Origin of the sequence: Pseudomonas extremaustralis (genome assembly GCF_900102035.1) — a bacterium.
In the GTDB taxonomy this organism is placed as follows: domain Bacteria; phylum Pseudomonadota; class Gammaproteobacteria; order Pseudomonadales; family Pseudomonadaceae; genus Aquipseudomonas; species Aquipseudomonas extremaustralis.
Window position 1 is genome coordinate 5,004,400 of record NZ_LT629689.1, and the last position, 57,504, is coordinate 5,061,903.

The window sequence follows — 57,504 nt, forward strand, 5'->3', positions numbered from 1 at the left end:
AAGCGCTTGGCGTTGGCGTCGAGGCTCATCGTCAGGCCGATGCACAACGCCATGGCGATGCTAAGAAAACGTTTCATAAAGGGAATTCCCATTTGTGGATTGCACGCGCGCCATGTTGCACAGGTGGAGTGACAGTGGCTAGCGGCATAATGTTTCGGGCTTTTGCGTAAGACAGAATCCGAAGGGTCTGTAGGACTAGTTACAGATATTGGCCCGCACGCGCCAAAAACAAGAGCAGACACGAAACCTTCATGCTCAACCGCCCTTGTAGGAGCGAGCTTGCTCGCGAAAAAAATCCAGACAACGCATTCATCCAGGATGCCTGCGTTATCGTTGGCGATCTTCGCGAGCAAGCTCGCTCCAGAGGTGTAGAGGCGTGTCAGACCGCTTCGAGCTTCGCGTAGCCCATCATCAGCCACTTGCTGCCTTCGGCGAAGTTCACCTGTACCCGCGCCTGGGCGCCCGAGCCTTCGAAGTTGAGGATCACGCCTTCGCCGAAGACCGCGTGCCTGACCTGCTGGCCAAGGCTGAATGGGGTTTCCGGAATCTCGGAGCCGGCAAACAGGCTGCTGGAGTTCTGCTGCTGGCCTCCGCCGAACGGACGGCTGACGCTGTTGGACAGGCGCACTTCCTGGATCAGCCCCTTCGGAACCTCACGTACGAAGCGCGACACCTTGTTGTAGGTCTCGCTGCCGTACAGGCGTCGGGTCTCGGCGTAGGTCATCACCAGGTTCTGCATCGCCCGGGTGATGCCCACGTAGGCCAGGCGGCGTTCTTCTTCAAGGCGACCGGGTTCTTCCAGGCTCATCTTGTGGGGGAACAGGCCTTCTTCCATGCCCACCAGGAACACATACGGAAACTCCAGGCCCTTGGCGCTGTGCAAGGTCATCAACTGGATGCTGTCTTCATGCTCGTCAGCCTGGGTATCGCCGGCTTCCAGCGAGGCGTGGCCGAGGAACGCCGCCAGCGGCGTCAGCTCTTCGTCTTCCTCGGTGTTCTCGAACGCACGGGCGGCGCTGACCAGTTCCTCAAGGTTTTCCACCCGAGCCTGGCCTTTCTCGCCTTTTTCCGCTTCGTGATAGGCAATCAGCCCGGACTGCTCGATCACGGTCTGGGTCATCAAATGCAGGGGCATGTCCGCGCACTTGGCCGCCAGGTTCTCGATCAGCTCGACAAACACACCCAACGCCCCGGCAGCACGGCCGGTCAGGCCTTTATTGGCGATCAGCAAGCGCATGGCTTCCCACATCGACACATCGGCATGGCGTGCATGATCGCGGATCGCTTCAACGGTTTTTTCGCCGATGCCGCGTGCCGGGATATTGATTACCCGTTCCAGCGCCGCATCGTTGCCACGGCCTTCCAGCAGGCGCAGGTAGGCCATGGCGTTCTTGATTTCGGCGCGCTCGAAGAAGCGCTGGCCGCCGTAAATGCGGTACGGGATGCGTTCGCGCAGCAGCGCTTCTTCCAGCACCCGCGATTGGGCGTTGGAACGGTACAGGATCGCGATATCGCTGCGCGCCAAGCCGGTTTTCAGCGCGCTTTCGATGGTTTCCACCACGTAGCGCGCTTCGTCGTGCTCGTTGAACGCCGCGTACAGGTTGATCGCTTCGCCTTCGCCGCCGTCGGTCCACAGCTCTTTGCCCAGGCGCCCGGTGTTATTGGCGATCAAGGCGTTGGCGGCCTTGAGGATACCGGCGGTGGAGCGGTAGTTCTGCTCCAGGCGGATGGTGACCGCGTCGGGGAAGTCTTCGGAATACTGGTAGATGTTCTCGATTTTCGCGCCGCGCCAGCCATAGATCGACTGGTCGTCGTCGCCCACCACCATCAGGCTGTCGCCGCCTTTGGCCAGCAGGCGCAACCAGGCGTATTGCACGGCGTTGGTGTCCTGGAACTCGTCCACCAGAATGTGCCGGAAGCGTTTCTGGTAATGGGCCAGCAAACCGGGGTTGTCGCGCCACAGGTCGAGGGCGCGCAGCAGCAGTTCGGAGAAGTCGATGACGCCGGCCCGGACACAGGCGGCCTCGTAGGCTTCATAAATGCTGCGCATGGTGGCCAGGAACAGGTCGCCGCTGGCCTGGATATGTTGCGGGCGCAGGCCTTCGTCTTTCTGGCCGTTGATGAACCATTGCGCCTGGCGCGCCGGCCAGCGCTGTTCGTCCAGGCCCAGCTCGCGGATCACGCGCTTGACCAAGCGTTGCTGGTCGTCGCTGTCGAGGATCTGGAAGGTCTGGGCAAGGCCCGCTTCCTGCCAGTGTGCCCGCAGCAGGCGGTGCGCCAGGCCGTGGAAGGTGCCTACCCACATGCCGGCCGGGCTGATGCCCATCAACTGCTCGATGCGGTGACGCATCTCGGCAGCGGCCTTGTTGGTGAAGGTCACCGACAGGATGGAATGCGGGGACGCGTTTTCGACCTGGATCAACCAGGCGATACGGTGCACCAGCACTCGGGTTTTACCGGAGCCAGCACCGGCCAGGACCAACTGACGGCCAACGGGGGCGGCTACGGCCTGGCGTTGGGCATCGTTGAGGGAGTTCAGCAGAAGGGAGAGGTCATCGCGCATCGGCGCATTCTATGGCCCCCGGGGGAGTGGGGCAAATCTCAATGCCGGGTGGTCGACGGAAAATCACCGGCGCGATCCGCAGCGTGCGATTTTTCTCTCAGGACTGATGACTGGTTGGTCATGGGCCACAGGCCGCGCAGCGTCTTGCTCAAGCTGTCTGGCCCCGAGGTTGGCGCGCTGCGACTCGGTTTTTTTATGACGTGGAGCAGTTTGGCGCGAGCGCTTGCTTGTGTATGCTCCGTCGACGTTTCGGGCTCACCATTATAAGAACACTGCCTATGACCCTCAGCACCGACCTGTTCAGCCCCACGGCGGCGCCCGCGCAGGTTATCCGCAATAAATACGCTACCGAGATAGCGGTCGAACGCACGCGTCTGCTCTACCAGGGTTCTCTGCTGCCGACCTTATTGATGCTGGTAAATGGCCTGGTCTGCGCGTGGTTGATCTGGAACCCCAAACATTACCTGCTCGACAGCATCTGGCTGGTCTGGCTGCTGGCCCTGGTCGCGTTGCGCGTGATCCAGGTGGCAGCCTTTGATTCGGCCATGCCCGGCCGCCAGGCCCAACCGATCTGGCGGCGCATGTTCATGCTCGGCTCGGCGGCCAGTGGCCTGACCCTGGCCACCGCCGCCATTGCCCTGGTGCCGGTGGACAGCTTTACACAACAGGCCTGGGTGTTCGGCCTGATCGGTGCGGCGACGTTGTCCGCCAGCGTCGCCTACGCGGTGAGCCTGCCGGCGTTCCTGTCATTTGCGCTGCCGTGCCTGGTGCCGGCCATTGTCTATCTGTTCTGGAACGGCGCTGCGCAGCAACAGGGGTGGGGCGTGCTCGGCCTGATCCTGCTGGCGTCCTTGAGTGTGGTGGCGTGGCAGGTCAACCGCCTGATCCAGCGCGAGTTGTTGCGCCGCTTCCAGAACCAGGCGTTGATCGAACATCTACAGCAGGCACAACAGCGCAGCGAGCAGTTGAACCTGGAACTGGTGCGTGAAGTCGAGCAACGCTGCCAGGTCGAGCAGGAACTGCGTGAAGCGCAAATCGGCCTGCAGGACCGCGTGGCGCAGCGCAGCCAAGAACTGGATGCCGCCAGCCTGGCCTTGAATAAGAGCGAAGCGCGCCTGGCCATGGCCTTGCAAGCCAGCGAGCTTGGCCTGTGGGACTGGAACCTGCAGACCGACGAAGTCCATCACACCCAGATCAAGGAGCTGTTCGGCCTGGAGCCCGATTACGTCACCGCAATGCTCGGCCACCTCAAGCCACGCCTGCACCCCGACGACCTGCCGTTGCTCAAGCGTGCCCTGGTGGAGCACCTCAAGGGCCGCAGCGACGACTATCAAGTGGAATACCGCGTGCGCCATGGCGATGGTCACTGGGTGTGGATCGAAGACCGCGGTCGCGCCGTGGAACGTACGCCCAGCGGTCGTGTGACGCGCATGCTCGGTACGCGCCGCGACATCAGCGCGAGCAAAGTGTTGGAAGAACAGCAGCGCCTGGCCTCGACCGTATTCGAAGCGGCCAGCGAAGGCATTGTGATCCTGGACCCGGACTATGCGCTGATCGCCGTCAACCAGGCCTTCAGTCGGGTCACCGGCTTCGATATCGACGACATGCTCGGGCGCAATGTGGTGGAGCTGCCGTGCAGCCGCGATGCCCGGCGCCACTTCCCGGTGATCCGCCAGGCGCTGCTCAGCCATGGCACCTGGCAGGGCGAACTGGTGGAAACCCGCAAGAACGGCGAGCTGTACCCACAGTGGCTGCAACTGAACGTGGTGCGTGATGTGCGCGGAAATATCAGCCATATCGTCGGGTTCTTTGCCGATTTATCGGCGCGGCGTGAGTCCGAGGAGCGCATGCGCTACCTCACTCACTACGATGAGTTGACCGGCCTGGCCAATCGCTCGCTGTTCCGCGAACGGCTGCGCGAGGCCCATCAGCGTGTGCGCCAGGGCGGGCGCAGCCTGGCGTTGCTGCACATCGACCTTGACCGTTTTAAATTGCTCAATGACAGCCTGGGTCATGAAGTCGCCGACCAGTTGCTGCAAAAGATCGCCCGCCGGCTGATCAATGCCTTGCCGGAGGCCGACACGATTGCGCGGCTGTCCGGGGATGAATTTGCGGTGCTGTTCGACGCCTACGGCAACCTGTCGAGCCTGGCGCGGGTGGCCACGCGGTTGCTGGCCAAGCTGCGGGTACCGGTGACGGTGGACGGGCATGAACTGGTGGTCAGCGCCTCGATAGGCGTGAGCCTGTTGCCGGATAATGCGCGGGAAATTTCCGCATTGGTCAGCCAGTCGAACATGGCCATGCAACACGCCAAGCACCTGGGCGGCAATAACTTCCAGTTCTATACCGACAGCCTGCAAGCCAGCACCCTGGAGCGCTTGCAACTGGAAAACCATCTGCGCAAGGCCATCGATGAGCGCCAGCTCACGGTGTTCTACCAACCCAAACTGTGCCTGGCCACCGGCAAGCTGAACGCGGCCGAGGCGCTGATCCGCTGGGAGCATCCGCAGTGGGGGTCGGTGCCGCCGGCCGACTTCATCGGCCTGGCCGAAGAAACCGGCCTGATCGTACCGTTGGGCGAATTCGTGTTGCGCCAGGCCTGCTGGCAGGCGTGCGAGTGGCAGCGCCAGGGGCTGGCGCCGATTCGGGTGTCGGTGAACCTGTCGGTGCATCAGTTGCGCCAGGGCAAGCTGGTCAGCCTGGTGCGCCAGGTGCTGGAAGAAACCGGCCTGGACCCGCAATACCTGGAGCTGGAACTGACCGAGAGCCAACTGCTCGACAGCGTCGAACACATCATCGCCACCTTCCAGCAACTGCGCGACCTGGGGGTGAAGCTGGCCATTGACGACTTTGGCACGGGTTATTCGTCGCTCAGTTACCTCAAGCGCATTCCCGTGGACTACGTGAAGATCGACCAGAGCTTTATCCGCGGCCTCGGCGAGGGGCGCGAAGATGCGGCGATTACCCGCGCGATCATTGCCATGGCGCATGGACTGGCGCTCAAAGTGGTGGCCGAGGGCGTGGAAGATCAGCAGCAGCTGGATTTCCTCGAAGGGGAGGGCTGCGATGAGGTGCAGGGCTACTTGATCAGCCGACCGATGGAGGCCGAGGGGTTGGCAGATTTGTTACGGGAAAATGCAGATTTTCCTTAGCGACGCGCCTTAAGCCCGTGTGGCTACAACATCGCCACCCTTAGATTCAAAGGCGGGCAGGGCGATTTAGTGATGCATCGGACGGGCAAAACGGCAATTCTTGTAGTATAACTACAAGCTTGCTACATCCCTGGCACTTGCCAATCACAAGAGTCCTGCCCTTTGAACCTGTTGCAACATATCGCCCAGTCGCGTCACCTGTTACGCAAATCGGAACTCAAGGTTGCCGATCACGTGCTGCTTGATCCTGCGGCTGTAATGCACAGCTCCATGGCTGATCTGGCCCACAGCGTGGGTATCAGTGAGCCGACCATCGTGCGCTTCTGCCGTGCCATTGGTTGCTCCGGGTTTCAGGACTTGAAACTCCGGCTGGCGCAAAGCCTGGCCGCCGGTGCGAGTTTCGGGCAGTTCGCGATTCACGAAGACGATTCCGTCGCCGACTACAGCCTGAAGATTTTCGACACCACCCTGCACACCTTGATGGAAGTGCGCGAGAAGCTCGACCCGGTGGCGCTGCAAAAAGCCGTGACCGCCATGTCCCAGGCCCAGCGCGTCGAGTTCTACGGCTTCGGTGCCTCCGGTGCGGTGGCGGCGGATGCCCAGCACAAATTCTTCCGCCTGCTGCTCACCGCCGCCGCCTACAGCGACCCGCACATGCAGGCGATGTCGGCGGTGACCTTGAAACCGAGCGACGTGGCCATCTGCATCTCCCAGTCGGGCCGCTCCAAGGACCTGCTGATCACCGCCAACCTGGTGCGTGAAAGCGGCGCCACGCTGATCACTTTGTGCCCGAGCCAGACGCCGTTGGCGGAACTGTCCACGGTCAACCTGGCGATCGATGTGCACGAAGACACCGAAATCTATACCCCGCTGACCTCACGCATCGCCCACCTGGTGGTGATCGACGTGCTGGCGATGGGCGTGGCCATGGCGCGCGGCCCGAGCCTGGTCAACCACCTCAAGAGCGTCAAGCGCAGCTTGCGCAGCCTTCGTCTCTCGCCCAAATCAGTCAAAGCCCTCGACGACTAAAGGTGGGAGGGGCTGGCTCCCGATGACCGTGTGTCAGTCACTGAGTGCGTCGACTGAACCACCGCTATCGGGAGTCAGCCCCTTCCCACATTTGCATGCCTCACCTATCCAGAAGATTCATCGTCCTGTAACCCCCACGCCGCCAAACCGTCATCCCTCGCGCTCACTCTGAACTCCCGTACTCGCATTGGGAGACTCCAAATGGCCCGGCCCTACGAAGACAGCAACAGCTCCGTCAAAACCCGTCGTCAGCAGGAAGACCAGCGCCGCATGGCGTTCCGTCGCGCAATCGAAGATCGCTGCGATCAGCGCCAGTTGCTCCAGAGCATCACGGACTACCCCGAACTGCACTGGCAGGCACCCGCGGCTGCCCAGCGAAGCGCTCAGCCAACGCGCTGATCTGAACCCGCTCGCTGCGGATAAAGCCCAGGAACGCATGGGCCACCGGTGACAGGCGCTTGGCCTTGGCTTGCACCAGGCACCAGCTGCGGTACAGCGGCAGTTCTTCCACCGGCAGCTCCTTGAGCCCGCCGGTGGCCAGTTCCAGGTTGACGGCGTGGCGCGTCAGCAAGGCCACGCCCAACCCGGCGCACACACATTCGCGCTGCGCCTCGGCGGACGCCACTTCCACCGTTTGGGTGAAGTGCACGCGCTTTTCCTTGAAGTACTCCTCGCACGCCATCCGCGTCCCGGAGCCCGGTTCGCGCAGCAGCAGGGTGTAAGGCTCCAGATCCTTGAGGTGCAGCGGCCCTTGATGACTCAGCGGATGATCGGCCGGCGCCACCGCCACAATCGGGTTGTTCAGGAATGGCAGGAATTCCAGGCCCATGTCCTGGGGCACCATGGACATGATCACCAGGTCGTCGCGGTTGTCCGAAAGCCTGCGAATCACCTGGGCGCGGTTGACCACGGTCAAGTGCAGCTGCACTTCCGGATGCTGGCGCTTGAAGGCGGCGAACAGGTGGGGTACGAAGTATTTGGCGCTGGATTCCACCGCCAGCTTCAACTGGCCCTGCAGTGAACCCTGCATGTCCGACAGTTGCATGTCGAGGTTTTCCAGGCGCCCGAAGATGTCGCGGCTGGCCCGCTGCAAGGCTTCGGCGGCTTCGGTCATATAGAGTTTTTTGCCGACGTAATCGAATAACGGCTGGCCGATCAGCTCTTCCAGCTGCCGAATTTGCAGGCTGACGGCCGGTTGTGTGAGAGACATTTCCTCGGCCGCACGGCTATAGGAACGCAAATCGCACACTTCATTGAAGATCTGCAATTGACGCAATGTCATACGCATCAATGACTTACGCATTATTTAAAGCCTCCCGCCCCAGGTCGTCCGGCCAACTATAAGTCTTTACTTATGCACGACCCAATAATTATTGATTTTTGTTAATCCCTTCACGGGCTTAGTGTGTGCCTCGCGACTGGCTTGAAACATTTAGTCACGCGCCGACCCGGGTCTAGCGGGTCGAAGAACGCAGCAATCGGCTCAAGGGAATTCCCAAGTGATAAAAAAGATCCTGATCGCCAACCGTGGTGAGATTGCCGTACGAATCGTGCGTGCTTGCGCCGAGATGGGCATCCGCTCGGTCGCGGTCTATTCCGACGCCGACCGCCATGCGTTGCATGTCAAACGTGCGGACGAAGCCCACAGCATCGGTGCCGAGCCCCTGGCTGGCTACCTGAACCCACGCAAGCTGGTGAACCTGGCGGTGGAAACCGGTTGCGATGCGTTGCACCCCGGCTACGGTTTTCTGTCGGAAAACGCAGAACTGGCGGACATCTGCGCCGAACGTGGAATCAAGTTCATCGGCCCGGCGGCTGAAGTGATCCGCCGCATGGGCGACAAGACCGAAGCGCGCCGCAGCATGATCAAGGCCGGCGTACCGGTCACCCCCGGCACCGAAGGCAACGTCGCCGACATCGCCGAAGCGCTCACCGAAGGCGACCGCATCGGTTACCCGGTGATGCTCAAGGCCACCTCCGGTGGTGGCGGTCGCGGCATTCGTCGTTGCAACAGCCGTGAAGAATTGGAACAAGCCTTCCCTCGGGTGATTTCCGAAGCCACCAAGGCCTTCGGTTCGGCGGAAGTGTTCCTGGAAAAGTGCATCGTCAATCCCAAGCACATCGAGGCGCAGATCCTCGGTGACAGCTTTGGCAATGTGGTGCATTTGTTCGAGCGCGATTGCTCGATCCAGCGTCGTAACCAGAAGCTCATCGAAATCGCCCCAAGCCCGCAACTGACCCCTGAACAGCGCGCCTACATCGGCGACCTGTCGGTGCGCGCGGCCAAGGCTGTGGGTTACGAAAACGCCGGTACCGTGGAGTTCCTGCTCGCCGAGGGCGAGGTGTACTTCATGGAAATGAACACCCGGGTGCAGGTGGAGCACACCATCACCGAAGAAATCACCGGGATCGACATCGTCCGCGAGCAGATCCGTATCGCTTCGGGCCTGCCGTTGTCGGTCAAGCAGGAAGACATCCAACACCGTGGTTTCGCGTTGCAGTTCCGCATCAACGCCGAAGACCCGAAGAACAACTTCCTGCCCAGCTTCGGCAAGATCACCCGTTACTACGCGCCCGGCGGCCCCGGCGTGCGCACCGACACGGCGATCTACACCGGCTACACCATCCCGCCGTTCTACGACTCCATGTGCCTGAAACTGGTGGTGTGGGCGTTGACCTGGGAAGAAGCCATGGACCGCGGCCTGCGTGCCCTGGATGACATGCGCCTGCAAGGCGTGAAGACCACCGCCGCCTACTACCAGGAAATCCTGCGTAACCCGGAATTCCGCAGCGGCCAGTTCAACACCAGTTTCGTGGAAAGCCACCCTGAGCTGACCAACTACTCGATCAAGCGCAAACCCGAAGAGCTGGCCCTGGCCATCGCCGCCGCCATCGCCGCCCACGCAGGCCTGTGAGGAATATAACAATGAGCAAGAAGATCTTTGTCACCGACACCATCCTGCGCGACGCTCACCAATCGTTGCTGGCCACCCGCATGCGCACCGATGACATGCTGCCGATCTGCGACAAGCTCGACAAAGTCGGCTACTGGTCCCTGGAAGTCTGGGGCGGCGCGACCTTCGACGCCTGCGTACGCTTCCTGAAAGAAGACCCGTGGGAGCGCCTGCGCAAACTGCGCGCCGCATTGCCTAACACGCGCCTGCAAATGCTGCTGCGCGGCCAGAACCTGCTGGGCTATCGCCACTACAGCGACGACGTGGTCAAAGCCTTCGTCGCCAAGGCTGCCGTCAACGGTATCGACGTGTTCCGCATCTTCGACGCCATGAACGACGTGCGTAACCTGCGCGTGGCCATCGAAGCGGTGAAAGCCGCCGGCAAGCACGCCCAGGGCACCATCGCCTACACCACCAGCCCGGTGCACACCATCGACGCGTTTGTGGCCCAGGCCAAGCAAATGGAGTCCATGGGCTGCGACTCGGTGGCGATCAAGGACATGGCCGGCCTGCTGACCCCATACGCCACCGGCGAACTGGTCAAGGCGTTGAAGGCCGAGCAAAGCCTGCCGGTGTTCATCCATTCGCATGACACCGCAGGTCTGGCTGCGATGTGCCAACTCAAGGCCATCGAAAACGGTGCCGACCACATCGACACCGCGATCTCCAGCTTCGCCTGGGGCACCAGCCATCCAGGCACCGAGTCGATGGTCGCCGCCCTTAAAGGCAGCGAATTCGACACCGGCCTCGACTTGGAACTGCTGCAGGAAATCGGCCTGTACTTCTATGCCGTGCGTAAGAAATATCACCAGTTCGAAAGCGAATTCACCGCCGTCGACACCCGCGTACAAGTCAATCAGGTACCGGGCGGGATGATTTCCAACCTGGCCAACCAGCTGAAAGAGCAGGGTGCGCTCAACCGCATGAACGAAGTGCTGGCCGAAATCCCACGGGTGCGCGAAGACCTCGGCTTCCCTCCGCTGGTGACGCCGACCTCGCAGATCGTCGGCACCCAGGCGTTCTTCAACGTGCTGGCCGGCGCGCGTTACAAGACCATCACCAACGAAGTGAAGCTGTACCTGCAAGGCGGCTACGGCAAGGCGCCGGGCACGGTGGACGAGAAACTGCGTCGCCAGGCCATTGGCAGCGAAGAGGTGATCGACGTACGTCCGGCCGATCTGCTCAAGCCGGAAATGAGCAAGCTGCGCGGTGAAATCGGCGCGCTGGCCAAATCCGAAGAAGACGTGCTGACCTACGCCATGTTCCCGGACATTGGCCGCAAGTTCCTTGAAGAACGCGAAGCCGGCACCCTGACCCCGGAAGTGCTGCTGCCGATCCCGGAAGCCGGCGGCGTGGCCCGTATGGGTGGCGAAGGCGTGCCGACCGAGTTCGTCATCGACGTACACGGCGAGAGCTATCGCGTCGATATCACTGGTGTTGGCGTGAAGGCTGAAGGCAAGCGTCACTTCTACCTGTCCATCGACGGCATGCCCGAAGAAGTGGTGTTCGAACCGCTCAACGAGTTCGTCAGCGGTGGCGGCAGCAAGCGCAAACAAGCCACCGAGCCGGGCCATGTGAGCACCGCGATGCCGGGCAATATCGTCGACGTACTGGTCAAGCTGGGCGACGTGGTCAAGGCCGGCCAGGCGGTGTTGATTACCGAAGCGATGAAGATGGAAACCGAAGTGCAGTCCGCGATTGCCGGCAAGGTGACTGCCGTTCACGTGGCCAAGGGCGACCGGGTCAATCCTGGCGAAATCCTGATTGAGATCGAAGGCTGATACAGCCGTCGACACAACCGTTTAATCCTCGGGGGAGCAGGTGCTCCCCTTTTTTTTGCCTGGGATTTACCCCAACCACTAGATCAGCGAGTCCAGGTCCAGTGGTCGAGGCTTGTCGGCCAGGCTGGCAAACAGTTCTTCGATCGGGTCCGGCTCGGGAATCATTGCAATCTGCACCTGCAGGGTGTTCTCGCGCTGGTCCTTCCAGCGCGCCAGCGCGATTTCAAGGGCGGGCGATTGCGCGGCGCTGCCGTACACGTCGGCAAGGCTCAGGTGGCTTATGCGCAGCCTTTCCAGGCGCTGCAGCGAGTGCGCAAGCTTGTCCGACTCGCGGGTCAGCTCAATGTCGGCCTGCAGGTAGTCGGCGTCGGTGAGATCGCGCTGGTTGTAGCGCATGTGCCGGGACTTTTCCTCAACCTTGAAGCGCATGGTCTTCAATGCCTGGTCCACCAGGGCGTATTCACGCTCAGTGACCAGCGTCCCGCGGGTTTCCTGGGTTTGCTGCCAACGCCGCAAGGTCGCCCAGGACAACGGGATATAAGCGCGCGGGATGCTGTGGTCGCCCAGGCTCATGAGTTGGGTGATCCAGCCGTCGCGGTAAGGCAGGTCGCCATCTTTGGCCAGCGCGCGGGTGCAGGCGGCCTGCTCGATGGAGTCGCAGCCCGGCCGCCACAGAATCGACGACATTTCCTTCTGGTTGAACGGCACGAGCATGAAGTGATGCAACGTGCCGTGGTGCTGATAAGGCGCGCCGCCCACCCGCACAAGGCCGGCGACAAAGATCAAGGCGCCCAGCACCGGGTTGGTAATGAACATGGCCTTGAACCCGGGAATCCAGATGCTTCGTCGTGCGTTCATCCACGGCGCGGGGACGCTGGGGATCATGTCGTTGTTATTCACCGCGCGGTGGTGCGCCAGCGGCTCGGCGGCGGCGACGAAGGTGGCATCGCCCGTGCGGGGAGCACCGTAGGTGTAGAGGAGGACGTCGTAATTGTTGTCCGTGGCGTTGCGAAGGGCTTCCGCCAGCAACAATGCGATTGCGCCGCCGAGGCTGTGGCCGCTGATGATGATTTTTTGTCCGGCGTGAAACTGGTCCAAATAGTCCTGAACAAATTTTTTCAACGCCTTATAGGCCTCATAAAAGCCACGATGGACTTTACCTTGTCCCTCTTCAAAAGGCACTTGCGCCGCATCCACATCCCGCCACCAATCGGCCAACTCCAGGGTTCCACGGATTGAAATCAGAATGACCTCATCGTGGTGGGTGATGAATGCCTGTGTGCTCTTGGCACTAAACCAATGGGCGCTGGTGTCATCGAAAAAGTGCAGCTTGGCGGGATGTTCCTGGTTTTCGCCCGGTTTGTTTTGCTCATACAGGGTGGGGTCGAACGGCAGGATTTCGAAGCGTTTCGAGTAAGGCACTTCTTCGTAGAGGGGGTAGTAGCGGTGATTCGGCGACTGGGCATTGTCCACTTTCCAGCTTTCCCGGTAGTTCGAAAGGGCTTCGCCAAAGAAGTGACCGACGCTGGGGTCCAATGGAAAGCTGACCCTGTCCACCGGGTCTTTGGCGGGGTGCTGGCCGAAATCGCAGTAACTCAAATTCGCCATGATCGCCAGTTGGTACAGGTTCAAGGCACAGAACTGATTGTCGGTCGAGAGCATGGGGCGGAACGCCCGCAGTGGACGCACCTGGAGCAGGGTGTGCCGGTTCGATAACAGCCCGACACCAAACGTCGCTACGGGGGCTGGACTGAACCTCAGTTCGTTGAGCGCTCTTATCAGGATGTCTTCTGGCGGGTATTTACGGTCAATAATCGGCGGCGGTAGATGTGCGCTGTGTTTGACCAGGTCCCGGACTTCGACCTGGATGAACTCATCTCCCGGTTTTAGTGCGGGGTTGTGCTCGCGAGGGGAACCGTCTTTGTGGAAGAAGCGGGTTTGTTCGGCGCGGACTTGGAGTTCGGTGATGGGGAGTGGATAGGATTTTCTATCCATCAATTGCCCATAAAGTTGGACAGTGCGTTCATGGGGCGAATCCATCATTAATACAACAGGCCCTTGATAGCAGTTTTCGATTTTGGCAAACCCATCGGCATCCAACCTGCCCATATAGCGTTGCTCTGCACTGTCTTGAAGGGTATAGGCAAGGCCCGCATAGGGTTTACCATCACCGAGCTCATCGACCAACTGAAAACTAATAAAGTGTCCCCCTAATGGGCAAGCCAGCATCTTGCTGCTAAAAAACGGCTTATCCTCATCTTTCATAGGCTCATACAAACTCATGATTAATGTCCTTTATTCAGTGCAGTTGGGATAGACGGTGCAGTCACGTCCGTCAGGCATTTTGAAAGAGTCAAGGAACTTGTATGGCTCGGTGCAGTACTCTTCGTTATTCGTTCCCCACAAACCCGTGCAGGGTCTCCAGCCCTTGGGCGTTTCGAGCCACCAGCCTCTGTAATAAGGCTGCTCCTTCTGCGCAACACTAAGCACCAACTTCACGGTCCTGCCCGCTAACCCATCGCGCAGCATTGATCCACCCGCCAGGCTTTTCTGGACGACGCCATTAGCGTCGAGCGCCCGGCACTGGAGGATTTTCCTGATAAACCGTCTCGATCCCACGGTGCGAAACAACCACTGGCACTGGCCCTGAAAGACCAGTGGTCCCGACGCGGGGAAAGGGCGAGTTGTTTCAGTGGGCTCATCACGAATGTATAAAGCGGCCTTTTGCAAACTCATGTCCAGTTCACGTTTGCCCCATTGCCCTTCGATATTCAGCACAACGCTTTTCAATACCCTGGAACACCCCTTTACCTTTTCTGTAAGTGGCAACTTGAGTTCAATCAGTTGTGTGCCCTTGGGTTGATCGCTTTTGACCACTTTATGCCCCGGACACGACTCGCCAGAGGCCGCGTCGTAATAGGTGGTGGCGCTTATCGTGAAGTTTTCCGGCAACTCGGCCTGGAAGTTGAAACTCTCGGTTTGCAGGAGTGAGCAGCCTGAAACTGCCCAGGCCATTGCGCTTATACATAAGAGCCGCAATCCCTTTAATCCGTTGTGAACAGAAGGACTCTGTCGCGTGAAGTGCACAGGACGGTCAGGCGCAAACATGGGCTTATCCTTAAGGCGAAAGGCTAAACAAAACGCGAGGCCCGAGCAGTGTCGGGCCTAAACGTGTTTAAACATGCGAGCACGCTAGCAAAGGGGAAAATCAGATTGATGCAGGAAAGACCTCGAAAATGCGTATGAAACTTCCGCAATCCAAAATGTTTCTTGGGCTGACTTCTGTGAGGGGATGACCAATAGGTGTCTTTGCGAGTTTTTTGCACAAGCGACGACGGTCGGTCAGAAGAGAATGATGGTTAATGCAGGGGTTGGTGGTTTGCCCCTGAAAAAAGCCGTTTATGCAGTAATGCTGTTCATTTAAGAGATAGAGCGAGCAATCAATAACCTGTGGCGAGGGAGCTTGCTCGCGCTGGACTGCGCCGCAGTCCCTCTTTGGGGGCCGCCTCGCGCCCCAGCGGGAGCAAGCTCCCTCGCCACAGGTACAGTGTTCGGGCCTTCCGATGCCTCAGAACGCCATCGCCCATTGCCCCATCAGGCCCTGGTTGCGGCTATGGCTGCCGAACTCGGCGGAGTAGCTCAGGCCGAGGCTGTGTTCGGCTGACAGCGCCATGTCCAGGCCGGTACGCAGCGCCAGGGTGTTACGGTCCAGGGATGTGCCGTTGATGGTGAACTCACTGTTGAAGTCCTCGCGTTTTTCCCAGGCGAAGGACTGGCGCACGCGGCTGTCGACGTTTCCATACAGATGTTTCCAGTGGGTACCCAGGTGCGGTTTGAGGGTCATTTGGTTGTCCAGCGTGAAGTCGTGGCTCAAACGAAGACCCAAGGTGCTGCTGAGATTCTGTTGGGTCTGTGCACCGACGTTCAGTGCGCTGTAGCCGCCTTTTTCCTGAAAACGGTCGCGCTGATAACGCTCGAAGCCCAGCCCGACAAAGGGCTCGGCGCGCAAGCCGGCGGTGTTCAGTCGATAGCCCAGTTCGGCGAAGGCGTTTTGGCTGCGGGCTTTGTATTGGCCCGTGAGGTGTTCGCGATGATCGAGGAAGTCGAAATCCACCGTGCGTTTGTTTTGCCCGCTATGGCCGCTGTAAAGCGCACCCAGGCGAAGCGCCAGTGGGCCGTCCAGGCGTGCCGCATAAGCGCCCACGTGCCAGCTGTCCAATTCGCCCTTGAAGCGCCTGGCGCTCAGGTCGCTGCCCGACTTGCCGCCCACCACGCCGATTCGCCAGGCGTGGTCGAGGGCCCAGTCGGCACCCAGCAACAGGCCTTGGTGGCGTTGCTTCAAGCCACTGCTGCCGTGTTGCGCATCCAGGGTGCCGGCGCCTCCCAAGGCTTGCGCCCACACGCGGGCGGCCTCGTCGCTGGCGTTATCCAACTGGCGGACGGCCGACAGTAGGCCGGTGGTCAGGGGCTTCAGGCTGTTTTGCGTGGCGCTGCCCAGGTTGGCGTTGTGGCTGCCCGCCAACTGTTCAAGCAGCGCACCCAGGCGGCCCGGCTCCAGGCTGGCCAGGTACTGGCCGTAATCCTCAAGCTCGTCTTTCACCCAATCGTTCAGTTCGTCCGACGCCAATAGATCATCCACCGCGGCGTCGAGCACGCGGGCGACGCTCAGGCCATTGCGACTCGTCGCGCGATCGGCGAAGTAGAAGTCCGCGGGCGCGGGAACGGCCGGCTCGAAATACTTTTTTTCGCTGGGCGCTGCAATCTGTTCGAACCATTCGCTGTCAGGCTCCATATCGCCTCGGGCCTGGGCGTATTGAGCGCCGGCGGCGCCGAGTGACAGGGTGATAGCGAGTGCGAGTGGTTTGTGTATGAGCGGCATGTAAACCCACCTCTAGATGTATGAGGTGGGGGAATTTAGCGAGGCGGCGCGCAGATAAATGTCAGGGCAAGCATTCCTTGCTTGCGGGAGAAGTCTCTAGTCCGCTGCGATAAAAACTCAGCGGTATGTACAGGATAACGGGGCGGTTGGCTGCCATTTTCCTGGCCCTCACCCGCGTTTTACATAGCCCTTGCCGTAATGGCGCTCCATCCGCGCCTGGATCAGTTCCAGGCCCAGGGACAGCACCCAGTAGATGATCGCGGCCGTGGTGAGCATCTCGATGTAGCGATAACTCGAGCGGCCGTAGGACTGCGCCAGGAACATCACTTCCCACACGCCCATCACCGAAATCAGGGACGAGTCCTTGAGCATGGAGATGAACTGGTTGGTGGCGGGCGGGATGATGGTGCGCATGGCCTGGGGCAGGGTGACGTGCCAGAAGATCGCACTGTCGCGCATGCCCAGGGCCAGGGCGGCTTCGCGTTGTCCGTGGGGGACGCCCAGGATGCCGGCGCGGAAAATCTCGCTCAGGTAAGCGCCATAGTTCAGCGACAGCGCGATGATCCCGGCGACGATCGCCCCCGGCACCAGGCCCAGTTGCGGCAAACCCAGGTAGATCAGCAGGATCTGGATCAGCAGCGGCGTGCCGCGGAAAAACGACGCGTAAAAGCTGGCGATGCCAAAGGCCACGGCGCTTTTCGACAAGCGCCCCAGGGCGGTGATAAAGCCCAGCACCGACGAGGCGGCCATCGAACACAGGCACAAAAACAGCGTGAGCGCCGCGCCTTGCAGGAAACCGTTGGGCGCCAGGTGCACGCCGACCAGGTTGGGCAGCTTGTCGAGGATGATCGAGAACTTCAGGTCAAAGCTCAGGAAAAAGCTGGCGAACAGGGCGAACAACGCCGCCCAGGTCAGGTAGAGCCGCGTGCGAAAGCCCAGCAGTCGCTGTAGCACGGGTGGTTTGGACGGTGTCATTGGCTGATGTCGGCGCCGATCCATTTCTGCGACAGCGCGCTCAATGTGCCGTCCTTTTTCAGCTGGGCAAACACTTCACGCACTTTGCCGTCCCATTCGGCGTCGCCTTTTTCGATGGCCACCGAGTTGGGCTCGGCGTAGAGCGGCTCGCCGGCGAGCTTGAAGCGCTGGTCCTGGTTCAGACGCGGCTGGGCGGTGACCAGGTTGGTGAGGATGGCGTCCAGGCGCACGCCGGCGCCCAGGCCGAGGTCCTGGAAGGCGACGTTATCGGTGTCGTACGGGGCGATCTGCACGTTCTCGAACGGGTACTGCAGCTGCGTGTCTTCGGCGCCTTCGATCACCAGGTTCTTGTTCAGGTAGCTCTCATAGCTGGAGGCGCTGGTCAGGCCGACCTTTTTGCCGCTCAGGTCTTTTGCGCCGTGGATGCGATCATCCTTGGCGTTGACCACGATCACGGCAGGAGACGCGTAGTACTCCACCGGGAAGTCGAACACTTCGGCGCGGGCCTTGCTCGGGGTCATGGAGCAGATGCAAATGTCGTAGCGGCCACTCCAGTGACCGGCGGCGATCACATCCCAGGACGGGGTTTCCAGGCGCAGCTTCACGCCCAACTTTTGCGCCACGGCCTTGGCGACATCGACGTCGAAGCCGTCGAGCTGGTTTTGCTCGTTGAGAAACGAGAACGGCGGGTAGCTTTCCATCAGTACGCCCACCAGTTCTTTTTTCTTCTCAACCCGGTCCAGGGTCGCGCCACCGAAGGCTTGGGTGGAGGCAGCCAGAATCGTCAGGCCCAGGGCCAGTAGCGGTTTAAGTTTCAAAGTGGACACCCGAATAAAAAAATAAGTTGTTACGAACCGAATGGACCGTATTAAATAGTTATAAGAACGACTCTCATAGTGAGTTATTTTCATAAGCTTATGAGTAAAAAGTATATGGGCGCAAAAAGCATAGTCATCCTGGACGGCGGCATGGGCCGTGAACTGCAACGCCGCGGTGCGCCCTTCCGGCAGCCGGAGTGGTCGGCGCTGGCCTTGAGCGAAGCGCCGCAAGCGGTGGAGGCGGTGCATGCGGCCTATATCGACAGCGGTGCCGACGTGATCACCAGCAACAGTTACGCGGTGGTGCCGTTCCATATCGGTGAGGCGCGCTTCGCTGCCGAAGGCCAGGCGCTGGCGGCGTTGGCGGGTGAATTGGCGCGCCGTGCGGTGGATGCCAGCGGCAAAGCCGTGCGGGTGGCCGGTTCGCTGCCGCCGTTATTCGGTTCGTATCGCCCCGATCTGTTCGAGCCACAGCGCGTGACGGAGCTGCTGACGCCCCTGGTGCAAGGCCTGGCTCCTTATGTCGACCTGTGGCTGGCGGAGACCCAGAGCTCAATCGCCGAGGCGCGGGCGATTCATGCCGGGTTGCCTGAGGACGGCAAGCCGTTCTGGCTGTCGTTTACCTTGAAAGACGAAGACACCGACGACGTCCCGCGCCTGCGCTCCGGCGAGCCGGTGGCGGACGCGGCCGAGGCGGCTGCGCAGTTGGGCGTGCAGGTGCTGCTGTTCAACTGCAGCCAGCCGGAAGTGATCGGCGCGGCGATCGACGCCGCCCGCCAGACCTTCGAGCGGCTGGGGGTGGCGATCCACATCGGCGCCTATGCCAACGCCTTCCCGCCACAGCCCAAGGAAGCGACGGCGAACGATGGCCTGGACCCGCTGCGCGACGACCTCGACCCACCGGGCTACCTGCACTGGGCAGCCGATTGGCAGGCCCGCGGCGCCACGCACCTGGGCGGTTGCTGCGGGATCGGGCCGGAGCACATTGCGGTGCTGGCCCAGCAGCTCGGTTAAGCCTCAAGAGCCTGGCGGCGACACTCCGCCAGGCTCTTGACCTGTCCGGAACCGGCCTGGTTGGCCTCGGACAGCCAGGCCTCGAACCCGGCCTCCACCGTCGGCCATTCCACGTCGATGATCGAGTACCACGCGGTGTCGCGGTTCTGCCCCTTGACCACCATGTGCTGGCGGAACACCCCTTCAAAACTGAACCCCAGGCGTTCGGCCGCGTATTTGGAGCGGGCGTTGCCGTTGTTGCACTTCCATTCCAGGCGACGGTAGCCCTGCTCGAACGCGTACTTGGCCAGCAGGTACACCGCCTCGGTGCTTTTCGGCGAGCGCTGCATCGGTGCGCCGAAGGTGACGTGGCCGATTTCGATGCGGCCCTGGGCCGGGACGATGGACATCAGGCTGAGGATGCCTTGCACCTCGCCGGTCGCGCGGTCGATCACGCTGAAAAAGTACGGGTCGGTATGGGCCGCGTGGTTGTTCAGCCAGGCATCGAACGCGGTGCGTTCGGCAAACGGCCCGTAAGGCAGGTAGTCCCACAACTTGGGGTCGGCGCCGGGGCCTTCGAGGGCTTGCCACAGTTGCTCGGCGTGGCGCGCCGGGTCGAGTTTTTCCAGGCGGATAAAGCGCCCGTCGAGGCGTTCGACCGTGGGCGCCGGGGCACCTTTCCAGTCGGCGAGGGAAGTGGACATGCTGCGCTCCTTAAAGGCCTTTGCGAAATTGGATGAAACCCGGGCGTTCGGCGATGCGCTCATAGAGCTGGATCGCGGTGGCATTGGTCTCGTGGGTCAGCCAGTGCACCTTGCAGCAACCGTCGGCCTTGGCGGTGGCGTAGACGAATTCGATGAGTTTGCGGCCGATGCCGGTGCCCCGTTGGGCAGGGTCCACCAGCAGGTCCTGCAGGTAGCAGGAGTTTTCGATGCTCCAGTTGGAGCGGTGGTAGATGAAGTTGACCATGCCCACCGCCTTGCCGTCCTGCCAGGCCAGCGCCGAATGGGTCGGTTCCTGTGGATCGATCAGGCGTTGCCAGGTGCTTTGGCTCACCGCGTCCGGCAGTTCGGTGTTGTAGAAGGTCAAATACGCCTGCCACAACGGCAGCCAGGCGGCGTGGTCGGCGGCGGTCACTGGGCGGATATCGGTCTGGCTCATTCTGAGGCTCCTTGAGAAATAAAGCGGGCGAGGGTCTGGTCGCGGACATCGGCGCTGGCGGCCAGGCCTTCGCGCACGCCGGCGATGTCCGCTGCGTTGCGGTTCTGGCTGAGTTTGCGTTTGCCGATCAGGCGTTCGATCGGCAGGGCGAAGCCGACGATGGCCTTGAGCATGCCTTCAATGTAGTCGGCTGGGGCGTCGCTGACTTTCCACGGCTCGGCGCGCTTGCCTTCGTGGCGGTCGGTAAGGGCGCTGACCAGCCTGAGCAGGCGCTCAGGGTCGGTGAACACCTCGGCGCTGCCGTAGGCGTGCACCGCCAGGTAGTTCCAGGTGGGCACCACTTTGCCGTGCTCGGCCTTGGACGGGTAAAACGCCGGGCTGACGTAAGCGTCGGCGCCGGCAAAGATCACCAGGGCTTCGCCGCCGTTCTGCAGGTCTTGCCACTGCCCGTTGGCTTTGGCCATGTGCCCGTAAAGCGTGCCGTTGGGGCCTTCATCGGGGTTGAGCAGCAGCGGCAAGTGGCTGGCTTGCAAGCCTTGCTCGCCAACGGTCACCAGCTGTGCCAGGCGCGTGTGCTGGATGAGCTGCTGCAATTGGGGCAAGTCTTCGAGGGCAAAGGCGCGGGGTGTGTACATGGATATTTTCCTTGGCGAATGCCTGCATCCTAGGCAGGCTAATGGTCTGTTGTAAGAGCCATCTATGCCCAATTTCATAGGTCCAATATGTCGCCTGTCTCGCCGCCACTGTCCTTCAACCCTGCCGGTATCGAACTGGACCGACGCCAGGGCCTGACGCGCCAACTCTATGAGGCCCTGCGCCAACGGGTGCTGGACGGGCGGCTGGTGAGCGGCACGCGCTTGCCCGCCAGCCGCGACCTGGCCGCGGCGTTGTCGATTTCCCGTAACAGCGTGGTGCGCGCCTACGATCAGTTGTACGCCGAGGGGTTTATCGAAGGCCGTGTCGGAGATGGCACCTACGTCGCCCAATTGCCCAGCGCAAAAAAACTATCCACAAAAGTATCCACAGGGTTACGCACAGGCTTATCCCCAGCCTTATCCACAAATTGGTTGGATTTGCCGGTGAATTCGCCGCCAGAAGTTATCCACAGGGCGGCCTTGGATCGCCTGGAAAACAACCACCTGCCCCAGCCGCCCATGGGACCGCCGAAGGCCTTTCGGGTGGGCGTTCCGGCCTTCGATCTGTTCCCCTTCGAGGTCTGGGCCAAGCTGAACGGGGCTTTCTGGCGCAAGCCGGACCTGCAACAGCTGTGCTACGGCGACCCGGCCGGAGACGCGCGCCTGCGTGGGCTGATCGCGGCGTACCTGCGCAGTTCCCGTGGCCTGCAATGCACGGCTGAACAAATTGTGATCACCAGTGGCGCGCAGCAAGCCATCAGCCTTTGTGCACAGTTGCTGGTGGAGCCCGGCGACGGGGTGGCGGTGGAAAACCCCGGCTATCGCGCCGCCGGCCATGCGTTCGCCCTGGCCGGCGGGCGCCTGCATGGCGTGCCGGTGGACAGCGACGGCATCGACTGCCAGGCCCTCGACCGCTTGGGCGATTGCCGCCTGGCGTATGTCACCCCGTCCCATCAATACCCGCTGGGCGTGGTGATGAGCCTGGCGCGGCGCCTGGAATTGCTGGCCTGGGCCGAGCGCCGCGGCGGCTGGATCGTCGAGGACGACTACGACGGCGAATACCGCTACAGCGGCGCTCCCCTGGCACCGCTGGCGGCACTGGATCGGCATGGGCGCGTGCTCTACGTCGGCACCTTCGGCAAGGTGGCGTTTCCGGCGTTGCGCCTGGGTTATCTGGTGTTGCCGCCGGGTTTGGTCGATGCCTTCTCCCGGCGCCGCGCCGTCGACATGCGTCACTCGGAAGTCAGCACCCAGGCGGTGATGGCCGAGTTCATGGCCGCCGGGCACTTCCAGCGGCATATCCGCCGCATGCGCCGGGCGGCGTTGAGTCGGCGCAATGCCTTGCTGGCCGGTTGGCCGCGCGGCCTGCCGGGGGTGAGCGAGTTACCCAGCGTCGCGGCGGGGCTGCACATGACGGTGCGCGTAAACAGCCTGGCACGTGAGCAGCAATTGCTGGAGCAGGCCCGCGCGGTGGGTGTTGAGGTCAACGGTTTGAGCAGTTACTGGCTGGCGCACTCCAGCACGCCGGCGGACCAGCGCGCCGGCCTGGTGCTGGGGTTCGCCGCCGTGCCTGAAGCGGCGATTGCCGACGCGCTGGCGCGGTTGCGCCAGGCCTGGAGTGCCGACGAGTCGCCGGCTCAGTTGGCAAAAAACAACGATTTGGCCAGTTTCGAGCCGATCTGACTGCGGTAAATCGCGATCTGGTCGCGATCGTTCAAGCCTGTGCGTTGCAGGCTTCCCCCTTGCTTCTGTTGCTCGCGCGTCTTCAGGTGCCCGGCCAGATAATCCTCGGCGGCGGCCTGCGCCGAGGGGTAGTGAAAGTGGGCGTACCACAGCACGTTGTGGGTTTGATGGTCGCGTATCTCGTACTCGTCGAGAAAGTCTTTGCCCGGCCCCTTCAAACGCCGCCGGGTGACGACCTTGGCAATGCTCACCAGCCCCTGGTCGAACAGCCATTCCACCCGCGCCGCCGTGGGCGGTTGCTGCTTGGTCATGCTGATCCGGGTGGTCGTGCCCAGTTCATACAGGCGCTGCGCCGTGTCGTTGAGCTGCTTGTTGGTCGTCGCCGCCGAAGGGCGATCGCTCTCGGTCAGGTTGCGTTGGGTCAAGGCTTCTTCGATGCGACTGACCGCATGTTCCATGCGCGCGGCGTACTGATGGAACATCTCCTCGATTTCCACCGGAATGCGCCCGGCCTTTTTTGAGTGGCCCAGGGTCCGCAAGGTCGCGGTCGGTTCGTCCCGCAGCAGGTGGTCGCCTTCGTTGAGGCTGGCGTCCAGGTCGACCGCCTGGGAGGGCTGCGGCCTGGAAGGCTGGCTGTCGCGCTCGACCCACACCCCAGGCTCTTTCTCATGGAAGGTCGCGATGATCTTGCCGGTCAGGGGGGCCCTGACATCCACCAGACCGGCTTCGGTGGCGCGCGGTTCACCGACCACCACGCCGTTGAAGCGGGTCTTGATGATTTTGCGCTTGGGCGGCGACGGGGTCTTCGAGCTGCCGGGCTTGGGCTCCAGGGCTCTGCTTTGCCTGAGCAACAGGGCCAGTTCGCGAACCACCTGCTGGTTGAATTCGTCGATCTGCTGGCGCAGCGCTTCCAGGGGTTCGCGTTGCACCTGTTCGGGGTACTCGGCATGCAGGTCCAGCAGACGTTGGTCGACGATGGCAAATTGATCGACCAGGCTGTTGAGCACCTCGACACGGTCGTCCAATGAGCGGATAGCGGTGTCGGCCAGCGCCTGGGTGCAGCTTTGAATGGGCAGCTCGGCGGACTCGACAATCGCGTCGATCAGTGCCCGCGCCGTCTCGAACGCTTCGCCGCTGCCTTCGTGGATACACAGGTAGCGGGCCAGGGAGATTCGAAACGCCTTCAAGTCGCGCAACTCGAGCCTGGGCATGGCGTGCTGGGTGGTCTGGATAACTTTGTTGCCTTCGATGCCCAGTGTTCCCAGTTCGCGAAAACGGGTCTCCACGTATTCCATGCGCCGGATCATCTCGGCCGTCATGTCCGACATGGTCTGAGCGGCTTGGGCCTGGGCCGGGGCATCGATGGCGGCGACCGACTCAAGGATCTGGATGGTGTTTTCCAGGGCTTCGCGGAACAGTGGCAAGCGTTGGTTGATGGCGGAGCGCGTCAACAGCAGCTGTTTGTGCAAATAGTCGATCATGGAACTTTGGTAGTTGGGCACGGTGTCGATGATGCCGAGCGACCTGAGCTGGCGGATCGGAACGTCGTAGTCCGCCACTCGGGCGTCGACCTTGTCGATGAAGGTCTGGCGACGCGACTCGGTGGAGGGGCCGGCCTCATCGCCTATCGACGCATGTGCGCTGGCGATCTCCGACTGCTTGCCGCGCTCATCGGCATCGAACGTGTTGAGCTGCCGGCGCAGGTCGTCGATGCGCGACGCGTTGCGGGTCTGCACGGCCTTGCGCCGGTTCCTGAAGCCGCCACCGCGCAGACGCAGGCGCGTGTCCACGAACCATTGGCCCGCCCGGTTGTTGAGCAGCACGGGGCCGATACGGGAGGCGTCGTTGGGGTCGATGATGACCACGCTGTCCCCCTCGTCCACGCTGACTTCGAACCAGCGCGCACCGACCACGGCGTACCACTTCTGGGCGCGCGGGTAGAGGTGCAGATAGATCCCCGGCTCTGTGACCTGGGGCTCCAGGCCCGCCGGCTTTTCGAGGGTGAAGCTGTCCAGGGTGGCCTCCAGGCTGGGACGGTCGGCAGGGATCGCGCCGCGCATGTTCAGCAGGCCCTGGTGCCGACCCGGCAGCTCGCTGCCGGGTACGTTCGCCAGCCGGGCCAGCGAGGTTTTGCTGGGTGGCGGCAGGTTTTTTTCGGCGGGCTCGACCGCTGGCGATTGTGTTTCCAGCCCAGGTTTTTCGCTGGCTTTTTCGACCCGTGCGTGGCGCAAGGCCGTGTGCAGCACCAGGGCCATGCCCAGGTTGAGCAGCAGGTCGACCTGGGCGGTCCAGCCGGCCTCGGGGCTGTCTTGCTCTGCGATGTCCTGCAAGTCATCCATGATCTGCCAGATCCAGGCGGCGATCCCGACGGTGCGCCCCAGGAACGGCAAGGTCGCATTGAAGAGTTGCCAGCCCGCCTGGCGCAAGGTGGCCCAGCGTTTTTGCGTATTGGAAACCGATTGCCGGCTCGCCAGTTCGACCATCGCCTCGGCATTGGCCTTGAACAGCGTGGCCAGGGGCGCAGAACCGATGATCTGATCGCTCAAGGTGATCGGGCCGCTCATGTACACCATGACTTGCGGCTCAACCAGCCCGCGGATCACCGTCCACGGCGATGGCCACTTATCCGGGAACACATACTGCGCATAGTTGAAGCGCGCCGTCTCCGGCAGCCAGGCCAATACCGACTCGCGAAGCGGGCGGCTGTGTTTGATCGCATAGAGCAGGTTTTGCCGTGACGGGTATTGCAGCAGTGTCGGCTCCAGCAGGGGACGGTAGAGCAGACAGGGGCCGGCGGCGGCATCCTTGGGGCCGATCACGAACATGTTGGCGACCACGTCGTGCTGGTTGCCTGGGCGCAAGGTCGGCAGGAACGCCAGGGGGCGAATGACGATTTCCTGTCCGTCGACGCGTCGTTCCGGCCCTTCGTCCTGTAGCGCGGCAGCGATGTAGCGCGCACCGCGTTCGTCGACGCCGGACTGCTGGCGAATCTTCAATTGCAGTGCCAGCAGCGGCAGTTGCACACGTAAATGGGCGGTGTAGAGCGCCTGTCGGGCCTTGGACTGAACCGCATCGTCCAGCAACGTGCGCTTGATCAGCGCCGGGTAGTGCTGGCCGATATCGAGGTTTTCAATCAGCCCCTTCAGGTAGCTGTACGACAACCACGACGGGGCCGCGCCGCCGTTATAAAACACGCTGGGCTGGCCGGTCGGCAGGCCGGTGAGGTTGTCCAGGGCCAGGTCGATCACGTTATGGCGTGTGATGTCTGGCGCGGTGGGCACGATGAACGTGCTTCCCCACACCACCGGGGTTTCGATGCGGACCTCGATCTTCTCCACGTTGATGCTCGCGCCCTGGGCGTGCGTGCGAATCTGGCGCTGCAACTGATCGCGGGCGTATTCGCGGATCGGCGCGATGCCGTCGTTGAAGCGCAGGCCGTGCTGGAGGGTATGCAGTTCGGCGAGGTCGATCACGTAGCGACTGTAGGTGGAAATATCCAGGTCCGAAGCCTGGGTCAGCCAGTCGGGCAGGCGTTCGTGGATGTCACGGATATTGGATAACGTGTGGTTGCTCAAATCCTCGACCACCGGCAGGACGCTGGCCACCGCGATGGGCGGGATGGCGACGGGGTCGGCGCCGATCAGGTTGCGCTCGTCTCTGTCGATCGCGCCGATCGCTTCCAGTTGCAGCGCGATCAGTGCACCGGCCAGGCTGTCGAAGAAATTGCCCGGTGGTTCGTACAGCCGCCACTGCAGGTTTGCCTCGTCGAGCAATATTTTCAGGCGACCGGGCAGTTGTTCCCCGAGCTGTTCGAGCGAGTCGAATTTCTCCTAGCCATAGACCAGTGAGTACACCAGGATTCGCTTGCCCTGTTCGTGTTCGCCAATCAGCACGGCCATGTCCATGAGGGCGACGTGGGCGGTCTGGCCACCTTGCAGTGCATCGATGTCGATCAGGTAGGCGTGGGTGTTGTAGCGGTCCTGGGCGGAGCGTTCGGCGCGCTCGGGAAAATGGAACAGTGAGCGGGCCATGGCGCAGTCGTGTTCGTCCCAGCCCTCTCGCGCCGTGACATTCCACACCTTGCGCAGCGATTGGGCGAACACTCTCCAGCGCGGCCCGGCCATGCCATTGGAGGCGTTCCAGTACTTCAGATACTGCTCCTGGAAAGCGACGAGCATCAGTTCGGACAGCTCGTTGAGCATGCGCGCAATGGCGTCGATTTTTACCGGCAGATGCACGGGGGGCTGGGCGTCGGGTTGCAGCGTCAGGAAGTGTTCGCCGTCGAGGTAGATCACCGGTTCCGGGGTCAGCGTCTGGCGTGCCAGCACCGAGGTGAGCGAGGTGGCATAGGCCGGGGCGGGGACGACCCGATCATCGAAGATGCGCCAATTCGGCGTGACGACCATGGCCAGGTCCGGGTCGATGTCCAGGCTCGGGTACAGCGCCGTGAGCGCCGCTCGCAGTGTGACGGCGGCGACTTCCCGGCTGGTGGGGCCGGAGGTCAGTTGGGTCAGGAGTTCATAGGTGCTGGGTGGGCGATTGTTAAGGGCGGCAGGCGAGCTGTCGGCCAGCGGTTGGTCGGGCATATGCATATCCTTTGCGGAGATGAAGGCGGGCGTGAGCGTCGAGGGCTCAGGGGCCTTTCCTTGGGAGGTACGGCGCCGGAGGGCGGCGCCGTTGCAGAGGGCAAAGGTAAAGCGGCGGGGGCTGGCGAGAGGGGTAATTAGTTAGTCTGAGCCCGGCGTGACGGGGCGGTCAGGTGCCCGATTTGATCTTGGTCCAGGCCCGGGTCCTTTCACGCTCGGCCTTTTTACCCAGCGGTTTCAAGGTGTAGAGCGTGGCCATCGCTGCTTCGGTCGGGTACAGGTTGGGGTTGTTGCGGATCGTCGGGTCGACTTGATCGGTGGCGTCCTTGTTCGGGTTGGGGTAACCGACGAAATCGCTGATCGGAGCGATCACCTGGGGTTGCAGCAAGTAGTTGATGAAGGCGTAGGCGTCCTGCGGGTTCTTCGCGCCTTTGGGGATGGCGAGCATATCGAACCAGATCGGCGCGCCCTCTTTGGGCAGGCGCATGTCCACGGTCACGCCATTCTTGGCTTCCTTGGCGCGGTTGGCGGCCTGGGAGAAGCTGCCGGAGTAGCCCACCGCCACGCAGATGTCGCCATTGGCGATGTCGGCCATGTACTTGGAGGAGTGAAAGTAGGTGATGTAGGGGCGGATCTTGAGCAGCAACGCTTCGGCTTTTTCATAGTCCTTGGGGTTGTTGCTGTTGGGGTCCAGGCCCAAGTGTTGCAGGGCCAGGGGCAGGATCTCCGATGGCGAGTCGAGCAGGGCGACGCCGCATTGCTTGAGCTTGCTGATGTTCTCTTCCTTGAAGATCAGGTCCCAGCTGTCCACTGGCGCGTTGTCGCCCAGCGCGGCCTTGACCTTGGCCGGGTTGAAGCCGATCAGGATGGTGCCGTACATGTAGGGCACGGCGAATTTGTTACCGGGGTCGTTGGCTTCGATCAGCTTCATCAACTTAGGATCGAGGTGGTTCCAGTTGGGCAACTGGCTGCGGTCCAGGGGCTGGAACACGCCGGCCTCGATCTGCTTGGCCAGGAACACGTTGGACGGCACCACCACGTCATAGCCGGAGTTGCCGGTCAGCAACTTGGCTTCCAGGGCTTCGTTGGTGTCGAAAATGTCGTACACCAGTTTGACGTAGGGGTTCTGCGCCTTGAAGTCTTCCAGGGCCTTGGGGGTGATGTAGTCGAACCAGTTGTAGACCCGCAGGGTTTTTTCTTCGGCGTGGGCCGCGCCGCCGAGAACGGCCGCGCAGAGCACGAGTGACTTGAGCATCTTCATTGATTAGCCCCTTCAAAACCTTCGAGAACGTTGACGGCATTGATGCCGATTTCTTCCACCGCATAACCGCCTTCCATCACGAACAGCGTCGGCTTGCCCAACTGAGCGATGCGCCGCCCCATGGCCAGGTAATCCGGGCTGTCGAGCTTGAACTGCGAGATCGGGTCATCCTTGAACGTATCCACGCCGAGCGAGACCACCACCACATCGGCGCCGTGGCGGTCGATCTCGGCGCAGGCGCTTTCCAGCGCCGCGTTCCAGCGCTCCCAGCCGGAACCGGCCGGCAGCGGGTAATTGAAGTTGAAGCCTTCGCCGGCGCCTTCGCCGCGCTCATCGGCATAGCCCAGGAAAAACGGAAATTCCGCCGCCGGGTCGCCGTGGATGGAGGTGAAGAGCACGTCGTTGCGCGCGTAGAAAATCGATTGGGTGCCGTTGCCGTGGTGGTAATCCACATCGAGGATCGCGACCTTGGCGTGACCTTGATCGAGAAAGGCCTGGGCCGCGATGGCCGCGTTGTTGAGGTAGCAATAACCCCCCATCAGATCACCGGCGGCATGGTGTCCTGGCGGCCGGCACAGGGCGAATGCCGCCGGCGCGCCTTGCTGGATCGCCCGTTGCGCGGTCAGTGCCACTTGCGCGGCGCTGTAGGCGGCCTGCCAGGTTCCAGCGGTGATCGGCGCGCCGCCATCGAAGCTGTAATAACCCAACTGGCCGTGCAGGCTGGTGGGCAATACCTGGCGCAAGGTCCGCGCAGGCCAGGTGTAGGGCAGCAGGTCGCCGTCCTGGCCGAAGTGGGTCCAGCGTTCCCAGGCGCCTTTGAAAAAGTCCAGATAGTCGCGGCTGTGGATGCGTTGCAGCGGTGCCAGCCCAAAGTCCTCCGGCGCTTGCACCGGGCCCAGTTCGCGATCCTTGACCCGTTGCAGCACATGGTCGGCGCGGGAGGGCATTTCGAAACAGGGCATCAGTTGCCCGTCCATCAGTTCGCAGCGGCCATGGTGCAGATGGTGATCGTCCGAGTAGATCGTCAGCATATTGTTGTTCTCGCAGGCGTGAGTCGGTGCCTTGCAGTGTTGCGTCGCCAGCGCGGCGAGAGAACGGCAGGAGCGGCCAAAAGGGGATGGATATGGCCAAAGGCACTGTCCGTATTCACCCCGCCCGTTCGTGGCGGCTCAGGGCCGGAACTGGCTCGGCGCGACCCCGCTCCAGCGCACGAAGGCGTGGCGGAAACTGGCGGTTTCGCTGAAACCCAGGCGCTCCGCGATGCAGTGGATGGGCATCGCGTCTTCGGCCAGCCACTGCTTGGCCTGCTCGAAGCGCAGCTCGTCGAGCAATTCCTGATAGCTGCTGCCCAGGTCGTGCAGATGCCGGCGCAAGGTGCGCGACGAGCAGTTCAGTTGTTCGGCCAGCCGGTCCAGGCCCGGCGCGGCGTGCAACTGCGTGGCCAGGCGCTGACGCACGCGTCCCAGCCATGCCTGGCGTCCGGTGAACTCGGTGTTCTGCTTGCGGCAACGCTCGGCCATGGCGCGATGGGTGACGGCGTCGGCCAGGGGCAGCGGTTGATCGAGCCACTGGCGGTCGAAGGCAAAGGCATTGCGGTCGGCTTCGAAGTGCACAGGGCAGGCGAAGCGTTCGCCATAGCGCGCCTGGTAGGCCGGCGCCGGGTAGTCGAAGCGCGCGCCCGACAATGGCAGCGGGCGACCGAGCAAGTCATCGCAGATGACTTTGAGCGAGGTCAGGCACAGCTCGATATTGAACGCCGCCAGCGACGGCTCTTCGCGATAATCCCTGGCCGTGAACCAGACCCGCTGCCCGTCTTCTTCAAGGCTCAGCTCGAAAAGTGTTCCCAGCAGCGCCGGATAGCGCAGGGCCAGGCGCAAAGCGTCACCGAAGGTGGCACTGGTGAGCAGGGCATAACCGAGCATGCCGTAGGCCGACACATGCATGCGCTGGCCCAGTTCCAGGCCGATGTCCTGGCGCAGGGCCACGGCGTTGGCGCACACCCGCATCTCCTGGCGCGTGGTGATGCGTGTATCGGGTTGGTGCAAGTCCGCCGCGGCAATGCCGCTGCCGGCCAACAGCACCTCAGGGCCGATGCCCTGGGGGCTGAACGCCTCCAGCACCAGTGAGACGGCGTTAAGGGTGGTCAGGTGCGAGTGCAGCATAGGGTCCGATCCCAGCCAATGATGCCTGGAACGAGCAATTCCCATGCCGTGGGCACCGACCTGACTAGGTATTGACGTTCAGCTCAACTCGGCGCACAGGTCCAGTTCGACCAGGCGGCGAATCTCGGCGTTGGCCAGCCCGGCGCCGATCAAGGCATTGAGCTTGCCGAACGCGGCTTCGCGGGTCATGCCGCCGCCGGACAACACGCCCACGCCGCGCAGACGGCTGCCGGCTTCGTACACGTCCAGTTCCACGCCGCCTTCATGGCATTGGGTGATCGCCACCACCACCACGCCCCGATCCTGCGCGCGCTGGAGGCTGGCGAGAAACGCCGGGTTATCGCTGGGCCCGGTGCCGCTGCCGTAGCATTCGAGCACCAGTGCCTGGACGCCGCTGTCGATCAGCGCATCCAGTTGCCCGGCGGCGATGCCCGGCACCAGCGGCAACACGCCGACGTTGGCCAGGGCTTTGGGCTGACGGTAATCCAGGGCGGTGGGCAGCGTTTCGGCCTTGGCCACGCCGCCGTTGCGCTGCAGTGCGGCGAACGGGTGGCGACCGAAACTGCGGATCTTCGCGCAGCGGGTTGGGGCCATCAGCGCGCCGTGGAAGAACAGGTGCACGCCCGCGGCCAGGCCCTGGCCCAATGCGGTCAGGGCGCCGCTGACGTTTTCCCAGGCATCGCTGTCGGGTACGCCGGCAGGCAGCATCGAACCGGTAAACACCACCGGTGCCGGCAGGCCCAGCAGTTGGAAACTCATGGCTGCCGCGCTGTAGGCCAGGGTGTCGGTGCCGTGGAGGATCAGCACCGCGTCGCAGCCCTCGTCCACCGCCTCGACCACGGCGCTGCGCAGGTGTTGCCAGTAGGCGGGGGTCATGTTGGCGCTGTCGATCAACGGCGACATTTCCCGGAAGCGCCAGGCCGGCACGGGAGCGTCGGCAAGCTGCTCGCGCATGCGCGCTTCAAAACCGGATGCGGGAGCCAGGCCGTTGGCGCTGGCCTGCATGCCGATGGTGCCGCCGGTATAGAGCACCATGACGTGGTTGGCTGATTGCATTGAAGACTCTCCTGAACGAAAAACACCGCCGGGCCCAGAGCATGCCCAAGGCCGGGCGGCGTGTCATCTGCCTACGCTCAGCGTTGTACTTGAGCGTTCAGTTCAGCCGCTGGGGCCGCTTGCGGTTGCACCGGATTGGCCGGCCAGGCCTTGCGGTCCAGATCCAGGTCGGGGAACTGGCTGGAGTCGAACACCGGGGTCTTGATGCCCGCCGCGCGCTGGTTGTCGTAGTCGTTCAGGATGCGCATGGCGATCTTGAACAGGAACGCCAGGGCGAACAGGTTGACGAACGCCAGCAGGGTCATGGTGATGTCGGCGAAGGCGAACACGGTGCTCAGGTTCTGAATGGAACCCCAGAAAATCAGCGCCAGTACCAGCACGCGATAGCCCATCAGCACCCAGCGGTTGTTACCGACCAAAAAGCGCAGGTTGCTCTCGCCGAGGTAGTAGTTGTACATGATCGAGGTGAACACGAATAACGCCAGGGCCACCGAGATGAACATGCGGCCCCAGTCACCGACGACGGCGGCCAGGGAGTTCTGGGTCAGGGCAATGCCATCGCCTTCGAAGCCTGGGGTGTAGAAGCCGGAGAGCAGGATCAGCAGCGCGGTGCAGGTGCAGATTACGAAGGTGTCGAGGAACACGCTGAACGCTTGCACCACACCCTGGGCGATCGGGTGTTCCACCGACGCGACGGCGGCCACGTTAGGCGCACTGCCCAGACCGGCTTCGTTGGCGAACACGCCGCGCTTCACACCCATGATGATCGCGCTGCCCACCAGGCCGCCGAAGGCTTGGTCGAGGCCGAAAGCGCTCTTGACGATGGTCGCGAGCATGGCCGGCACGTGGTCGAACTGCAGCACGATCACGTACAGGGTCACGGCGATGTAGATCAGGGTCTTGACCGGCACCAGCAGGTCGGCGATCGAGGCGATGCGCTTGATCCCGCCGATGAACACCAGGCCCAGCAAGGCCGCGAGCGCAAGACCGGTGTAGGTGGTGTCCAGGCCAAAGGCGCTGTTCAGCGAGTGGGTCACGGCGTGGGCTTGCAAGCCGTTGAAGGCAAAGCCGAAGGTGACCAGCAGCAGGAACGCCATGAGCATCGCCAGCCCGCGTTTGTGCAGGCCGTACTGGATGTAATAGGCCGGACCGCCACGGAAGGTGCCTTCGGCGTCGGTGCGCTTGTACAACTGGCCGAGGGAGCATTCGATAAAGCTCGACGACATGCCCACCAGGGCGGTGACCCACATCCAGAACACGGCACCCGGGCCGCCCAGGGTCACGGCAATGCCGACGCCCGCAATGTTACCGGCACCGACACGGCCGGCGAGGCTGAGCATCAGCGCCTGGAACGAACTGAGCTGGTCGGAACTGTTTTTCAGGCTGTCGCGAAACACCGAAAACATGTGGAAAAAGTGACGCAACTGAACGAAACGCGAGCGAATCGTGAAGTAGCCACCGAGCCCGACAATGAGCACGATCAGGACTTTCCCGGAGAGGAAGCCGTTGATGACTTCGAGCATGGAGTGTTCCTCGCTGATTTTTCTAATGGCAAACGCAGGACGGTTCGACGCTGTCGCTGGGCACCAGGCAGTGCGCGACGGTTCGACCCAATCCTTTTGCGGGTGTTGTTATTCATGCGGTTTCGCGCTGTTGCGGGCCTCGTTACCGACGGCCGCTGGCGCGAAGAGGGGCGGCACTATACCTAGGCGAACGTGATCCGTCTTCCTGAGCTGATTAAAGGTTTCAGCGATGAAGAACGTCGGTGATGATGCGGGGATCCTGAATCTGCGCGGCGTCCTTGGGGTTTTCGCGGGCAGGCTCGTTTCTACAGGCAAAAAAAGGGCCTGGAGAACGAGTCTTCAGGCCCTCAAAAGGTGAGAGGTGTCTAGTCCCTCGACCTGGTGAGCGGTGCAATCAACGTTTAGGCCTTCAGCGGCACCAAACGTGGGGCAATCATGTTTTCGGGGCGCAGGATGTCGTCGAGCATGGCGTCGTCGAGCAAGCCTTCTTCGCGCACCAGTTCCAGCACGCCGCGGCCGCTTTCGAGGGCGATACGCGCGATGCGGGTGGCGTTTTCATAGCCGATGTACGGGTTCAGTGCGGTGACCAGGCCGATGGAGTGTTCCACCAGTTCGCGGCAGCGCGCTTCGTTGGCGGTGATGCCGACGATGCAGTGTTCGCGCAGCATGTCCATGGCCCGTTGCAGCAGGCGGATCGAGTCGAAGATCTTGAAGGCGATCAGTGGCTCCATCACGTTCAACTGCAGTTGGCCGCCTTCGGCCGCCATGGTCAGGGCCAGGTCGTTGCCGATCACCTGGAAGGCCACTTGGTTGACGGCTTCCGGGATCACCGGGTTGACCTTGCCGGGCATGATCGAGCTGCCAGGCTGGCGGGCCGGCAGGTTGATCTCGTTGATGCCGGTGCGTGGGCCGCTGGACAGCAGGCGCAAGTCGTTGCAGATCTTCGACAGTTTCACCGCGGTACGCTTGAGCATGCCGGAGAACAGTACGAAGGCACCCATGTCGGAGGTGGCTTCGATCAAGTCAGCTGCCGGGACCACGGGCTGGCCGCTGATCACCGCCAGGCGTTGGACGGCCAGGGCCTGGTAGCGCGGGTCGGCGTTGATGCCGGTGCCGATGGCGGTACCGCCCAGGTTCACTTCGGTGAGCAACTCCGGCGCCAGGGTTTTCAGGCGGGCCAGGTCTTCACCGAGGGTGGTGGCGAAGGCGCGGAATTCCTGGCCGAGGGTCATCGGCACGGCGTCCTGCAATTGGGTGCGGCCCATTTTCAGCACATGGTTGAACTCGACACCCTTGGCGGCGAACGCCTGGATCAGGCTGTCGAGACTGGCCAGCAGCGCGTCGTGGCCCAGCAGCAGACCCAGGCGGATCGCGGTCGGGTAGGCGTCGTTGGTCGACTGCGCCATGTTCACGTCGTTGTTCGGGTGCAGGTACTGGTATTCGCCCTTGTTGTGGCCCATGGCCTCCAACGCGATGTTGGCGATGACTTCGTTGGCATTCATGTTGGTTGAAGTGCCGGCGCCGCCTTGAATCATGTCCACCACGAACTCTTCGTGGAAATCGCCGCGGATCAAGCGGGCACAGGCTTCGCTGATGGCCGCGTGCTTGGCGTCGCTGAGCTGGCCCAGCTCGCGGTTGGCATCAGCGGCTGCCTGCTTGACCATGGCCAGGCCGATCACCAGTTTCGGGTAATGCGAAATCGGAACGCCCGAGAGGCGGAAGTTATTTACCGCTCGCAGGGTCTGGATGCCGTAATACGCTTGGGCAGGTACTTCGAGTACGCCAAGCAGGTCTTTTTCTGTGCGGAATGATGCAGCGGAGGACATGACGGAAATCATCTCGATATGGACCCGGAACTGGCCGGAACGCTGCGAATGCTAGGCTTGTGGGCGTTTTTGGGCCAATGCTGTTAAGCACTGGCCTATGCACAAACGGCATAATGTGCGCGTGACCCGGTTATCATGGCGGGCGTATGTACCAAAAGGGTGCATACCCGTGGGAGGAAGTAATGAACCTTGAAAGCAAATGGCTGGAAGACTTCAGCGCCCTGGCGGCGACGCGCAGTTTTTCCCAAGCGGCGGAACGGCGTTTTGTCACCCAGCCGGCATTCAGCCGTCGTATCCGCAGCCTTGAAGCTGCCCTGGGCCTGACCCTGGTCAACCGCTCGCGCACGCCGGTGGAACTGACGGCGGCGGGGCAGTTGTTCCTGGTGACTGCGCGCACGGTGGTCGAGCAGCTCGGCGAAGTGTTGCGCCATTTGCATCACCTGGAAGGCGGGCAGGGCGAAGTCATGCAAGTGGCGGCGGCGCACTCGCTGGCGCTGGGCTTTTTCCCGCGCTGGATCGCGCAACTGCGCAACGAAGGGCTGAACATCGCCACACGGCTGGTCGCCACCAACGTCGGCGACGCCGTGCATGCCCTGCGCGAAGGCGGTTGCGATCTGATGCTGGCGTTCTACGACCCGGACGCGGCGATGCAGATGGACGCCGAGATCTTCCCTTCGCTGCACCTGGGCAACACCGAAATGCTCCCGGTCTGCGCCGCCGATGCCGACGGCAAGCCGCTGTTCGACCTGGAAGGCGAGGGCAGTGTGCCGCTGCTTGCCTACAGCGCCGGGGCATTCCTGGGACGTTCGGTGCACCTGCTGCTGCGCCAGCGCGCGCTGCGGTTTACCACCGTGTACGAAACCGCCATGGCCGACAGCCTCAAGAGCATGGCCCTCGAAGGCCTCGGCATTGCCTGGGTGCCGCAGCTGAGCGTGCGTGCGGAACTGGCGCGGGGCGAACTGGTGGTGTGCGGCGGGCCGCAGTGGCATGTGCCGCTGGAGATCCGTCTGTATCGCTGTGCCCTGGTGCGCAAGGCGAATGTGCGGTTGTTGTGGCGCAAATTGGAAGGCGGCGCTGCGCAGAATACCTGAGTGCAACACTGATCAAATGTGGGAGGGGGCTTGCTCCCGATAGCGGTGGTTCAGCGACCTATTAGTGCCTGATACACCGCTATCGGGAGCAAGCCCCTTCCCGCAGGATTTTGTGCTGCATTGGCTGACTCTTAAGTCAATAAAGTCGCCGGTTTGCGCCGCTCGACAGATGGTCATCCGAGGGGCTGTTTATCTGCGTTATTACGGTATACTGCGCGGCCTTCGGCCGGTCCAACCGGCCAAATTTCGTACACCAAGCCACGCCGGATTTCCCGCGTGGCTTGTTGTTTTTTGACGCGCCTGCGGGCGCCCAGAGAGAAGAGGCACGACGATGAGTGCATTGGTTGGCGTGATCATGGGCTCCAAGTCCGATTGGTCCACCCTTAGCCACACCGCCGATATGCTGGAAAAACTCGGCATTCCGTATGAAGTGAAAGTGGTCTCTGCCCACCGCACCCCGGACTTGCTGTTCCAGTATGCCGATGAAGCAGAATCCCGTGGCATCGAGGTGATCATCGCCGGTGCCGGCGGTGCGGCGCACCTGCCAGGCATGTGTGCGGCCAAGACCCACCTGCCGGTACTCGGTGTGCCGGTGCAGTCGTCGATGCTCTCGGGTGTGGATTCGCTGTTGTCCATCGTGCAGATGCCGGCCGGTGTCCCGGTGGCCACCCTGGCGATCGGCAAGGCCGGCGCGATCAATGCCGCGTTGCTGTCCGCCAGCATCCTGGGCGCCAAGCACCCGCAGTTCCACGCGGTGCTGAAAAAATTCCGTGCCGAGCAGACAGAAAGCGTGCTGGACAATCCAGACCCACGTATCGCCTGAGGTTGTTGACCATGAAAATCGGTGTAATCGGTGGCGGCCAACTGGGTCGCATGCTGGCCCTGGCGGGAACGCCACTGGGGATGAACTTCGCGTTCCTGGACCCGGCGCCGGACGCCTGTGCGGCCGCATTGGGTGAACATCTGCGTGCGGACTACAGCGACCCGGACCACCTGCGCCAACTGGCCGACGAAGTCGACCTGGTGACCTTCGAGTTCGAAAGCGTTCCGGCCGAAACCGTGGCCTTCCTTTCGCAGTTCGTGCCGGTATACCCGAGCGCCGAAGCCTTGCGCATCGCCCGTGACCGCTGGTTCGAAAAGAGCATGTTCAAGGACCTGGGCATCCCGACGCCGGCGTTCGCCGATATCCAGTCCCAGGCAGACCTGGAGGCCGCCGTCGCCAGCATCGGCCTGCCGGCTGTGTTGAAAACCCGCACCCTGGGTTACGACGGCAAGGGCCAGAAAGTCCTGCGCACCCCTGCCGATGTGGTCGACACCTTCGCCGAACTGGGCAGCGTGGCCTGCCTGCTGGAAGGCTTCGTGCCGTTCACCGGCGAAGTCTCGCTGATCGCCGTGCGTGCCCGCGATGGCGAAACCCGTTTCTACCCGCTGGTGCACAACACCCACGACAACGGCATCCTCAAGCTGTCCGTGGCCAGCACCGATCATCCATTGCAGGCTTTGGCCGAAGACTATTCCAGCCGGGTGCTCAAGCAGCTGGATTATGTCGGCGTGATGGCGTTCGAGTTCTTTGAAGTCGACGGTGGCCTCAAAGCCAACGAAATCGCCCCGCGGGTGCACAACTCCGGGCACTGGACCACCGAAGGCGCCGAGTGCAGCCAGTTCGAAAACCACCTGCGCGCGGTGGCGGGCTTACCACTGGGCTCCACGGCCAAGGTGGGCGAGAGCGCCATGCTCAACTTCATCGGTGTGGTACCGCCGGTTGAGAAAGTCATCGCCATCGACGACTGCCACCTGCACCACTATGGCAAGGCGTTCAAGACCGGGCGCAAGGTCGGCCACGCCAACCTGCGTTGCCAGGATCGTGCGACGCTGCAAGCGCAGATCCTCAAGGTCGAGGCGTTGATCGCCGAGCAATAATCCTTGGGGGCGGCGGGAACCATTGGTGCCCGCCGTCTCTCTGATTGCAGGATGATCAAGCCTGGCCAGGCTTTTTCATGACTCACATTCAATCAGAGGGAAATGCCATGGGTATCATCGGAACCATCTTTATCGGCCTGATCGTCGGCCTGCTGGCGCGTTTCCTCAAGCCCGGCGACGACAGCATGGGCTGGATCATGACCATCCTGCTGGGTATCGCCGGCTCCCTTGCCGCCACCTATGGCGGTCAGGCGCTGGGTATCTACCATGCAGGCCAGGGCGCGGGCTTCATCGGCGCATTGGTCGGCGCAATCATCCTGCTGGTGATTTACGGCCTGATCAAAAAGAACTGACCGAGATCGATAAAGTCCTCTGCGCCGCGCCGGCGCAGAGGGCTAGAATGCCGGCACTGTTTACCTTGTCGAGCTCCTCCATGCGCCGTCTCCTCTTGATATTTCTCCTGCTGGGCTCAGGCCTGGCTCATGCTGGCGAACTGCCGGAAACCGACTGGCTCGACCTGATGCCGTTGTCGGACCAGAAAGCCCTCGAACAAATGCCGGAAATCGACCACAACTCCCCCGAAGCCCAGGGCACCTTTACCGACAAAGGTGGCTTGAAGCAGAGCAAGGGGTTGCCGGCGGTGATGTATTCCACCAAGACCGTGGCCGCCATGAATGGCAAGAACATCCGTATCGGCGGTTACCCGGTGCCATTGGAAACCGACGCCAAGGGCCGCAGCACGTTGTTCTTCCTGGTGCCGTACCCAGGCGCCTGCATCCACGTGCCGCCACCGCCGCCCAACCAACTGGTGCTGGTGCGCTATCCCAAGGGGCTGAAGCTGGATGATATCTACACGCCGCTGTGGGTCACGGGCACGCTGAAGGTGGAGACGGTCAACAACGACCTGGCTGATGCGGCGTATGCGCTGGATGCGGCGAAGGTGCGGGCTGTAAAGGAGTCGGATCTCTAAAACCCAACACGTAACAATGTGGGAGGGGGCTTGCTCCCGATAGCAGAGGGTCAGTCAGCACATTTGTGGCTGATAGGCCGCTATCGGGAGCAAGCCCCCTCCCACATGTTGATCGGGTTTACAGCGTGGTGCTGGCGATGCTCACGCCCAGTGTGTGGCTTTCGCTTGGGGCCAGCGTCACCACATCACCCAGCACATTCGCCGTCTCGATGCACACCATGCCCTGCCAGCCGTCGTCGGCCATGTCGTCGAAGGCCTTGGCGCGTTCGGTCCAGGGGTTCCAGATCACGGTCGACCGCGAGCCATCGGCGGTCAGCTGGATGCGGCGCTGCCAATCGTTATCGACGATGCTCAACTGCGCGGGCGTGTCGAGGTAGATGCGGTCGGTCTCGGCGGTGAAGTGCAGCGGGCCGGCCTGGGTCTTTTCGGTCCAGCCATCGGTGGTATCGATATACGCGGTGCCGTCCAGGCCTTCGACTTGCACATTGCGCACATCGCTCACCGCGAAGTAGGTATGCAGCGCCTGGCTGAGCGTCACGGTGTCGGTGCCACGGTTGTGGCTGGTCAGGCGGATATGCAGTTGGTCGTCGAGCAGCAGGCTCAGCTTCAGGTCGACCTGATGGGGCCAGCCAGGGAAACCACCCGCCGGCACCGGCAACACCAGGTCGACGCGCAAGGTCTCGCCTTGATGTTCGCTTGCGGCCAATTCCCACAGCGCGGTACGCGCAAAACCGTGGGCGCCGGCCGGCTGGTCGCTCTGGCACATCGCCTTGACGCTCTGCGGATTGCGGTCAAACACGCCAAACCAGGGCCAGCACACCGGCACGCCGGTACGAATGCCTTTGCCTGTCTTGAACACGGCGGCCTTGTTCGGCCAGATCAACGGCTGCTCGCCTGCACGTTGGTAACTGAAGATATGCGCGCCCTGTCGGGCCACCATCAGTTCGGCGCCGTTGTGGCGGATGCGCCAGCAGTCCAGCTCGTCGATTTTCACGCTTTCAACGTGGGGCGTAGGCATACACAGCACTCTCAATGGCAGGCAATGGGCAATTGACCGTGAAAACCCGGCGAGGTTTAACGCGCGCGGGACGGCACCGAGCGCGTGCGGCCGCTGCCATCGATGGCGACGAACACAAACACCGCTTCGGTGACCTTGCGCCACTCGCTGGACAGCGGGTCGTCGCTCCACACTTCGACCATCATCTGGATCGAGCTGCGGCCGATTTCCAGGGCCTGGGTATAAAAGGACAACTGTGCGCCCACGGCCACGGGCACCAGGAACGCCATGCGATCAATGGCCACGGTGGCGACGCGTCCACCGGCGACCTTGCTGGCCATGGCGGTGCCGGCCAGGTCCATCTGCGAGACCAGCCAGCCGCCGAAGATGTCGCCGAAACCGTTGGTTTCACGTGGGAGCGCGGTGATTTGCAGGGCGAGATCGCCTTGCGGGATAGGATCTTCTTGTTCGAGTTCGATCATGCCGAGGGTGCCTCTGACCCGTGACGCTTCATGGGTATATCAAGTGGATAGCCGTCTTGTAGAAAAACGTTTCAGCACCAACACGCAAGGTTCAATGCGTTTCTCATAAGGCGTACTAAAGGGAAACTCTGCCAAATCGGCTGGATGGCACCCAACGACGTTTTGGCACAGCAGCCCCTCAAGACTGCGGGTCTGGCGCTCGCAAGGGCCGAGTATATCGACACACATGCGTCACGACGACCTCCCGGCGCTCATTTGGTCGGCAATTGGCCGCTGTATTGCGGCTTTTTCCGGCAACTGTGCTTGTGATGTACTTTGACAAGCGATTTGCTATCTTGCCCAACCCGTTTTGGCTCAGACAGCCTTTCGGGTCTGCCGTTCTGACTAATAAGAGAAGCCTCGCCATGTCCTCCGTGCCCGCAAGCAGTGCGCAGCCGTCGCGCCCGCTGACCCGCAACGACTACAAAACCCTGTCGCTGTCTGCCTTGGGCGGGGCGCTGGAATTCTACGATTTCGTCATCTTCGTGTTTTTCGCCGTCGTGGTCGGAAAACTGTTCTTCCCCCCCGACATGCCCGATTGGCTGCGCGGGTTGCAGACCTTCGGCATCTTCGCCGCCGGCTACCTGGCGCGCCCGCTGGGCGGCATCGTCATGGCGCACTTCGGCGACCTGCTGGGGCGCAAGAAAATGTTCACCCTGAGCATCTTCATGATGGCCGTACCGACCCTGATCATGGGCCTGCTGCCGACCTATGCGCAGATCGGCCTGTTGGCGCCGCTGTTGTTGCTGTTGATGCGCGTGATCCAGGGCGCGGCGATTGGCGGTGAGGTGCCGGGCGCCTGGGTGTTCGTCTCCGAACACGTGCCGGCGCGCCATATCGGTTACGCCTGCGGCACCCTGACCAGCGGCCTGACCGCCGGCATTCTGCTGGGCTCGCTGGTGGCCACTACGATCAACACGCTGTATACCCCGGAGCAGGTCTCGGATTACGCCTGGCGTATCCCGTTCCTGCTCGGCGGCGTGTTCGGCCTGTTGTCGGTGTACCTGCGCCGCTGGCTGCATGAAACGCCGGTCTTCGCCGAGATGCAGCAACGCAAGGCCCTGGCCGCCGAGGTACCGTTGCGCGCCGTGTTGCGCGACCACCGTGGTGCCATCGTGCTGTCGATGTTGTTGACCTGGTTGCTGTCGGCCGGCGTGGTGGTGGTCATCCTGATGACTCCGACCGTGCTGCAGACCATTTACAACTTCAGCCCGACCGTTGCCCTGCAAGCCAACAGCCTGGCCATCGTCACCCTGACCCTGGGTTGCATCGCCTCCGGCGCCCTGGCCGACCGTTTCGGTGCCGGTCGGGTGCTGTTCATCGGTTGCGCGCTGCTGCTGGCGACGTCCTGGACGCTTTATCACAGCCTGTTCGCCCATCCTGAATGGCTGTTTGAGCTGTACGCCTTGACCGGTTTGTTCGTCGGCACCATTGGCGTCGTGCCTTACGTCATGGTCAAAGCGTTTCCGCCGGTGGTGCGCTTCAGCGGCCTGTCGTTCTCCTACAACGTTGCCTATGCCGTGTTCGGCGGGTTGACGCCCCTGGCGGTGTCGCTGCTGATGAAGGGAAGCCCGATGGGCCCGGCCTACTACGTTGCCATCTTGTGTGTGATGGGGATGGGGGTGGGTGGGTATCTGTGGACGCGGGGGCGCTAAATTTTTGCAGGCATTCGCCCCTAGACCGCCTTCTCTCTCAATGCTGGCCTTTCATCCAATTGTCATATTTCGGACATAGAGTGTTCACACGGCCTGCTGATACTTGGCCCCGATCCAACTATCCCTATCTGCTAGGAGCAAGGCATGAAACTGAAACGTTTGATGGCGGCAATGACTTTTGTCGCTGCTGGCGTTGCGACCGCCAACGCGGTGGCCGCTGGTGTTGACCCGGCAATTCCGGCTTATGTTAAGACCACTGGTGTGTCGGGCAACTTGTCCAGCGTCGGTTCCGATACCCTGGCTAACCTGATGACCCTGTGGGCTGAGGGTTATAAGAAGGAATACCCGAACGTCAACATCCAGATTCAAGCTGCTGGCTCCGCGACTGCGCCACCTGCGCTGACTGAAGGCACCTCCAACCTGGGCCCGATGAGCCGCAAGATGAAGGACACCGAACTGGCGGCCTTCGAGCAGAAGTACGGCTACAAGCCAACCGCTATTCCGGTGGCCGTGGATGCCCTGGCTGTGTTCGTGCACAAGGACAACCCGATCCAGCACCTGACCATGGAACAAGTCGACGCGATCTTCTCTTCGACGCGTCTGTGCGGCGCTAAAGCCGACGTGAAAACCTGGGGCGACCTGGGTGTGACCGGCGACCTGGCCAACAAGCCAGTGCAACTGTTCGGGCGCAACTCGGTATCCGGCACCTACGGCTACTTCAAGGAAGAAGCCCTGTGCAAAGGCGACTACAAGTCCAACGTGAACGAACAACCAGGCTCGGCTTCGGTTGTGCAGTCGATCAGCTCTTCGCTGAACGGTATCGGTTACTCGGGCATCGGTTACAAGACCGCCAGCGTGAAGACCGTGGCCCTGGCCAAGAAAGGCAGCACTGAGTTCATCGAAGACAGCGAAGAAAACGCCCTGAACGGCAAATACCCGCTGTCGCGTTTCCTCTACGTGTATGTCAACAAAGCCCCGAACAAGCCACTGGCCCCGCTGGAAGCTGAGTTCGTGAAACTGGTTCTGTCCAAACAGGGCCAGGAAGTCGTGGTTAAAGACGGCTACATCCCACTGCCCGCCAAAGTGGCCGCCAAGGCCCTGGCTGACCTGGGTCTGAAAGAAGGCAACTAAGTTGCCGGGCCGGGTAAAACCGGCCTTTCTGTAGGGGCGAGCTTGCTCGCGAAAGACGATAGAGCCGCGCGTTTATTCAGAAGTGGCGCGTTATCGTTAGCGATCTTCGCGAGCAAGCTTGCTCCTACAGAAACTCCTAATTTTTAGTCCGCTGCCAGCACTGCTTCGCGGCGGATTTTGTGCGTCACTGCATTGTCATCTTTCTGTCATACAGGATCGCTAGGGTGTGCGCATGAATGATCTGGCCAATTCCACCATGACGACGACTTCTCCCCCCAAGCGCATTGACTTCAATACGCCTGAGCTGCAACGCAAGCGCCGCATCCGCGCGCTCAAGGATCGCCTGACCCGCTGGTACGTGCTGGTCGGTGGCCTCGCCGTCCTCGGTGCCATTACCCTGATTTTCTTTTTTCTCGGCTATGTCGTTGCGCCACTGTTCCAGGGGGCTTCGCTGACGAAGGAGGACGCGCTGACACCGGCGTGGATTCAGGACGCCGGCAAGCCGCTGATGATCTCCCTGGAAGAACAGAACCAAGTCGCCATGCGGATTTCCGACAAGGGCCAGGCGCTGTTCTTTGATATCGCCACCGGCGCCGAGCTCAAGCGTATCGACCTGCCGCTGGCGGCCGGCGTCAGCGTTGTGTCGATTGGTAAAGACCAGCCGGGCAGCCCGCTGGTGATCCTCGGCTTGTCCAATGGCCAGTCCCTGGTGTTCCGCCACACCTATAAGGTGTCCTACCCGGACGGCAAGAAAACCATTACTCCGGCAATCGAATACCCCTACGGCGACACCCCGATCGTGCTGGATGAGGCCGGTCGCCCGCTGGAACACGTTGCCCTCAATGCCACCGACTCCTCCCTGGTGGTGGCCGGTTCCTCGGGTTCGCACCTGAACGTGCTGTCCCTGAGCCGCGAAGAAAACATGATGACCGGCGAAGTCACCAGCGAGCAGAAGCGTATCGAGCTGCCGCAGATGACCGAGCCGGTGAAGGCGATCTTCATCGACCCGCGCCAGCAGTGGCTGTACGTGGTCAACGGTCGTGCCCTGGCCGATGTGTTCAGCCTGCGCGACAAGAGCCTCAACGGGCGCTACAAACTCTTGGAAGACGCCGACGCCGAAATCACCGCCAGTACCCAACTGGTGGGCGGTATTTCGCTGATCGTGGGTAACTCCAAGGGCGGCCTGGCCCAGTGGTTCATGGCCCGCGACCCGGATGGCGAACAACACCTGAAGCAGATCCGCACCTTCCAGATGGGCACCGCGCCCATCGTTGAGATCACTGCCGAAGAACGTCGCAAAGGCTTCACCGCCCTCGACGCTTCCGGCAAGTTCGGCGTGTTCCACAGCACCGCCCACCGCACCTTGCTGGTGGACCCGGTGGTCGATGGCCAGGGCGTGTTCGGCCTGTCGCCACGGGCCAACCGTGTGATCGTCGAAGCCGGCGGCAAGCTGCAACCGTTGCTGCTGGACAACCCGCACCCGGAAGTTTCGTGGAGCGCGCTGTGGAGCAAGGTCTGGTACGAAAACTACGACGAGCCTAAATACGTCTGGCAATCGACCGCCGCCAACACCGATTTCGAACCCAAGATGAGCCTGGCGCCGCTGACCTTCGGCACCTTGAAGGCCGCGTTCTACGCCATGCTGCTGGCTGCGCCCCTGGCCGTGGCCGCGGCGATCTACACCGCTTACTTCATGGCCCCGAGCCTGCGCCGCAAGGTCAAGCCGGTGATCGAGCTGATGGAAGCGATGCCGACGGTGATCCTCGGCTTCTTCGCCGGCCTGTTCCTCGCGCCGTATGTCGAAGGGCATCTACCGGGGATTTTCAGCCTGCTGATGCTGGTGCCGATTGGCATCCTGGTGGCCGGTTTTGTCTTCAGTCGCCTGCCTGAGTCCATCCGCCTGCGGGTGCCCGATGGCTGGGAAAGCGCGATCCTGATCCCGGTGATCCTGTTCGTGGGCTGGCTCTCGCTGTACATGAGCCCGTACATGGAAACCTGGTTCTTCGGCGGCGACATGCGGATGTGGATCTCCCACGACCTGGGCATCACCTACGACCAGCGCAACGCTCTGGTGGTCGGCCTGGCGATGGGGTTCGCGGTGATCCCGAACATCTACTCCATCGCCGAAGACGCCGTGTTCAGCGTGCCGCGCGGTCTGACCCTGGGCTCCCTGGCCCTGGGTGCCACGCCATGGCAGACCATGACCCGCGTGGTGATCCTGACCGCCAGCCCGGGGATTTTCTCGGCGCTGATGATCGGTATGGGCCGCGCCGTCGGCGAGACCATGATCGTGCTGATGGCCACCGGTAACACCCCGGTGATGGAAATGAACCTGTTCGAAGGCCTGCGTACCCTGGCGGCCAACGTCGCGGTGGAAATGCCTGAGTCGGAAGTGGGCGGCAGTCACTACCGCGTGCTGTTCCTTTCGGCGCTGGTGCTGCTGTTGTTCACTTTCATCATGAACACCCTCGCCGAGCTGATTCGTCAGCGTCTGCGCAAGAAATACTCGTCGCTTTAAGAAAGGTAGAAGTCTGTGAAACAGAACTCCCTGAATGGATGGTTCAAGAGCGGCGCCCCCGGTGTGTGGATCAGCGGTGGCGCGGTGTCCATCGCGGTCATCATGACCATTGGTTTGCTGGCTGTGATTGCGGTGCGTGGTTTGGGCCACTTCTGGCCGGCTGACCTGATCCAGGCCAACTACGATGTACCGGGCCAGGCCAACCATATCGTCATCGGCGAAGTGGTGCAGAAAGAAGAAGTGCCGCGCGAGCGCCTGAAAAGCGCTGGCTTGCCGGTGCCCGATGAGGGCCCGGAATTCATGACCCGCGAGCTGATCAAGGTCGGTAACCGGGACCTGAACGGCAACGACTTCACCTGGATCATCGGCGAGTGGCTGACCAACCAGGCCAAGCCGGCGCAACTGATGACCATCGAGCGTCGTGAGTGGGGCAACTTCTACGGCACCCTGGTCAACGTCAAGCAGGACGGCAAGGTCATCGCCGAAGGCGAAGCCGCGTGGCCGGAGCTGCTGGCCCGTGTCGACCGCGTGAACAAGCTGGCGGCCCAGCTCAAGACCCTGGAGAAGTCCGACATCGGCGCGATCAACGCCGGTCTCGAGCGTATCCGCCTGCACGGTCGCAAGCTGGAACTGGAAGGCAAGCTCGACGCCGCCGCCCAGGCCGACATGGACGCCGATCGCGCCGAGCTGAATGCCCGTTACCAGGACATCGAAGCGCGTCTGTCCGACCTGCATGCCCAGTTCAACCGCGATGCCCTGACGGCCCGCGATGCCAATGGCAAGGAAGTGGAAATCGGCATCGGCAAAGTGGTCCACGCCTATCAGCCGAACGCCATGGGCACGATGACCAAGATCGGCTTTTACTTCAGCAAGGTCTGGGAATTCCTGAGTGACGACCCACGGGAAGCCAACACCGAAGGCGGGATTTTCCCGGCGATCTTCGGCACCGTGATGATGACCCTGATCATGGCGATGATCGTGACCCCGTTCGGCGTGCTGGCGGCGGTGTACCTGCGCGAATACGCCAAGCAGAACACCCTGACGCGGATCATCCGCATCGCCGTGAACAACCTCGCCGGCGTACCGGCCATCGTCTACGGCGTGTTCGGCCTGGGCTTCTTCGTGTATGTATTGGGTGGCTCGGTCGACCGCCTGTTCTTCGCCGAAGCGCTGCCGGCACCCACCTTCGGTACGCCCGGCCTGCTGTGGGCCTCGCTGACCCTGGCGCTGTTGGCGGTGCCGGTGGTGATCGTGGCCACCGAAGAAGGCCTGGCGCGGATTCCTCGCACCGTGCGCGAAGGTTCCCTGGCACTGGGCGCGACCAAGGCGGAAACGCTGTGGAAGATCGTGCTGCCCATGGCCAGCCCGGCGATGATGACCGGCATGATCCTCGCCGTGGCCCGCGCCGCCGGTGAAGTGGCGCCGCTGATGCTGGTGGGTGTGGTCAAGCTGGCCCCATCGCTGCCGTTGGACGGCAACTACCCTTACTTGCACCTGGACCAGAAGATCATGCACCTGGGCTTCCATATTTATGACGTCGGCTTCCAGAGCCCCAACGTCGAAGCCGCACGGCCACTGGTATATGCCACCGCGTTGTTGCTGGTGCTGGTGATCGCCACGCTCAACTTGTCGGCAGTGTGGATCCGTAACCACCTGCGCGAAAAATACAAAGCGCTGGATAGCTGATCTGAATCGAATGCGGACTTATTTGTGGGAGGGGGCTTGCTCCCGATAGCGGTGTGTCAACCAGCACATGTGTTTCTGATACACCGCAATCGGGAGCAAGCCCCCTCCCACACAACAGCACAGGGAGCATCCCATGCAACAAGAAACCCAATCCCATGGCATCAACATGTCTGCTCTGGGTCGCGACAAGCAGAGCCTGAGCCTGGCCGAAGAAACCGTGGCCATCGAAGTACCGGGCCTGAGCCTGTACTACGGCGACAAACAGGCGCTGTTCGACGTCAGCATGAACATCCCCAAGCAGCGCGTGACTGCCTTTATCGGCCCGTCCGGCTGCGGCAAGTCCACGTTGCTGCGCACTTTCAACCGCATGAACGACCTGGTGGACGGTTGCCGGGTGGAAGGGGCGATCAACCTGTATGGCACCAACATCTACCGCAAGGGCGAAGACGTGGCCGAGCTGCGTCGTCGGGTGGGCATGGTGTTCCAGAAGCCCAACCCATTCCCCAAGACCATCTACGAAAACGTGGTCTACGGCCTGCGTATCCAGGGCATCAATAAAAAGCGCATCCTCGACGAAGCGGTCGAGTGGGCCCTCAAGGGCGCGGCGCTGTGGGACGAGGTCAAGGACCGCCTGCACGAGTCGGCACTGGGCTTGTCCGGCGGCCAGCAGCAGCGTCTGGTGATCGCCCGCACCATCGCCGTGGAACCGGAAGTGCTGCTGCTCGACGAACCCTGCTCGGCACTCGACCCGATCTCCACGCTGAAAGTCGAGGAGCTGATCTACGAGCTCAAGTCCAAGTTCACCATCGTCATCGTGACCCACAACATGCAACAGGCGGCGCGGGTTTCCGACTACACCGCGTTCATGTACATGGGCAAACTCGTGGAGTTCGGCGATACCGATACCTTGTTCACCAATCCGGCGAAGAAGCAGACCGAAGACTACATCACCGGTCGCTATGGCTAGGAAGCTGTGGTTCTCATTGCACTGACGCTGCGGCTCACCGCACCTTACCGGACGCTCCAAGGACGCCAACATGATTAGCAAAGAAGGCCTTACCCATCACATCTCCGCGCAGTTCAACGCCGAGCTCGAGGAAGTGCGCAGCCACCTCCTGGCGATGGGCGGGCTGGTGGAGAAGCAAGTCAACGATGCGGTCACCGCGCTGATCGAGGCCGACTCGGGCCTGGCCCAGCAGGTGCGTGAGATCGATGACCAGATCAACCAGATGGAGCGCAACATCGACGAAGAATGCCTGCGCATTCTGGCCCGTCGCCAGCCGGCGGCCTCCGACCTGCGTTTGATCATCAGCATCTCCAAGTCGGTGATCGACCTGGAGCGCATCGGCGACGAAGCCACCAAGATCGCTCGCCGCGCCATCCAACTGTGCGAAGAAGGCGAAGCACCGCGCGGATACGTGGAAGTGCGCCACATCGGCGACCAGGTGCGCAACATGGTGCGCGATGCCCTCGACGCATTCGCCCGTTTCGACGCCGAACTGGCGTTGTCGGTGGCCCAGTACGACAAGACCATCGATCGCGAATACAAGACCGCGCTGCGCGAACTGGCGACCTACATGATGGAAGACCCGCGCTCTATCTCGCGGGTCTTGAGCATCATTTGGGTGCTGCGTTCCCTGGAGCGCATCGGCGACCACGCGCGCAATATCTCGGAACTGGTGATCTACCTGGTGCGCGGCACCGACGTGCGGCACATGGGTCTCAAGCGCATGAAGGCCGAAGTTGAAGGTTCAGCCGATCAAATCCCTAATGTTCCGGGCGAACCTGACGATAAGTAAGGTTGCCCGAGAAATTAACGCCCGGCCTTTGGTCGGGCGTTTTCGTTTGTAGCAGCTGAATTTTTTGTGCAGTCAGGGCAATAAACTTCCAACGTGACGACAGAGTTTTGGCAAAATGCCATTAGTCAGGCGTTTTGCGTGCCGCCGTTTTTATAGGATGAAGGGTCGATGAGTAAAGTCAGTGTATTGGTGGTGGATGACGCCTCGTTTATTCGCGATCTAGTGAAGAAGTGCCTGCGTAACTACTTCCCCGGGATCAAGCTTGAAGATGCGGTGAACGGCAAAAAGGCTCAGACCATCCTGATGCGCGAGAGCTTCGACCTGGTGCTGTGCGACTGGGAAATGCCGGAAATGTCCGGGCTTGAACTGCTGACCTGGTGCCGCGAACAGACGCACCTCAAGGCCATGCCGTTCGTGATGGTGACCAGCCGCGGCGACAAGGAAAACGTGGTTCAGGCGATCCAGGCCGGGGTTTCGGGCTATGTCAGCAAACCGTTCACGAACGAGCAGTTGCTGAACAAGGTCAAGCAGGCCCTGCACAAGGTCGGCCGCCTCGATGCACTGGTCGCCAGCGCCCCGACCAAAATGAACTCGGCCTTCGGTAACGACTCCCTGAGTGCCCTGACCGGCGGCAAGCCTGAAGCGGTCAAGGTCGCTCAGGCAGCGGCGGCAGCACCGGCGGCGGCACCGAGCAGGGGGCTGCTCAACAGTCCGCCCGTCCAGGCCCCGGCCGCGTCGCAGGCCAGTGGTCGTGGCCAGGGCCAGCTGCGTCTGTCCAGCGGCACCCAGCAGTGCGTGATCAAGGCGCTGAGCATCAAGGAAGCGCTGCTGGTGGTACGCCGCGGCGAAGTGCTGCCCCAGGTACTGGAAAGCGCCGTGCTCGACCTTGAGCAAGGCGACAACGCCGAAGTCGCCCGCCTCAATGGCTACCTGCACGCCGTGGCCGCCTTCGAGCCCAAGCCGGACAGCGATTGGCTGCAACTGACCTTCCGGTTTATCGACCAGGATGCGCAGAAGCTCGACTACATCTCGCGCCTGATCGCACGCGGCACGGCGCAGAAGCATTTCGTGCCGGGTGCCTGATTTAGAGAACGCTACCTGCCAATAGGTGTGGGCTTATGTGGGGGCTCGCTCCCACGGTTATCGGGGGAGCCTCACACAGTCTTGTCATCAAGGCTTGCTAGCCTGCCGTTCAGTCTCTCCGGCAGGTTCGCGCCATGCTCCTTCGCCTGTTGCTGTTCTGTGGGCTGGCCACGGTTGCCACGTCGACCCTGGCCATGACCCTCTACAAATCCACCGACGCCCATGGCGAGGTGTTCTTCAGCGACCGGCAAACCCCGGGCGCCCAGGCATTCGTGATCCAGGAGCGCAGGACCGAGCGGGTGTCGCGGCCGGTGCTCGAACGGCCCAAGCCCCGTTACCCACAGCCAGCCTACCGCTACCCCTTGCCCTGGCGCGGCGGGCCCTTTCGCCTGACCCAAGGCCCCAACGGCAGCTTCAGCCACACGGACGCCAAAAGCCGCTATGCCATGGACATCGCCATGCCCGAAGGCACGCCGATCATTGCGGCCCGCAGTGGGGTGGTGATGAACATCGAGAATGAGCAGGTCGGACGCGGTAACGACGCGTCGGGGAATTTCGTGCGCGTGCAGCACGATGACGGCACCCAGGGCGTGTACCTGCACCTCAAGCAGGGCTCGGTCAGTGTCCGGCCGGGACAGCGGGTGAGGGTGGGCGGCGCGCTGGGGTTATCGGGCAACACCGGCAACAGCAGCGGGCCCCATTTGCACTTTGTGGTGCAACAGCATACCGAGGCGGGGCTGGTGTCGATTCCTTACGAATTCAACCAGCCGGTCGGCACACTGCCCAATTTTGCCCTGGGCAATTGATGGCAGGCGTAGGAGCGCGCTTGTAACACCACGGGGTGCCAGGCACCCCGCGCTTTCGGTCACTCCAGCAACAAGACCTTGGCCAGCACGATTTTCGGGCCTTTCATCTTCTTGATGATGATCCGCAACCCCTCGACCTCCAGGACTTCTTCTTCTTCCGGCACCCGTTTGAGGGTGTCGTAGATCAGCCCGGCCAGGGTTTCGGCTTCGATGTGGTCCAGGTCGACACCCAGCAGGCGCTCGACCTTGAACAGCGGCGTATCGCCACGTACCAGCAGTTTGCCCGGCTGGTAGGCGAGGATGCCGCGCTCGGCCTTGCGGTGTTCGTCCTGGATATCGCCCACCAGCACTTCCAGCACGTCTTCCATGGTCAGGTAGCCGATGACCTTGCCATCGGCTTCTTCCACCAGGGCAAAGTGCGCGCCGCCTTTGCGGAACTGCTCCAGCAACTGCGACAACGGCATATGCCGCGACACACGCTCCAGCGGGCGGGTCAGCTCGGCCAGGTTGAACGACTCGGGGATGTGGTCCAGGTCTGCCAGTTCCAGCAGCAGGTCCTTGATGTGCAACAGGCCCACGAACTCATTGCGTACCGCGTCATACACGGGGTAGCGGCTGTATTTGTGCCGGCGGAACAGCGCGAGGATTTCCTTGAGCGGGGCGTTGAAGTCCAGGGTCACCAGGTCTTCCCGGGAGTTGGCCCAGTCGACCACTTCCAGCTCGCCCATTTCCACGGCCGAGGCCAGCACGCGCATGCCTTGGTCGCTCGGGTCCTGGCCACGGCTGGAGTGCAGGATCAACTTGAGTTCTTCGCGGCTGTAATTGTGCTCATGGTGCGGGCCGGGCTCGCCTTGGCCGGCGATGCGCAGGATGGCGTTGGCACTGGCGTTGAGCAGGTAGATCGCCGGGTACATGGTCCAGTAGAACAGGTACAGCGGCACCGCCGTCCACAGTGACAGCAGCTCTGGCTTGCGAATCGCCCAGGACTTGGGCGCCAGCTCGCCGACCACGATGTGCAGGTAGGAAATCATGAAGAAGGCGGAAAAGAACGACACGCCCTTGATCACTTCCGGCGACTCGACGCCTACCGCTCCCAGCAACGGCTCGAGGATGTGCGCGAAGGCGGGCTCACCGACCCAGCCCAGCCCCAGGGAGGCAAGGGTGATACCCAACTGGCAGGCCGACAGGTACGCATCGAGCTGGCTGTGTACGGTACGCAGGATCTGCCCGCGCCAGCCGTTGGTGTCGGCGATCGCCTCGACCCGCGTGGAGCGGAGTTTGACCATGGCAAACTCCGCCGCAACGAAGAAACCGTTGAGCAGTACCAGGATCAGTGCAAAAAGAATCATGCCGAAATCGGCGAAGAGTGTAGCCAGGGTGATACCAGGGGAAGGGTCCATGATGGGGTTTTGCTGGTTCCGTGTGTTCAATAAAGGGGGACAGGAGGGCCTGAAAGGCAGGCGTAAGTCGGCCAATGTAGCGGCTGACGGGGCGCTTGCCTAGTGCCCGCTGCTTGGCGGGGCGCTAGGCATCCTGATCAATCGCCCGCGAACGGGTCACTTGGGTTGGCGGGAAATGGCAGGTGAAGGTGCTGCCATGGCCCAGCACGCTGCTGATTTCCAGGCGTGCGCGGTGGCGCAGAAGCACATGCTTGACGATCGCCAGGCCCAGCCCGGTGCCGCCGGTGTTGGAGTTGCGGCTGGAATCGACGCGGTAGAACCGCTCGGTCAGGCGCGGCAGGTGTTTGGCGTCGATACCGATGCCGGAGTCCTGCACGCTCAGGTGCGCGCCCTGGTCGTCGGCCCACCAGCGGATGCGGATATTGCCCTTGTCCTGGGTGTATTTCACGGCGTTGAACACCAGGTTGGAAAACGCGCTGCGCAATTCGCCTTCACTGCCCTTGAGCAATATCGACGGGTCGGCTTCCAGGGTGATCTGTTGCCCGCGCTGGCCGGAAAGGGCCTGGGCGTCATTCTTGATGGTCTGCAGCAGGCTCTGGACGGCCACCGGGTGGTTGTCCGAGGGGTAGTCGGTGGCTTCCAGCTTGGCCAGCAGCAGCAGGTCGTTGAGCAGCGTCTGCATGCGTGAACCCTGTTGCTGCATCTGCTGCAGGGCGCGGCTCCAGCGCGGGTTGATCTCGTCGACGTTGTCCAGCAGCGTCTCCAGGTAACCGCAGATCACCGTCAGCGGCGTGCGCAGTTCGTGGGAGACGTTGGCGACGAAGTCTTTGCGCATCTGTTCCAACTGGTGGATGCGAGTCACGTCGCGCACCAGCATCAGGTGTTCGTTATTGCCGTAGCGCGTCAGGTACAGCTGGATGCGCACGCGGTCATTGGTGGGCGAGGGGATTTCCAGGGCTTCTTCGTAGTTTTCCTGCTCGAAGTACTCCTTGAAACGCGGGTGACGCACCAGGTTGGTCACCGGCTGGCCGCTGTCCTGGGGCGTCTTGAGGCCCAGCAGGGTTTCGGCGGCGCGGTTCCACCATTCCAGGTTGCCATCGCTGTCGAGCATGATCACCGCGTCTTTGAGCGCCGCGGTGGATTCCTGCACCCGGTCGATCACCGCTTGCAGGCGCCCGCGCACCCGTTGGTCGCGGCGTTGCAGGTGGTAGATGCTGTCGAACACTTCGCCCCACAGGCCGTAGCCGTCGGGTGGTGCTTCGTCGGGTTTGTGCTGGCGCAGCCATTCATGCAGGCGCAGCAGTTGTTTGAGGGTCCAGCCCAGGTAAAGACCGATACCGGCGGCCAGGCTCCAGCCGTAGTAGCCACTGATCAAGCCGACCAGCAGGCTGCCGGTGATCAGCAAAAGCATGTGGCGGATCAGGGTGCCATGCCAGTTTTGATTCACTTGAACATGCGTCCTTGTCAGCTGTTTAAGTCAGAAAGCGGCTAGCTCAACCCTTGGTGGAAAACCGGTAGCCGGTGCCGCGCACGGTTTGTACCAGATTCTCGTAGGCGTCGCCCAAGGCTTTGCGCAGGCGACGGATATGCACGTCCACGGTGCGTTCCTCCACATACACGTTGCCGCCCCACACCTGGTCCAGCAACTGGCCACGGGTGTAGGCGCGTTCCTGGTGGGTCATGAAAAATTGCAGCAGACGGTACTCGGTGGGGCCCATCTCGGCGGGTTTACCGTCGATGGTCACGCGGTGGCTGATCGGGTCCAACAGCAGGCCGCCGACTTCGATTGGCGCTTCGCCATCGGTGGGGCCGGCGCGGCGCAGTACGGCTTTCAGACGAGCGACCAGTTCCCGTGGGGAAAACGGCTTGGTGATGTAGTCATCGGCGCCGACTTCCAGGCCCTGGATCTTGTTGTCCTCTTCACCCTTGGCCGTGAGCATGATGATCGGGATGTCCCCGGTCAGTTCGTCACGCTTGAGGCGGCGGGCCAGTTCGATGCCGGAGGTGCCGGGCAGCATCCAGTCCAGCAGGATCAGGTCCGGTTTGCGGTCGACGATAATGGCATGGGCCTGCTGGGAGTTCTCTGCCTCCAGGCAGTCGTAGCCGGCCATTTCCAACGCGACGGCGATCATCTCGCGAATGGGCGCTTCGTCGTCAACGATCAGAATGCTCCTGCCAACCATGCCTGAATCCTCTTGTCATTTAACTGTCTTGCGCCGCATTAGATAACGGAATTATTGCAGTCGTGTGACAGTAATTTAGCCGCTTGGGCAATCTACGCCTCTCTGGACTACGCTTTGGGTCCGAATCCTGACAACCACAAAAGGAAGGTTCCGATGACTTACAGCACGATTTCCTGGAAAGCCCTGCTGGTCACGGCGGCGTTGACGCTGCCGACCCTGGCATTTGCCGCAGACCCGGCGATGACGAAAGATGGGGTGTTGGTGGATCACAAGGGCATGACGCTCTATACCTTCGCCAAGGATGCCGATGGCAAGTCCATGTGTAACGACAAATGCGCCACCAACTGGCCGCCGTTGATGGCCGAATCTACCGACAAGCCTATGGGCAAGTGGACCGTCATCACCCGTGACGATCAAAAGAGCCAATGGGCCTACAGCGGTAAGCCGCTCTACACCTTCGTCATGGACAAAAAGGCCGGCGACATGACGGGCGACGGCAAAATGGACGGGGCCTGGAAAGTCGCCAAGCCCTGATTCAACCCACTAGCGGTGAGGGGCCCGGCCCCTCATCGAAACCCGTAGTCCGCCACGATCCCGACAAAAATCGCCAGCCCCGCCCAGTGGTTGTGCAAAAACGCCTTGAAGCATTTCAGGCGGTCCCTGTCCCGGGTGTACCAGAACTCCCAGGCGAAACAGCCCGCTGCCGCCAACAACCCCAGATGGAACCAGCCCCCAGCTCAAACCGTGCACCGGCGAGCAACAGGCACGCCAGCGCCAGGCCTTGCAGGGTGAGGATGATCACGCGGTCGGCATCGCCGAACAGAATGGCAGTGGATTTGACGCCGATCTTCAAGTCGTCATCGCGGTCCGTCATCGCGTAATACGTGTCGTAACCCACCGTCCACAGCAGGTTGGCGATATATAGCAGCCACGCGGTGGCGGGCAGGTTGCCGGTTTCGGCGGTGAACGCCATCGGCATGCCCCAGGAAAACGCCGCCCCCAACACCACCTGCGGGTAATAGGTGTAGCGCTTCATGAACGGGTAGCTCGCCGCCAGCGCCAGGCCGCCCAGGGACAGCAGGATGGTGGTGGCGTTGGTCAGCAGCACCAGTAGGAAACTGATGCCCATCAGCAGCGCAAAAAACACCAGCGCCTCTTTCGAGCTGATCTTGCCGCTCACCAGCGGGCGTTGCTCGGTACGTTTCACATGGCCATCGACCTTGCGGTCGGCCCAGTCATTGATCACGCAGCCGCCGGCGCGGGTCAGCACCACGCCCAGCACGAAAATCACGATGTTGATAAAGGACGGCGAACCCTTGCCGGCAATCCACAACGCCCACAGCGTTGGCCACAGCAACAGGTAGATGCCGATGGGCTTGTCCATGCGGGTCAACTGAATGAAATCCCACGCCCTGGGGTTCAGGCGATTCAAGGATTTGAGCAGACGTTGATACATCAGCAATTCTCCGGGTGGTCATGCAGGGCCTGCCAGAAGCTCGGCAAGAAAATTTCCGACACCAGCACGCTCAGCGGCCCGCGATCGAAGCGTGACCGGCGGGCCCACAGCCCATCGGTGTGATCGGCGACAGGCAGCCACTGACGCGGGTAATGGCACACCTCGATCGCCTGGCGGATGAACGCTTGATCGCAAAACAGCAATTCGCCGAGCGAGCGGCTGCCCAACTCGTCCATATGCAGGCCATCGCCCTCCAGAGCGCCGCGCGCCGCCACGCTGCGGGCAAACACCCACGGCTGGCCGTGCCCACGCAAATACACCTCGCGCACCCAGCCGACACTGGCCGGGGCCAGATCCAAGGCCGCGCATTCATCGTCGCGCAGCGGTTGCCAGCCTTCGAACAGCGGCGTCACGCTGAAACCATCGCTGGACAGCCGCGTGAGCCGGCGTGTCAGCGAGCCCTCGTCGAACAGCCAATCGACGATCAGGGGCGCAGGCAAGGGGAGCAGATGGCTCTGGGTCAGCCATTGGCAAGCATCGGGGAGGGCGATTGAATGCGGCACGGTGCGTCAGTATTGGCAGTAAAAGAGGCGGCGAGCTTACCATGGCGCCCTGATCTTTTGCCGCGAGGAACCGGCTCCGCGTGTCGATCGTGCTTGCATCTGCCGGCCCCGATCAGTACAAAACGCCCTGAGCCGCGCGGCACCGCTGGATCCATCGACCGCCGGCCAACATGCCTGGACCCTGAGGAAGTAAGTAATGAAGAAGTGGCAATGCGTAGTCTGTGGCCTGATCTATGACGAAAAAGACGGCTGGCCGGATGATGGAATTCTGCCGGGTACCCGCTGGGAAGACGTCCCGGCAGATTGGCTGTGCCCGGACTGCGGCGTGGGCAAAATGGATTTCGAAATGATCGAACTCGGCTGATTTGAGCTTTTAAGAAACGTATTACAAGGAGAAAGGAATGAACGCACCTGTCGTGATCATTGGCACAGGCCTCGCCGGCTACAACGTGGCCCGGGAGTTTCGCAAGCTCGACAGCGAGACCCCATTGCTGCTGATCACCGCGGATGACGGGCGCTCCTACTCCAAGCCCATGCTTTCCACCGGCTTTGGCAAGAACAAGGAAGCGGACGGCCTGAGCATGGCCGAACCGGGCACCATGGCCGAGCAACTCAACGCCGAAGTGCGTACCCACACGCGCGTCAGCGGCATTGACCCTGGGCACAAGCGCCTGTGGATCGGCGAGGA

At 62.0% G+C, this 57,504-nt stretch carries 48 protein-coding genes and 1 pseudogene (2 of these 49 cut by a window edge); 23 read left to right on the forward strand and 26 right to left on the reverse strand.

What is annotated here, in order from left to right:
• Positions 1–77: the beginning of a Tim44 domain-containing protein gene (locus BLR63_RS22965; RefSeq protein WP_010565905.1), read on the reverse strand. The gene continues 793 nt to the left of window position 1, outside the view; the window shows 77 of its 870 coding nt (coding positions 1–77); its start codon is at positions 75–77; its stop codon lies off the left edge, out of view.
• A 302-nt stretch (positions 78–379) separates the two neighbouring features.
• Complete coding sequence (gene uvrD, locus BLR63_RS22970; protein WP_010565906.1) at positions 380–2,563, reverse strand: DNA helicase II; 2,184 nt, start codon at positions 2,561–2,563, stop codon at positions 380–382.
• A 278-nt stretch (positions 2,564–2,841) separates the two neighbouring features.
• Between uvrD and BLR63_RS22975 the strand changes: the two genes are divergently transcribed.
• From BLR63_RS22975 to BLR63_RS31955, 3 genes are all read left to right on the forward strand, one after another.
• Positions 2,842–5,715 (forward strand): GGDEF domain-containing phosphodiesterase, encoded by a 2,874-nt coding sequence (locus BLR63_RS22975; RefSeq protein WP_010565907.1) that lies wholly within the window; start codon positions 2,842–2,844, stop codon positions 5,713–5,715.
• 162 nt (positions 5,716–5,877) lie between these two features.
• Entirely contained in the window at positions 5,878–6,744 is an 867-nt protein-coding gene (hexR, locus tag BLR63_RS22980; RefSeq protein ID WP_010565908.1) for a transcriptional regulator HexR, read from the forward strand.
• 201 nt (positions 6,745–6,945) lie between these two features.
• On the forward strand, positions 6,946–7,143 hold the full coding sequence (locus tag BLR63_RS31955; RefSeq protein WP_078834858.1) for a PA3496 family putative envelope integrity protein: 198 nt from the start codon (positions 6,946–6,948) through the stop codon (positions 7,141–7,143).
• On the opposite strand, the gene BLR63_RS22990 is transcribed toward BLR63_RS31955, so the two are convergent.
• Positions 7,073–8,047, reverse strand: coding sequence for a LysR family transcriptional regulator (locus tag BLR63_RS22990; RefSeq protein WP_010565909.1), 975 nt, complete (start codon positions 8,045–8,047; stop codon positions 7,073–7,075). The two genes, BLR63_RS31955 and BLR63_RS22990, sit on opposite strands and share 71 nt — an antisense overlap.
• A gap of 196 nt (positions 8,048–8,243) precedes the next feature.
• On the opposite strand from BLR63_RS22990, the gene BLR63_RS22995 reads away from it, so the two are divergent.
• Both BLR63_RS22995 and oadA read left to right on the forward strand, forming a co-directional pair.
• Positions 8,244–9,659, forward strand: coding sequence for an acetyl-CoA carboxylase biotin carboxylase subunit (locus tag BLR63_RS22995; RefSeq protein ID WP_010565910.1), 1,416 nt, complete (start codon positions 8,244–8,246; stop codon positions 9,657–9,659).
• An 11-nt stretch (positions 9,660–9,670) separates the two neighbouring features.
• Positions 9,671–11,479 (forward strand): sodium-extruding oxaloacetate decarboxylase subunit alpha, encoded by a 1,809-nt coding sequence (gene oadA / locus BLR63_RS23000; protein WP_010565911.1) that lies wholly within the window; start codon positions 9,671–9,673, stop codon positions 11,477–11,479.
• Positions 11,480–11,557: 78 nt separating this feature from the next.
• On the opposite strand, the gene BLR63_RS23005 is transcribed toward oadA, so the two are convergent.
• The 5 genes from BLR63_RS23005 to BLR63_RS23025 all read right to left on the reverse strand — a co-directional run bounded on the left by BLR63_RS23005 (position 11,558) and on the right by BLR63_RS23025 (position 18,151).
• Entirely contained in the window at positions 11,558–13,474 is a 1,917-nt protein-coding gene (locus BLR63_RS23005; protein ID WP_083366004.1) for a lipase family protein, read from the reverse strand.
• 300 nt (positions 13,475–13,774) lie between these two features.
• Complete coding sequence (locus tag BLR63_RS23010; RefSeq protein ID WP_231998097.1) at positions 13,775–14,587, reverse strand: hypothetical protein; 813 nt, start codon at positions 14,585–14,587, stop codon at positions 13,775–13,777.
• A 460-nt stretch (positions 14,588–15,047) separates the two neighbouring features.
• Positions 15,048–16,358 (reverse strand): autotransporter outer membrane beta-barrel domain-containing protein, encoded by a 1,311-nt coding sequence (locus tag BLR63_RS23015; protein ID WP_010566916.1) that lies wholly within the window; start codon positions 16,356–16,358, stop codon positions 15,048–15,050.
• Between the two features lie 168 nt (positions 16,359–16,526).
• Complete coding sequence (locus BLR63_RS23020; RefSeq protein ID WP_010566917.1) at positions 16,527–17,333, reverse strand: amino acid ABC transporter permease; 807 nt, start codon at positions 17,331–17,333, stop codon at positions 16,527–16,529.
• A complete protein-coding gene (locus tag BLR63_RS23025) occupies positions 17,330–18,151 on the reverse strand; it encodes an ABC transporter substrate-binding protein (protein ID WP_010566918.1) in 822 nt (273 codons plus the stop codon). The genes BLR63_RS23020 and BLR63_RS23025 overlap by 4 nt, the downstream gene beginning before the upstream one ends.
• A 114-nt stretch (positions 18,152–18,265) precedes the next feature.
• Here BLR63_RS23025 and BLR63_RS23030 point away from each other — a divergent pair, with 114 nt between their 5' ends.
• Positions 18,266–19,165, forward strand: a complete 900-nt coding sequence (locus tag BLR63_RS23030) for a homocysteine S-methyltransferase family protein (RefSeq protein WP_010566919.1) — start codon at positions 18,266–18,268, stop codon at positions 19,163–19,165.
• Here the strand turns inward: BLR63_RS23030 and BLR63_RS23035 are convergent.
• Genes BLR63_RS23035 through BLR63_RS23045 form a run of 3 tightly spaced genes read right to left on the reverse strand, consistent with a single transcriptional unit; the run spans position 19,162 to position 20,940 of the window.
• Positions 19,162–19,848: a GNAT family N-acetyltransferase gene (locus tag BLR63_RS23035; protein ID WP_010566920.1), complete on the reverse strand. Its 687-nt coding sequence runs from the start codon at positions 19,846–19,848 to the stop codon at positions 19,162–19,164. The genes BLR63_RS23030 and BLR63_RS23035 overlap by 4 nt on opposite strands.
• A 10-nt stretch (positions 19,849–19,858) precedes the next feature.
• Positions 19,859–20,305: a GNAT family N-acetyltransferase gene (locus BLR63_RS23040; RefSeq protein WP_010566921.1), complete on the reverse strand. Its 447-nt coding sequence runs from the start codon at positions 20,303–20,305 to the stop codon at positions 19,859–19,861.
• Positions 20,302–20,940, reverse strand: a complete 639-nt coding sequence (locus tag BLR63_RS23045) for an FMN-binding negative transcriptional regulator (protein WP_010566922.1) — start codon at positions 20,938–20,940, stop codon at positions 20,302–20,304. Before BLR63_RS23045 ends, BLR63_RS23040 begins: the two co-directional genes overlap by 4 nt.
• Positions 20,941–21,027: 87 nt before the next feature.
• Between BLR63_RS23045 and pdxR the strand changes: the two genes are divergently transcribed.
• Positions 21,028–22,623 carry a MocR-like pyridoxine biosynthesis transcription factor PdxR gene (pdxR, locus tag BLR63_RS23050; protein ID WP_010566923.1) on the forward strand — a complete coding sequence of 532 codons (1,596 nt, stop codon included), beginning with the start codon at positions 21,028–21,030 and terminating at the stop codon, positions 22,621–22,623.
• On the opposite strand, the gene BLR63_RS23055 is transcribed toward pdxR, so the two are convergent.
• From BLR63_RS23055 to aspA, 8 genes are all read right to left on the reverse strand, one after another.
• Positions 22,578–26,396, reverse strand: coding sequence for a dermonecrotic toxin domain-containing protein (locus BLR63_RS23055; protein WP_231998099.1), 3,819 nt, complete (start codon positions 26,394–26,396; stop codon positions 22,578–22,580). The genes pdxR and BLR63_RS23055 overlap by 46 nt on opposite strands.
• Positions 26,397–26,453: 57 nt before the next feature.
• On the reverse strand, positions 26,454–27,209 hold the full coding sequence (locus BLR63_RS31960) for a hypothetical protein (protein ID WP_231998102.1): 756 nt from the start codon (positions 27,207–27,209) through the stop codon (positions 26,454–26,456).
• Between the two features lie 169 nt (positions 27,210–27,378).
• Positions 27,379–28,470 (reverse strand): polyamine ABC transporter substrate-binding protein, encoded by a 1,092-nt coding sequence (locus BLR63_RS23060; RefSeq protein WP_010566924.1) that lies wholly within the window; start codon positions 28,468–28,470, stop codon positions 27,379–27,381.
• Positions 28,467–29,501, reverse strand: coding sequence for a histone deacetylase family protein (locus BLR63_RS23065; protein ID WP_010566925.1), 1,035 nt, complete (start codon positions 29,499–29,501; stop codon positions 28,467–28,469). Before BLR63_RS23065 ends, BLR63_RS23060 begins: the two co-directional genes overlap by 4 nt.
• Positions 29,502–29,639: 138 nt before the next feature.
• The gene (locus BLR63_RS23070; RefSeq protein ID WP_010566926.1) at positions 29,640–30,632 is read right to left on the reverse strand and encodes an AraC family transcriptional regulator; all 993 of its coding nucleotides are present in this window, start codon (positions 30,630–30,632) and stop codon (positions 29,640–29,642) included.
• Between the two features lie 78 nt (positions 30,633–30,710).
• A complete protein-coding gene (locus tag BLR63_RS23075; RefSeq protein WP_010566927.1) occupies positions 30,711–31,688 on the reverse strand; it encodes an asparaginase in 978 nt (325 codons plus the stop codon).
• A 77-nt stretch (positions 31,689–31,765) separates the two neighbouring features.
• Positions 31,766–33,211: an alanine/glycine:cation symporter family protein gene (locus BLR63_RS23080; protein WP_010566928.1), complete on the reverse strand. Its 1,446-nt coding sequence runs from the start codon at positions 33,209–33,211 to the stop codon at positions 31,766–31,768.
• A gap of 401 nt (positions 33,212–33,612) precedes the next feature.
• Positions 33,613–35,037, reverse strand: a complete 1,425-nt coding sequence (gene aspA / locus BLR63_RS23085; protein ID WP_010566929.1) for an aspartate ammonia-lyase — start codon at positions 35,035–35,037, stop codon at positions 33,613–33,615.
• 182 nt (positions 35,038–35,219) lie between these two features.
• Between aspA and BLR63_RS23090 the strand changes: the two genes are divergently transcribed.
• The 5 genes from BLR63_RS23090 (at position 35,220) to BLR63_RS23110 (ending at position 39,018) form a co-directional block, all read left to right on the forward strand.
• Entirely contained in the window at positions 35,220–36,128 is a 909-nt protein-coding gene (locus tag BLR63_RS23090; protein WP_010566930.1) for a LysR substrate-binding domain-containing protein, read from the forward strand.
• 331 nt (positions 36,129–36,459) lie between these two features.
• Entirely contained in the window at positions 36,460–36,951 is a 492-nt protein-coding gene (purE, locus tag BLR63_RS23095) for a 5-(carboxyamino)imidazole ribonucleotide mutase (protein WP_010566931.1), read from the forward strand.
• A gap of 11 nt (positions 36,952–36,962) precedes the next feature.
• Entirely contained in the window at positions 36,963–38,048 is a 1,086-nt protein-coding gene (locus BLR63_RS23100) for a 5-(carboxyamino)imidazole ribonucleotide synthase (protein WP_010566932.1), read from the forward strand.
• Between the two features lie 107 nt (positions 38,049–38,155).
• The gene (locus BLR63_RS23105) at positions 38,156–38,401 is read left to right on the forward strand and encodes a GlsB/YeaQ/YmgE family stress response membrane protein (protein WP_010566933.1); all 246 of its coding nucleotides are present in this window, start codon (positions 38,156–38,158) and stop codon (positions 38,399–38,401) included.
• An 80-nt stretch (positions 38,402–38,481) separates the two neighbouring features.
• Positions 38,482–39,018, forward strand: coding sequence for a DUF3299 domain-containing protein (locus BLR63_RS23110; protein WP_010566934.1), 537 nt, complete (start codon positions 38,482–38,484; stop codon positions 39,016–39,018).
• 118 nt (positions 39,019–39,136) lie between these two features.
• Here the strand turns inward: BLR63_RS23110 and BLR63_RS23115 are convergent, their stop codons facing one another.
• Positions 39,137–40,036: a D-hexose-6-phosphate mutarotase gene (locus tag BLR63_RS23115; protein WP_010566935.1), complete on the reverse strand. Its 900-nt coding sequence runs from the start codon at positions 40,034–40,036 to the stop codon at positions 39,137–39,139.
• Positions 40,037–40,092: 56 nt separating this feature from the next.
• Complete coding sequence (locus tag BLR63_RS23120; RefSeq protein WP_010566936.1) at positions 40,093–40,497, reverse strand: acyl-CoA thioesterase; 405 nt, start codon at positions 40,495–40,497, stop codon at positions 40,093–40,095.
• A gap of 404 nt (positions 40,498–40,901) precedes the next feature.
• On the opposite strand from BLR63_RS23120, the gene BLR63_RS23125 reads away from it, so the two are divergent.
• The 8 genes from BLR63_RS23125 (at position 40,902) to BLR63_RS23160 (ending at position 51,214) form a co-directional block, all read left to right on the forward strand.
• Entirely contained in the window at positions 40,902–42,191 is a 1,290-nt protein-coding gene (locus BLR63_RS23125) for an MFS transporter (protein WP_010566937.1), read from the forward strand.
• A gap of 144 nt (positions 42,192–42,335) precedes the next feature.
• Positions 42,336–43,322: a phosphate ABC transporter substrate-binding protein PstS gene (locus tag BLR63_RS23130; protein ID WP_010566938.1), complete on the forward strand. Its 987-nt coding sequence runs from the start codon at positions 42,336–42,338 to the stop codon at positions 43,320–43,322.
• A gap of 484 nt (positions 43,323–43,806) precedes the next feature.
• Positions 43,807–45,840: an ABC transporter permease subunit gene (locus tag BLR63_RS23135; protein WP_179130331.1), complete on the forward strand. Its 2,034-nt coding sequence runs from the start codon at positions 43,807–43,809 to the stop codon at positions 45,838–45,840.
• A 15-nt stretch (positions 45,841–45,855) separates the two neighbouring features.
• Positions 45,856–47,526 (forward strand): phosphate ABC transporter permease PstA, encoded by a 1,671-nt coding sequence (gene pstA / locus BLR63_RS23140; RefSeq protein WP_010566940.1) that lies wholly within the window; start codon positions 45,856–45,858, stop codon positions 47,524–47,526.
• Between the two features lie 133 nt (positions 47,527–47,659).
• The gene (gene pstB / locus BLR63_RS23145; RefSeq protein WP_010566941.1) at positions 47,660–48,493 is read left to right on the forward strand and encodes a phosphate ABC transporter ATP-binding protein PstB; all 834 of its coding nucleotides are present in this window, start codon (positions 47,660–47,662) and stop codon (positions 48,491–48,493) included.
• Between the two features lie 70 nt (positions 48,494–48,563).
• Complete coding sequence (phoU, locus tag BLR63_RS23150) at positions 48,564–49,325, forward strand: phosphate signaling complex protein PhoU (protein WP_010566942.1); 762 nt, start codon at positions 48,564–48,566, stop codon at positions 49,323–49,325.
• 168 nt (positions 49,326–49,493) lie between these two features.
• Complete coding sequence (locus tag BLR63_RS23155) at positions 49,494–50,408, forward strand: response regulator (RefSeq protein ID WP_010566943.1); 915 nt, start codon at positions 49,494–49,496, stop codon at positions 50,406–50,408.
• Positions 50,409–50,542: 134 nt separating this feature from the next.
• Complete coding sequence (locus tag BLR63_RS23160) at positions 50,543–51,214, forward strand: M23 family metallopeptidase (RefSeq protein ID WP_010566944.1); 672 nt, start codon at positions 50,543–50,545, stop codon at positions 51,212–51,214.
• A 59-nt stretch (positions 51,215–51,273) separates the two neighbouring features.
• Here BLR63_RS23160 and BLR63_RS23165 read toward each other — a convergent pair whose 3' ends face one another.
• The 3 genes from BLR63_RS23165 to phoB form a co-directional block, all read right to left on the reverse strand.
• Positions 51,274–52,614, reverse strand: a complete 1,341-nt coding sequence (locus tag BLR63_RS23165) for a hemolysin family protein (RefSeq protein ID WP_010566945.1) — start codon at positions 52,612–52,614, stop codon at positions 51,274–51,276.
• Positions 52,615–52,738: 124 nt separating this feature from the next.
• Positions 52,739–54,025 (reverse strand): phosphate regulon sensor histidine kinase PhoR, encoded by a 1,287-nt coding sequence (gene phoR / locus BLR63_RS23170; RefSeq protein ID WP_231998193.1) that lies wholly within the window; start codon positions 54,023–54,025, stop codon positions 52,739–52,741.
• 82 nt (positions 54,026–54,107) lie between these two features.
• A complete protein-coding gene (gene phoB, locus BLR63_RS23175; protein ID WP_003176964.1) occupies positions 54,108–54,797 on the reverse strand; it encodes a phosphate regulon transcriptional regulator PhoB in 690 nt (229 codons plus the stop codon).
• A 153-nt stretch (positions 54,798–54,950) separates the two neighbouring features.
• On the opposite strand from phoB, the gene BLR63_RS23180 reads away from it, so the two are divergent.
• On the forward strand, positions 54,951–55,331 hold the full coding sequence (locus tag BLR63_RS23180) for a COG4315 family predicted lipoprotein (protein WP_010566947.1): 381 nt from the start codon (positions 54,951–54,953) through the stop codon (positions 55,329–55,331).
• 32 nt (positions 55,332–55,363) lie between these two features.
• On the opposite strand, the pseudogene ubiA reads toward BLR63_RS23180, so the two are convergent.
• Together ubiA and BLR63_RS23190 are read right to left on the reverse strand one after the other, a co-directional pair.
• Positions 55,364–56,253, reverse strand: a pseudogene (gene ubiA, locus BLR63_RS23185) (4-hydroxybenzoate octaprenyltransferase).
• Positions 56,253–56,816: a chorismate--pyruvate lyase family protein gene (locus BLR63_RS23190; RefSeq protein WP_010566949.1), complete on the reverse strand. Its 564-nt coding sequence runs from the start codon at positions 56,814–56,816 to the stop codon at positions 56,253–56,255. Before BLR63_RS23190 ends, ubiA begins: the two are co-directional and overlap by 1 nt.
• A gap of 196 nt (positions 56,817–57,012) precedes the next feature.
• Between BLR63_RS23190 and BLR63_RS23195 the strand changes: the two genes are divergently transcribed.
• Positions 57,013–57,180, forward strand: coding sequence for a rubredoxin (locus tag BLR63_RS23195; protein ID WP_010566950.1), 168 nt, complete (start codon positions 57,013–57,015; stop codon positions 57,178–57,180).
• 37 nt (positions 57,181–57,217) lie between these two features.
• Positions 57,218–57,504, forward strand: the beginning of a protein-coding gene (locus BLR63_RS23200) for an NAD(P)/FAD-dependent oxidoreductase (RefSeq protein ID WP_010566951.1). It continues 862 nt past the right edge of the window; the window shows 287 of its 1,149 coding nt (coding positions 1–287); its start codon is at positions 57,218–57,220; the stop codon falls past the right edge of the window.

Excerpts from the sequence above, each read along its gene's own strand:
- uvrD (WP_010565906.1), bottom strand. The coding sequence starts at position 2,563 with ATGCGCGATGACCTCTCCCTTCTGCTGAACTCCCTCAACGATGCCCAA.
- BLR63_RS22975 (WP_010565907.1), top strand. The coding sequence starts at position 2,842 with ATGACCCTCAGCACCGACCTGTTCAGCCCCACGGCGGCGCCCGCGCAG.
- BLR63_RS31955 (WP_078834858.1), top strand. The coding sequence starts at position 6,946 with ATGGCCCGGCCCTACGAAGACAGCAACAGCTCCGTCAAAACCCGTCGT.
- BLR63_RS22990 (WP_010565909.1), bottom strand. The coding sequence starts at position 8,047 with ATGCGTAAGTCATTGATGCGTATGACATTGCGTCAATTGCAGATCTTC.
- oadA (WP_010565911.1), top strand. The coding sequence starts at position 9,671 with ATGAGCAAGAAGATCTTTGTCACCGACACCATCCTGCGCGACGCTCAC.
- BLR63_RS23005 (WP_083366004.1), bottom strand. The coding sequence starts at position 13,474 with ATGGATAGAAAATCCTATCCACTCCCCATCACCGAACTCCAAGTCCGC.
- BLR63_RS23010 (WP_231998097.1), bottom strand. The coding sequence starts at position 14,587 with ATGTTTGCGCCTGACCGTCCTGTGCACTTCACGCGACAGAGTCCTTCT.
- BLR63_RS23015 (WP_010566916.1), bottom strand. The coding sequence starts at position 16,358 with ATGCCGCTCATACACAAACCACTCGCACTCGCTATCACCCTGTCACTC.
- BLR63_RS23020 (WP_010566917.1), bottom strand. The coding sequence starts at position 17,333 with ATGACACCGTCCAAACCACCCGTGCTACAGCGACTGCTGGGCTTTCGC.
- BLR63_RS23030 (WP_010566919.1), top strand. The coding sequence starts at position 18,266 with ATGGGCGCAAAAAGCATAGTCATCCTGGACGGCGGCATGGGCCGTGAA.
- BLR63_RS23035 (WP_010566920.1), bottom strand. The coding sequence starts at position 19,848 with ATGTCCACTTCCCTCGCCGACTGGAAAGGTGCCCCGGCGCCCACGGTC.
- BLR63_RS23040 (WP_010566921.1), bottom strand. The coding sequence starts at position 20,305 with ATGAGCCAGACCGATATCCGCCCAGTGACCGCCGCCGACCACGCCGCC.
- BLR63_RS23045 (WP_010566922.1), bottom strand. The coding sequence starts at position 20,940 with ATGTACACACCCCGCGCCTTTGCCCTCGAAGACTTGCCCCAATTGCAG.
- pdxR (WP_010566923.1), top strand. The coding sequence starts at position 21,028 with ATGTCGCCTGTCTCGCCGCCACTGTCCTTCAACCCTGCCGGTATCGAA.
- BLR63_RS31960 (WP_231998102.1), bottom strand. The coding sequence starts at position 27,209 with ATGCCCGACCAACCGCTGGCCGACAGCTCGCCTGCCGCCCTTAACAAT.
- BLR63_RS23060 (WP_010566924.1), bottom strand. The coding sequence starts at position 28,470 with ATGAAGATGCTCAAGTCACTCGTGCTCTGCGCGGCCGTTCTCGGCGGC.
- BLR63_RS23065 (WP_010566925.1), bottom strand. The coding sequence starts at position 29,501 with ATGCTGACGATCTACTCGGACGATCACCATCTGCACCATGGCCGCTGC.
- BLR63_RS23070 (WP_010566926.1), bottom strand. The coding sequence starts at position 30,632 with ATGCTGCACTCGCACCTGACCACCCTTAACGCCGTCTCACTGGTGCTG.
- BLR63_RS23075 (WP_010566927.1), bottom strand. The coding sequence starts at position 31,688 with ATGCAATCAGCCAACCACGTCATGGTGCTCTATACCGGCGGCACCATC.
- BLR63_RS23080 (WP_010566928.1), bottom strand. The coding sequence starts at position 33,211 with ATGCTCGAAGTCATCAACGGCTTCCTCTCCGGGAAAGTCCTGATCGTG.
- aspA (WP_010566929.1), bottom strand. The coding sequence starts at position 35,037 with ATGTCCTCCGCTGCATCATTCCGCACAGAAAAAGACCTGCTTGGCGTA.
- BLR63_RS23090 (WP_010566930.1), top strand. The coding sequence starts at position 35,220 with ATGAACCTTGAAAGCAAATGGCTGGAAGACTTCAGCGCCCTGGCGGCG.
- purE (WP_010566931.1), top strand. The coding sequence starts at position 36,460 with ATGAGTGCATTGGTTGGCGTGATCATGGGCTCCAAGTCCGATTGGTCC.
- BLR63_RS23100 (WP_010566932.1), top strand. The coding sequence starts at position 36,963 with ATGAAAATCGGTGTAATCGGTGGCGGCCAACTGGGTCGCATGCTGGCC.
- BLR63_RS23105 (WP_010566933.1), top strand. The coding sequence starts at position 38,156 with ATGGGTATCATCGGAACCATCTTTATCGGCCTGATCGTCGGCCTGCTG.
- BLR63_RS23110 (WP_010566934.1), top strand. The coding sequence starts at position 38,482 with ATGCGCCGTCTCCTCTTGATATTTCTCCTGCTGGGCTCAGGCCTGGCT.
- BLR63_RS23115 (WP_010566935.1), bottom strand. The coding sequence starts at position 40,036 with ATGCCTACGCCCCACGTTGAAAGCGTGAAAATCGACGAGCTGGACTGC.
- BLR63_RS23120 (WP_010566936.1), bottom strand. The coding sequence starts at position 40,497 with ATGATCGAACTCGAACAAGAAGATCCTATCCCGCAAGGCGATCTCGCC.
- BLR63_RS23125 (WP_010566937.1), top strand. The coding sequence starts at position 40,902 with ATGTCCTCCGTGCCCGCAAGCAGTGCGCAGCCGTCGCGCCCGCTGACC.
- BLR63_RS23130 (WP_010566938.1), top strand. The coding sequence starts at position 42,336 with ATGAAACTGAAACGTTTGATGGCGGCAATGACTTTTGTCGCTGCTGGC.
- pstB (WP_010566941.1), top strand. The coding sequence starts at position 47,660 with ATGCAACAAGAAACCCAATCCCATGGCATCAACATGTCTGCTCTGGGT.
- phoU (WP_010566942.1), top strand. The coding sequence starts at position 48,564 with ATGATTAGCAAAGAAGGCCTTACCCATCACATCTCCGCGCAGTTCAAC.
- BLR63_RS23155 (WP_010566943.1), top strand. The coding sequence starts at position 49,494 with ATGAGTAAAGTCAGTGTATTGGTGGTGGATGACGCCTCGTTTATTCGC.
- BLR63_RS23160 (WP_010566944.1), top strand. The coding sequence starts at position 50,543 with ATGCTCCTTCGCCTGTTGCTGTTCTGTGGGCTGGCCACGGTTGCCACG.
- BLR63_RS23165 (WP_010566945.1), bottom strand. The coding sequence starts at position 52,614 with ATGGACCCTTCCCCTGGTATCACCCTGGCTACACTCTTCGCCGATTTC.
- phoR (WP_231998193.1), bottom strand. The coding sequence starts at position 54,025 with ATGCTTTTGCTGATCACCGGCAGCCTGCTGGTCGGCTTGATCAGTGGC.
- phoB (WP_003176964.1), bottom strand. The coding sequence starts at position 54,797 with ATGGTTGGCAGGAGCATTCTGATCGTTGACGACGAAGCGCCCATTCGC.
- BLR63_RS23180 (WP_010566947.1), top strand. The coding sequence starts at position 54,951 with ATGACTTACAGCACGATTTCCTGGAAAGCCCTGCTGGTCACGGCGGCG.
- BLR63_RS23195 (WP_010566950.1), top strand. The coding sequence starts at position 57,013 with ATGAAGAAGTGGCAATGCGTAGTCTGTGGCCTGATCTATGACGAAAAA.